The sequence below is a fragment of the Cohnella sp. genome, from assembly GCF_041640265.1.
In the GTDB taxonomy this organism is placed as follows: Bacteria; Bacillota; Bacilli; order Paenibacillales; family Paenibacillaceae; genus Cohnella.
The window spans coordinates 1-56,639 of sequence record NZ_JBEQAP010000020.1; the positions used below are offsets into that span (position 1 = coordinate 1).

Annotated in this window: 64 protein-coding genes (1 of these 64 running past the window's edge); 9 read left to right on the top strand and 55 right to left on the bottom strand. The window is 48.0% G+C overall.

Going from position 1 to position 56,639, the window contains the following annotated elements:
- Positions 1 to 168: 168 nt before the first annotated feature.
- From lysA to ald, 13 genes are all read right to left on the bottom strand, one after another.
- Positions 169 to 1,500: a diaminopimelate decarboxylase gene (gene lysA, locus ACESLK_RS15385; RefSeq protein WP_373230428.1), complete on the bottom strand. Its 1,332-nt coding sequence runs from the start codon at positions 1,498 to 1,500 to the stop codon at positions 169 to 171.
- Between the two features lie 143 nt (positions 1,501 to 1,643).
- Positions 1,644 to 3,269: a spore germination protein gene (locus tag ACESLK_RS15390; RefSeq protein WP_373230429.1), complete on the bottom strand. Its 1,626-nt coding sequence runs from the start codon at positions 3,267 to 3,269 to the stop codon at positions 1,644 to 1,646.
- 14 nt (positions 3,270 to 3,283) lie between these two features.
- Positions 3,284 to 3,718: a stage V sporulation protein AB gene (locus ACESLK_RS15395; protein ID WP_373230430.1), complete on the bottom strand. Its 435-nt coding sequence runs from the start codon at positions 3,716 to 3,718 to the stop codon at positions 3,284 to 3,286.
- Entirely contained in the window at positions 3,702 to 4,346 is a 645-nt protein-coding gene (locus ACESLK_RS15400; protein ID WP_373230432.1) for a stage V sporulation protein AA, read from the bottom strand. Before ACESLK_RS15400 ends, ACESLK_RS15395 begins: the two co-directional genes overlap by 17 nt.
- A gap of 150 nt (positions 4,347 to 4,496) precedes the next feature.
- Positions 4,497 to 5,255, bottom strand: coding sequence for an RNA polymerase sporulation sigma factor SigF (gene sigF, locus ACESLK_RS15405; protein WP_373230433.1), 759 nt, complete (start codon positions 5,253 to 5,255; stop codon positions 4,497 to 4,499).
- A 25-nt stretch (positions 5,256 to 5,280) separates the two neighbouring features.
- Positions 5,281 to 5,727, bottom strand: a complete 447-nt coding sequence (spoIIAB, locus tag ACESLK_RS15410) for an anti-sigma F factor (protein WP_373230435.1) — start codon at positions 5,725 to 5,727, stop codon at positions 5,281 to 5,283.
- The gene (spoIIAA, locus tag ACESLK_RS15415; protein WP_373230437.1) at positions 5,724 to 6,077 is read right to left on the bottom strand and encodes an anti-sigma F factor antagonist; all 354 of its coding nucleotides are present in this window, start codon (positions 6,075 to 6,077) and stop codon (positions 5,724 to 5,726) included. The genes spoIIAB and spoIIAA overlap by 4 nt, the downstream gene beginning before the upstream one ends.
- A 238-nt stretch (positions 6,078 to 6,315) precedes the next feature.
- The gene (locus ACESLK_RS15420) at positions 6,316 to 7,446 is read right to left on the bottom strand and encodes a D-alanyl-D-alanine carboxypeptidase family protein (RefSeq protein ID WP_373230543.1); all 1,131 of its coding nucleotides are present in this window, start codon (positions 7,444 to 7,446) and stop codon (positions 6,316 to 6,318) included.
- A gap of 238 nt (positions 7,447 to 7,684) precedes the next feature.
- Positions 7,685 to 8,512, bottom strand: coding sequence for a purine-nucleoside phosphorylase (locus tag ACESLK_RS15425; protein WP_373230439.1), 828 nt, complete (start codon positions 8,510 to 8,512; stop codon positions 7,685 to 7,687).
- 35 nt (positions 8,513 to 8,547) lie between these two features.
- A complete protein-coding gene (locus tag ACESLK_RS15430) occupies positions 8,548 to 9,741 on the bottom strand; it encodes a phosphopentomutase (protein WP_373230441.1) in 1,194 nt (397 codons plus the stop codon).
- 47 nt (positions 9,742 to 9,788) lie between these two features.
- Entirely contained in the window at positions 9,789 to 10,682 is an 894-nt protein-coding gene (locus ACESLK_RS15435) for a site-specific tyrosine recombinase (protein WP_373230442.1), read from the bottom strand.
- Between the two features lies 1 nt (position 10,683).
- Complete coding sequence (locus ACESLK_RS15440) at positions 10,684 to 10,917, bottom strand: DUF4227 family protein (protein WP_373230443.1); 234 nt, start codon at positions 10,915 to 10,917, stop codon at positions 10,684 to 10,686.
- A gap of 62 nt (positions 10,918 to 10,979) precedes the next feature.
- Positions 10,980 to 12,095, bottom strand: a complete 1,116-nt coding sequence (gene ald / locus ACESLK_RS15445) for an alanine dehydrogenase (RefSeq protein WP_373230444.1) — start codon at positions 12,093 to 12,095, stop codon at positions 10,980 to 10,982.
- 159 nt (positions 12,096 to 12,254) lie between these two features.
- Between ald and ACESLK_RS15450 the strand changes: the two genes are divergently transcribed.
- Complete coding sequence (locus tag ACESLK_RS15450; protein ID WP_373230445.1) at positions 12,255 to 13,391, top strand: S8 family peptidase; 1,137 nt, start codon at positions 12,255 to 12,257, stop codon at positions 13,389 to 13,391.
- 60 nt (positions 13,392 to 13,451) lie between these two features.
- On the opposite strand, the gene ACESLK_RS15455 is transcribed toward ACESLK_RS15450, so the two are convergent.
- Complete coding sequence (locus tag ACESLK_RS15455; protein ID WP_373230446.1) at positions 13,452 to 13,916, bottom strand: glutathione peroxidase; 465 nt, start codon at positions 13,914 to 13,916, stop codon at positions 13,452 to 13,454.
- A 2-nt stretch (positions 13,917 to 13,918) separates the two neighbouring features.
- Positions 13,919 to 14,374, bottom strand: coding sequence for a MarR family winged helix-turn-helix transcriptional regulator (locus tag ACESLK_RS15460; protein ID WP_373230447.1), 456 nt, complete (start codon positions 14,372 to 14,374; stop codon positions 13,919 to 13,921).
- Between the two features lie 188 nt (positions 14,375 to 14,562).
- Here ACESLK_RS15460 and ACESLK_RS15465 point away from each other — a divergent pair, with 188 nt between their 5' ends.
- Entirely contained in the window at positions 14,563 to 15,042 is a 480-nt protein-coding gene (locus ACESLK_RS15465; RefSeq protein ID WP_373230448.1) for a glutathione peroxidase, read from the top strand.
- A 50-nt stretch (positions 15,043 to 15,092) separates the two neighbouring features.
- Here the strand turns inward: ACESLK_RS15465 and fur are convergent, their stop codons facing one another.
- The 4 genes from fur to ACESLK_RS15485 form a co-directional block, all read right to left on the bottom strand.
- Positions 15,093 to 15,557, bottom strand: coding sequence for a ferric iron uptake transcriptional regulator (gene fur / locus ACESLK_RS15470; protein WP_373230449.1), 465 nt, complete (start codon positions 15,555 to 15,557; stop codon positions 15,093 to 15,095).
- Between the two features lie 73 nt (positions 15,558 to 15,630).
- Complete coding sequence (gene spoIIM, locus ACESLK_RS15475; RefSeq protein WP_373230450.1) at positions 15,631 to 16,290, bottom strand: stage II sporulation protein M; 660 nt, start codon at positions 16,288 to 16,290, stop codon at positions 15,631 to 15,633.
- A 68-nt stretch (positions 16,291 to 16,358) separates the two neighbouring features.
- Positions 16,359 to 17,549 carry an endonuclease Q family protein gene (locus ACESLK_RS15480; protein ID WP_373230544.1) on the bottom strand — a complete coding sequence of 397 codons (1,191 nt, stop codon included), beginning with the start codon at positions 17,547 to 17,549 and terminating at the stop codon, positions 16,359 to 16,361.
- A 2-nt stretch (positions 17,550 to 17,551) separates the two neighbouring features.
- Positions 17,552 to 18,121, bottom strand: coding sequence for an NUDIX domain-containing protein (locus ACESLK_RS15485; protein ID WP_373230451.1), 570 nt, complete (start codon positions 18,119 to 18,121; stop codon positions 17,552 to 17,554).
- A 446-nt stretch (positions 18,122 to 18,567) separates the two neighbouring features.
- Between ACESLK_RS15485 and mciZ the strand changes: the two genes are divergently transcribed.
- On the top strand, positions 18,568 to 18,726 hold the full coding sequence (gene mciZ / locus ACESLK_RS15490) for a Z-ring formation inhibitor MciZ (protein WP_373230452.1): 159 nt from the start codon (positions 18,568 to 18,570) through the stop codon (positions 18,724 to 18,726).
- 54 nt (positions 18,727 to 18,780) lie between these two features.
- Here the strand turns inward: mciZ and ACESLK_RS15495 are convergent, their stop codons facing one another.
- Positions 18,781 to 19,914: a M20/M25/M40 family metallo-hydrolase gene (locus tag ACESLK_RS15495; RefSeq protein ID WP_373230453.1), complete on the bottom strand. Its 1,134-nt coding sequence runs from the start codon at positions 19,912 to 19,914 to the stop codon at positions 18,781 to 18,783.
- Positions 19,915 to 19,992: 78 nt separating this feature from the next.
- On the opposite strand from ACESLK_RS15495, the gene prli42 reads away from it, so the two are divergent.
- Complete coding sequence (gene prli42, locus ACESLK_RS15500; RefSeq protein ID WP_373230454.1) at positions 19,993 to 20,088, top strand: stressosome-associated protein Prli42; 96 nt, start codon at positions 19,993 to 19,995, stop codon at positions 20,086 to 20,088.
- Here the strand turns inward: prli42 and lipB are convergent.
- The 5 genes from lipB to lpdA all read right to left on the bottom strand — a co-directional run bounded on the left by lipB (position 20,060) and on the right by lpdA (position 25,929).
- Positions 20,060 to 20,752 carry a lipoyl(octanoyl) transferase LipB gene (gene lipB, locus ACESLK_RS15505; RefSeq protein ID WP_373230455.1) on the bottom strand — a complete coding sequence of 231 codons (693 nt, stop codon included), beginning with the start codon at positions 20,750 to 20,752 and terminating at the stop codon, positions 20,060 to 20,062. The genes prli42 and lipB overlap by 29 nt on opposite strands.
- A gap of 109 nt (positions 20,753 to 20,861) precedes the next feature.
- Entirely contained in the window at positions 20,862 to 22,253 is a 1,392-nt protein-coding gene (locus ACESLK_RS15510; RefSeq protein WP_373230456.1) for a dihydrolipoamide acetyltransferase family protein, read from the bottom strand.
- A 38-nt stretch (positions 22,254 to 22,291) separates the two neighbouring features.
- On the bottom strand, positions 22,292 to 23,278 hold the full coding sequence (locus tag ACESLK_RS15515) for an alpha-ketoacid dehydrogenase subunit beta (RefSeq protein ID WP_373230457.1): 987 nt from the start codon (positions 23,276 to 23,278) through the stop codon (positions 22,292 to 22,294).
- Positions 23,278 to 24,306 (bottom strand): thiamine pyrophosphate-dependent dehydrogenase E1 component subunit alpha, encoded by a 1,029-nt coding sequence (locus ACESLK_RS15520; protein ID WP_373230458.1) that lies wholly within the window; start codon positions 24,304 to 24,306, stop codon positions 23,278 to 23,280. Before ACESLK_RS15520 ends, ACESLK_RS15515 begins: the two co-directional genes overlap by 1 nt.
- A 192-nt stretch (positions 24,307 to 24,498) precedes the next feature.
- Positions 24,499 to 25,929: a dihydrolipoyl dehydrogenase gene (gene lpdA / locus ACESLK_RS15525; protein ID WP_373230459.1), complete on the bottom strand. Its 1,431-nt coding sequence runs from the start codon at positions 25,927 to 25,929 to the stop codon at positions 24,499 to 24,501.
- A 145-nt stretch (positions 25,930 to 26,074) separates the two neighbouring features.
- Here lpdA and ACESLK_RS15530 point away from each other — a divergent pair, with 145 nt between their 5' ends.
- Positions 26,075 to 26,407, top strand: coding sequence for a DUF2627 domain-containing protein (locus tag ACESLK_RS15530; protein WP_373230460.1), 333 nt, complete (start codon positions 26,075 to 26,077; stop codon positions 26,405 to 26,407).
- 146 nt (positions 26,408 to 26,553) lie between these two features.
- Here ACESLK_RS15530 and ACESLK_RS15535 read toward each other — a convergent pair whose 3' ends face one another.
- Both ACESLK_RS15535 and ACESLK_RS15540 read right to left on the bottom strand, forming a co-directional pair.
- Positions 26,554 to 27,708 carry a peptidylprolyl isomerase gene (locus ACESLK_RS15535; RefSeq protein WP_373230462.1) on the bottom strand — a complete coding sequence of 385 codons (1,155 nt, stop codon included), beginning with the start codon at positions 27,706 to 27,708 and terminating at the stop codon, positions 26,554 to 26,556.
- 67 nt (positions 27,709 to 27,775) lie between these two features.
- Positions 27,776 to 28,657 carry an AraC family transcriptional regulator gene (locus ACESLK_RS15540; RefSeq protein WP_373230463.1) on the bottom strand — a complete coding sequence of 294 codons (882 nt, stop codon included), beginning with the start codon at positions 28,655 to 28,657 and terminating at the stop codon, positions 27,776 to 27,778.
- 128 nt (positions 28,658 to 28,785) lie between these two features.
- Between ACESLK_RS15540 and yicI the strand changes: the two genes are divergently transcribed.
- Entirely contained in the window at positions 28,786 to 31,113 is a 2,328-nt protein-coding gene (gene yicI / locus ACESLK_RS15545) for an alpha-xylosidase (RefSeq protein ID WP_373230465.1), read from the top strand.
- Positions 31,114 to 31,193: 80 nt separating this feature from the next.
- On the opposite strand, the gene ACESLK_RS15550 is transcribed toward yicI, so the two are convergent.
- From ACESLK_RS15550 to ACESLK_RS15680, 27 genes are all read right to left on the bottom strand, one after another.
- Complete coding sequence (locus ACESLK_RS15550) at positions 31,194 to 31,829, bottom strand: SGNH/GDSL hydrolase family protein (protein WP_373230466.1); 636 nt, start codon at positions 31,827 to 31,829, stop codon at positions 31,194 to 31,196.
- Between the two features lie 124 nt (positions 31,830 to 31,953).
- Positions 31,954 to 32,763, bottom strand: coding sequence for a sporulation transcription factor Spo0A (spo0A, locus tag ACESLK_RS15555; RefSeq protein ID WP_373230468.1), 810 nt, complete (start codon positions 32,761 to 32,763; stop codon positions 31,954 to 31,956).
- 280 nt (positions 32,764 to 33,043) lie between these two features.
- Complete coding sequence (gene spoIVB / locus ACESLK_RS15560) at positions 33,044 to 34,342, bottom strand: SpoIVB peptidase (protein ID WP_373230546.1); 1,299 nt, start codon at positions 34,340 to 34,342, stop codon at positions 33,044 to 33,046.
- 156 nt (positions 34,343 to 34,498) lie between these two features.
- Complete coding sequence (recN, locus tag ACESLK_RS15565; RefSeq protein ID WP_373230470.1) at positions 34,499 to 36,184, bottom strand: DNA repair protein RecN; 1,686 nt, start codon at positions 36,182 to 36,184, stop codon at positions 34,499 to 34,501.
- Positions 36,185 to 36,232: 48 nt separating this feature from the next.
- A complete protein-coding gene (ahrC, locus tag ACESLK_RS15570) occupies positions 36,233 to 36,679 on the bottom strand; it encodes a transcriptional regulator AhrC/ArgR (RefSeq protein WP_373230471.1) in 447 nt (148 codons plus the stop codon).
- Positions 36,679 to 37,143 (bottom strand): hypothetical protein, encoded by a 465-nt coding sequence (locus tag ACESLK_RS15575; protein ID WP_373230472.1) that lies wholly within the window; start codon positions 37,141 to 37,143, stop codon positions 36,679 to 36,681. Before ACESLK_RS15575 ends, ahrC begins: the two co-directional genes overlap by 1 nt.
- 208 nt (positions 37,144 to 37,351) lie before the next feature.
- Positions 37,352 to 38,203 (bottom strand): TlyA family RNA methyltransferase, encoded by an 852-nt coding sequence (locus tag ACESLK_RS15580; protein ID WP_373230473.1) that lies wholly within the window; start codon positions 38,201 to 38,203, stop codon positions 37,352 to 37,354.
- Complete coding sequence (gene dxs / locus ACESLK_RS15585) at positions 38,203 to 40,098, bottom strand: 1-deoxy-D-xylulose-5-phosphate synthase (RefSeq protein ID WP_373230474.1); 1,896 nt, start codon at positions 40,096 to 40,098, stop codon at positions 38,203 to 38,205. Before dxs ends, ACESLK_RS15580 begins: the two co-directional genes overlap by 1 nt.
- A gap of 166 nt (positions 40,099 to 40,264) precedes the next feature.
- Complete coding sequence (locus tag ACESLK_RS15590) at positions 40,265 to 41,176, bottom strand: polyprenyl synthetase family protein (RefSeq protein WP_373230475.1); 912 nt, start codon at positions 41,174 to 41,176, stop codon at positions 40,265 to 40,267.
- A 3-nt stretch (positions 41,177 to 41,179) separates the two neighbouring features.
- On the bottom strand, positions 41,180 to 41,476 hold the full coding sequence (gene xseB / locus ACESLK_RS15595) for an exodeoxyribonuclease VII small subunit (RefSeq protein ID WP_373230476.1): 297 nt from the start codon (positions 41,474 to 41,476) through the stop codon (positions 41,180 to 41,182).
- Entirely contained in the window at positions 41,454 to 42,830 is a 1,377-nt protein-coding gene (gene xseA / locus ACESLK_RS15600; protein WP_373230477.1) for an exodeoxyribonuclease VII large subunit, read from the bottom strand. The genes xseB and xseA overlap by 23 nt, the downstream gene beginning before the upstream one ends.
- 14 nt (positions 42,831 to 42,844) lie before the next feature.
- Complete coding sequence (folD, locus tag ACESLK_RS15605) at positions 42,845 to 43,696, bottom strand: bifunctional methylenetetrahydrofolate dehydrogenase/methenyltetrahydrofolate cyclohydrolase FolD (protein ID WP_373230478.1); 852 nt, start codon at positions 43,694 to 43,696, stop codon at positions 42,845 to 42,847.
- Positions 43,693 to 44,154, bottom strand: coding sequence for a transcription antitermination factor NusB (nusB, locus tag ACESLK_RS15610; RefSeq protein WP_373230479.1), 462 nt, complete (start codon positions 44,152 to 44,154; stop codon positions 43,693 to 43,695). The genes folD and nusB overlap by 4 nt, the downstream gene beginning before the upstream one ends.
- Positions 44,155 to 44,335: 181 nt before the next feature.
- The gene (locus ACESLK_RS15615; protein ID WP_373230480.1) at positions 44,336 to 44,566 is read right to left on the bottom strand and encodes a DUF2273 domain-containing protein; all 231 of its coding nucleotides are present in this window, start codon (positions 44,564 to 44,566) and stop codon (positions 44,336 to 44,338) included.
- A 14-nt stretch (positions 44,567 to 44,580) separates the two neighbouring features.
- Positions 44,581 to 45,144 carry an alkaline shock response membrane anchor protein AmaP gene (amaP, locus tag ACESLK_RS15620; protein WP_373230481.1) on the bottom strand — a complete coding sequence of 188 codons (564 nt, stop codon included), beginning with the start codon at positions 45,142 to 45,144 and terminating at the stop codon, positions 44,581 to 44,583.
- A 156-nt stretch (positions 45,145 to 45,300) separates the two neighbouring features.
- Positions 45,301 to 45,708 (bottom strand): Asp23/Gls24 family envelope stress response protein, encoded by a 408-nt coding sequence (locus ACESLK_RS15625; protein ID WP_373230482.1) that lies wholly within the window; start codon positions 45,706 to 45,708, stop codon positions 45,301 to 45,303.
- 136 nt (positions 45,709 to 45,844) lie between these two features.
- Positions 45,845 to 47,203: an acetyl-CoA carboxylase biotin carboxylase subunit gene (gene accC, locus ACESLK_RS15630; protein ID WP_373230483.1), complete on the bottom strand. Its 1,359-nt coding sequence runs from the start codon at positions 47,201 to 47,203 to the stop codon at positions 45,845 to 45,847.
- 19 nt (positions 47,204 to 47,222) lie between these two features.
- Positions 47,223 to 47,711, bottom strand: coding sequence for an acetyl-CoA carboxylase biotin carboxyl carrier protein (gene accB / locus ACESLK_RS15635; RefSeq protein WP_373230484.1), 489 nt, complete (start codon positions 47,709 to 47,711; stop codon positions 47,223 to 47,225).
- 238 nt (positions 47,712 to 47,949) lie between these two features.
- Entirely contained in the window at positions 47,950 to 48,630 is a 681-nt protein-coding gene (locus ACESLK_RS15640; RefSeq protein ID WP_373230485.1) for a SpoIIIAH-like family protein, read from the bottom strand.
- 40 nt (positions 48,631 to 48,670) lie between these two features.
- Positions 48,671 to 49,318 carry a stage III sporulation protein AG gene (gene spoIIIAG, locus ACESLK_RS15645; RefSeq protein WP_373230486.1) on the bottom strand — a complete coding sequence of 216 codons (648 nt, stop codon included), beginning with the start codon at positions 49,316 to 49,318 and terminating at the stop codon, positions 48,671 to 48,673.
- A 15-nt stretch (positions 49,319 to 49,333) separates the two neighbouring features.
- Positions 49,334 to 50,056 carry a stage III sporulation protein AF gene (gene spoIIIAF, locus ACESLK_RS15650; RefSeq protein ID WP_373230548.1) on the bottom strand — a complete coding sequence of 241 codons (723 nt, stop codon included), beginning with the start codon at positions 50,054 to 50,056 and terminating at the stop codon, positions 49,334 to 49,336.
- 26 nt (positions 50,057 to 50,082) lie between these two features.
- Positions 50,083 to 51,333, bottom strand: coding sequence for a stage III sporulation protein AE (gene spoIIIAE / locus ACESLK_RS15655; RefSeq protein ID WP_373230487.1), 1,251 nt, complete (start codon positions 51,331 to 51,333; stop codon positions 50,083 to 50,085).
- A 22-nt stretch (positions 51,334 to 51,355) separates the two neighbouring features.
- Positions 51,356 to 51,745 carry a stage III sporulation protein AD gene (gene spoIIIAD / locus ACESLK_RS15660; RefSeq protein WP_373230550.1) on the bottom strand — a complete coding sequence of 130 codons (390 nt, stop codon included), beginning with the start codon at positions 51,743 to 51,745 and terminating at the stop codon, positions 51,356 to 51,358.
- A gap of 9 nt (positions 51,746 to 51,754) precedes the next feature.
- Entirely contained in the window at positions 51,755 to 51,958 is a 204-nt protein-coding gene (spoIIIAC, locus tag ACESLK_RS15665; protein ID WP_232184200.1) for a stage III sporulation protein AC, read from the bottom strand.
- A 93-nt stretch (positions 51,959 to 52,051) separates the two neighbouring features.
- On the bottom strand, positions 52,052 to 52,579 hold the full coding sequence (spoIIIAB, locus tag ACESLK_RS15670; RefSeq protein WP_373230551.1) for a stage III sporulation protein SpoIIIAB: 528 nt from the start codon (positions 52,577 to 52,579) through the stop codon (positions 52,052 to 52,054).
- Positions 52,572 to 53,717 (bottom strand): stage III sporulation protein AA, encoded by a 1,146-nt coding sequence (spoIIIAA, locus tag ACESLK_RS15675; RefSeq protein ID WP_373230489.1) that lies wholly within the window; start codon positions 53,715 to 53,717, stop codon positions 52,572 to 52,574. The genes spoIIIAB and spoIIIAA overlap by 8 nt, the downstream gene beginning before the upstream one ends.
- 99 nt (positions 53,718 to 53,816) lie before the next feature.
- A complete protein-coding gene (locus tag ACESLK_RS15680) occupies positions 53,817 to 54,080 on the bottom strand; it encodes a YqhV family protein (protein WP_373230490.1) in 264 nt (87 codons plus the stop codon).
- 186 nt (positions 54,081 to 54,266) lie between these two features.
- Here ACESLK_RS15680 and comA point away from each other — a divergent pair, with 186 nt between their 5' ends.
- From comA to ACESLK_RS15695, 3 genes are all read left to right on the top strand, one after another.
- Positions 54,267 to 55,076 (top strand): phosphosulfolactate synthase, encoded by an 810-nt coding sequence (gene comA, locus ACESLK_RS15685; protein ID WP_483862619.1) that lies wholly within the window; start codon positions 54,267 to 54,269, stop codon positions 55,074 to 55,076.
- Positions 55,077 to 55,163: 87 nt separating this feature from the next.
- Positions 55,164 to 55,622 (top strand): DUF441 domain-containing protein, encoded by a 459-nt coding sequence (locus ACESLK_RS15690; protein WP_373230492.1) that lies wholly within the window; start codon positions 55,164 to 55,166, stop codon positions 55,620 to 55,622.
- Positions 55,623 to 55,720: 98 nt separating this feature from the next.
- Positions 55,721 to 56,173, top strand: a complete 453-nt coding sequence (locus ACESLK_RS15695) for a hypothetical protein (RefSeq protein WP_373230493.1) — start codon at positions 55,721 to 55,723, stop codon at positions 56,171 to 56,173.
- A 149-nt stretch (positions 56,174 to 56,322) separates the two neighbouring features.
- On the opposite strand, the gene ACESLK_RS15700 is transcribed toward ACESLK_RS15695, so the two are convergent.
- Positions 56,323 to 56,639: the end of a class I SAM-dependent methyltransferase gene (locus ACESLK_RS15700; protein WP_373230494.1), read on the bottom strand. The gene runs 403 nt beyond the window's last position; 317 of the gene's 720 nt are visible here — the last part of the coding sequence; the start codon falls outside the window, past its right edge; the stop codon is at positions 56,323 to 56,325.

Sequence of the window (56,639 nt, forward strand, 5' to 3'; positions counted from 1 at the left end):
GATTCCACCTCACGGAGGACACCCTTGTCTTAAGCTAATGACTACTACTGCCTTCGCCATTCGGGACTTGCACCCTATAGATAACGCCCATGCTGGGCGACACTAAAAAGGGGCAGTACCATAACTTCTTATGGCACTGCCCCACGACATATTTAGATCATAACGATATTATTTCGAGACGGCTTGCTTCTGCAATCGCTGCGGGATGATATCGTTACCTACGATGTTATGATAGGTTTCCCGAGCGACAACAAGATCTGCTCTTCCGTCTTTCACGAATACCACGGCTGGACGGCGTATCCGATTATAGTTGCTCGCCATTGCATAGTTATAGGCACCCGTACAGAAAACGGCCAACAGATCACCAGACTGGACTTCCGGGAGCTTCAGATCCCAAATCAGCATGTCTCCGCTCTCGCAGCATTTGCCTGCAACGGAAACCAATTCATTAAGCGTATCGTTGGCACGGTTCGCCAGAACCGCTTCGTATTTGGATTCGTACAACGCAGGACGCGGATTATCAGTCATTCCGCCGTCAACCGCAATATATTTACGCACGCCAGGGATGTCTTTGCTCGTCCCTACGGTATAAAGCGTCGTGCCTGCATCGCCGATAATACTGCGGCCCGGCTCGATCCATACTTCCGGGAGCGGGAAATTTGCCTCGGAGCAAGTCGAAATAATGGCATCAGCGATCGCTTGTACGTACACAGCTAGAGGAAGCGGCGTATCTCCTTCCACGTAACGGATTCCGAAGCCCCCGCCCAAGTTAAGGACAGTAAAGGTGTAGTCCAGCTTATCCCGGATTTCAACCGCAAATGCAGCAACTTTCTCAACAGCCATTCGGAAGCCTTCCACCTCGAAAATTTGCGAACCGATATGGGAATGCACGCCGAGCACCTTCAAGCTTGGTAAGCTAAGTGCCGTTTCAATCGCGCGGAATGCCGATCCATTACCAAGGTCGAAGCCAAACTTGGAATCCTGTTGACCCGTAGAGATATAATCATGCGTATGAGCTTCAACACCCGGGGTGATCCGAAGCAATACGTTAACGCGTTTGCCTTTCTCGGCAGCTAATGCGTTCAGAAGATGCAGCTCGTTGAAATTGTCCGCGACAAAACAACCGATGCCCGCTTCGAGTGCCATTATGATTTCTTCGGGTGTTTTGTTGTTGCCGTGGAAATGAATGCGCTCAGCAGGGAAGCCTGCTTGAAGCGCCGTATACAGCTCACCGTCGGATACAACATCAAGGCTCATGCCTTCTTCTTCCGCTACGCGGCACATCGCCATTACGCAGAATGCTTTGGATGCGTATGCCACCTGATGGCGAAGTCCCGTGGCACGGAATGCTTCCATGAATTCCCGGGCGCGCTGGCGCACAAGCGCTTCATCCACAATATATAACGGCGTTCCAAACTCCTTAGCCAGGTCTGTAACGTCGCAACCTCCGATTTCAAGATGACCTTTGCTGTTAATTTTGCTCGTTCCATGCAAGTACATATCGAATTCCCCTTTTGCGGATTTTCCGGTATGAAGTCACTATTCTGACTCTTGTCCGGTATTTGCACTATTTAACCTGAGTATAACGGAAAATAGACACCGGGGAAATGGAGGATTTGCCACAACATTTGCATTTGTATACCTTAGGCTGGCTGCTTGCGGCTTTTCTTGGTTTTGAAGATGGAAGTACGTTCCTTGTTTTCCGGCATAGATTGACGGACGAGAATCGCAAGAAAAGCCTTCCCGTTAAACGGTAGAAATGGCCACAAATATGGAGCGTTAAACGATCTTTCGAAAGCTAAATAAAGAAACACGAACGTCGTTCCGATTACGAAGCCAATCTCATGGAAGAAGAAAACGGAAATAAGCAAGCCTAGCCTAATGATCCGGTTGGCAAGACCTAACTCATAGCTCGGTGTAGCGAACATTCCGATTGCCGACACAGCCATATATAGAATAACCTCGTTAATGAACAAACCCGTTTTCACTGCAATGTCTCCGATCAGAATAGCTGAAAGCAAAGTCATTGCTGTAACAAGCGGAGCAGGTGTATGCACGGCCGCCAGCCGAAGAAGATCAACACCGATTTCCGCGATAATAAATTGCAGAATAAGCGGAATCTGTCCCACATTATCCGCCCCGACAAACCATAGCCAATCTGGTTTTAACGCCTGTCTTTCATTAAACAAAAACCATAGCGGCATCAGGAATAACGAAGCTATTATTCCTATGAACCTTACCCAGCGCATGTAGGTTCCCATGAAAGGATTTTGCCGGTTTTCTTCAGCATGCTGTACAAGATCGAAATAGGTGGTAGGCAGAAGAATCGCGCTTGGAGAAGTATCCACGATAACTGTAACGCTTCCATCGAGCAATTGCGAAGCTACGACATCGGGTCGTTCGGTATACCGGACAAGCGGGAACGGACTCCATGACACATCAATCATCATCTCTTCCAATTGCTTATCGGCCAGCGGAATTCCGTCAATATCGATTGCCTTGATTTTATCCCGTATAGACTCTACGAGCTTTGTGTTGGCAATATCATCAATGTATCCTATGCATACGTCCGTCTGCGTGCGTCGCCCAACCTTCAGCATTTCAAAACGCAGCTTCGGATCACGCAATCTTCTTCGGATGAGCGCTACATTAGCGATGAGTGTCTCCGTGAAGCCGTCCTGGCTGCCTCGTACGACCTTCTCGAGCGAAGGCTGTTCGGGATTTCTTGACGGGTATTGCTTGGCATCAATAATGAGCACTGCGGATTCACCTTCAAGGTAGAAGGCCGTGTTTCCGACGAGTACTTCATCGATCATACCGGCAAAGGATGATGTCTTCTTGATTTGTACTGCCGGCACATAGGATTCTAGAAACATCTGCAGCGTATCATGATCGACGAGGCAGTCCGGCTCTAAATAAGTCAAGCGTTTCAATATCTCGGTTAAAGAAGCATCCTTGGCGAATACGCTAAGAAACAAGAGTGCGACATGTTTTTTGCCGATAATCATTTCACGAATTTGAACCTCGAAGCTTTTACCTAAGCCGATTGTATCCTCCAGCGCTTTTTTCAACTGCTCCATGTTATCCGGTATCGGGATCTCCGGTTCGCGCGCTTGTTGGGAGCCGGAGCCGCTGCTTTTACTTTCTTCCCGCTTGTCCTTGTGCTCATTTTTCTCCTCCAGTCCGCCTCGGTGGATACCGCGATGACCTGGAGTACCTAGATGACCTGCATGCTCTAAATCCATACTTCCATGTTCCGTCGTTTCCATTATTCACACACTCCTTAAGGATGTAACCATAGCCAATCGACCAATGAGCCCGTCACCTTGCCGAGTGCCATGGCCATAAGCAAAGAGAAAAGATAGGGCATCAGCTTGAGTCTCTTGGACAGGATAGGAATTACATTCAGCACTTCAGTTAAGGCAGCAGCAAACATCCCCACGAACAATCCTTGGAAAATAGCCGGAAGCAACAGAAGATGAACCGGGAGCCGAAAGGACCAGTTAAACAAATCGGAGCAGCTCCAGTACAATGCACCCGATAGAATACCGGATTCGAATACGGATGAGCGCCGATAGGCACGTGTTAGCTGGACAAGCCGGGGAATGAGGTCCAGCACGATTAACAAAGCGACAAAAGCGCTGCCGACCACAAATCCACCGGCTAAACCCGTTATCCCGATTAACAAGTTCTGCAGTCCTTCAACCACTTTCTTCACCCGATAGCTCCTCGTGCTTCTTGCGATACTCTTCTGTGATGACGTAATGATTTACATTTTCCTGATACATAAACATTTCCACTTCAAGGGGATTTGGCTCGTCGGTCAGACGTTTGCGCAATATTCGGTTGAAGAACAGAAGCATACCCAGCCCGATTCCGATAGAATAAGGAATCTGGAACAGCCAAGGATGCGAGCCTGTTTGCCCAGTAATGAGCTCTGTTATTCTGCGTTGCACCTCGGGCATATTTACATCCGCATGAAAGTTCATCATCGCCATCCCCGAGCCGAAGAAGAGCAGCAGCCAAGCCATGACCAACACAAACCTGCGAGGCTTATGGATTCCAAAGGGTGAGATTTCCACTAATACATGCGGTTCTCCGAAGGTCTCGATAACCAAACCCGGCTCACACTCGCGAATGGCTTTGACTGCCTGCAGCATATCGATTAACAGCAGGTTGCCATCGTTACTCGTGACTTGGTGGAGAGGAAGCTTCTTTAAGCGTGAGGCAAGCTCGTCATCCGCAACCAAACGTGCAACATTCCCTAGAGTAATCTTGGATAAGGGAGCAACGACGGCTCTGCGCCGCATCCGGACATAGACGACATTAGAATCCTGATGTTCCATCTGCTCCCTCCTTTGCCTGATTGCACTTAGTATGGAGCAGAGTCGCCTGAAGTAATCGGAAATAGAAAAAAAGCCGGAGGACAAAAAAATGGCTGAGCAGAAAACTGCTCAACCATCTTTTGCTTTTCAATTCAGGCTTGCCTGTTATGGTTACAGTGCGATCTGGTCTTTAATGTTTTGGAGAATCTTCTTCTCGAGTCGACTGACTTGGACTTGAGAGATACCGAGTCTGCCAGCGACTTCGGATTGAGTCTGATCGCGGAAGTAACGTAGATAGACAATAAGCCGCTCACGGTCGCTCAAACCTTGAATCGCTTCCGTTAAGGCGAGCTTGTCGAACCATTTCTCCTGTGATTCATCTGCGATTTGGTCCATAAGGGTAATCGGATCGCCATCGTTCTCGAACACCGTCTCATGAATCGATGCCGGTGGTTTATTCGCTTCTTGGGCAAACACGATTTCCTCCGGCGTAACGCCGATTTCTTGGGCAACCTCGCTGATTGTCGGCGCACGGCCTAGGCGTTTGGATAGCTCATCCTTGACCTTGCGAACGCGGTTAGCCATTTCTTTCAGTGATCGGCTGACCTTAAGCGTTCCGTCGTCTCGCAGAAATCTTTGAATTTCACCGATGATCATTGGAACCGCGTAGGTAGAAAATTTCACATCATAAGAAAGATCGAATTTATCGACCGATTTCAATAAACCGATACAGCCGATCTGGAACAGGTCATCGCTGTCGTAGCCGCGGTTCGAGAACCGTTGAACGACTGACCATACTAATCGAATATTGCTATTTACGAGCGTATCGCGCGCGGTCGTATCTCCGGATTGACTTAGCGCAATAAGGCGCTTCACTTCACTGTCATCCAAGTAAGCCGGCGGAGACGATCGTTTCCATTCTGAATCCATGCCTCCAACCCCTGCCGCACGGTTTTTAATTAAACAACACTTTTTTGGATTCAATCCGCTTTTTCATCCGCAACAACGTTCCGCTATTCTGGGAACTAACGACCTCAAACTCATCCATGAAATTCTCCATAATGGTAAAGCCCATACCTGAACGCTCAAGCTCTGGACGGGAAGTAAATAAAGGCTGGCGCGCCAGCTCCAAATCTTCTATTCCCTTCCCTTGATCGCTAATAGAGATCAACACTGTATCCCCGTCAAGCTCCACTTCTAAGGTTACTGTTCCTTCCGTATTGCCGTTGTAGCCATGAATAATGGCATTGGTAACCGCCTCGGAAACAACTGTCTTGATCTCATCTAACTGATCCATGGTGGGATCCATCTGAGTAACGAAAGCCGCAACGCTAATTCTAGCGAAAGCTTCGTTCTCCGAACGGCTGGCAAATGAAAGCTTCATATGGTTTTGTCCACTCATGATACGACCTCCAGACTGGCTACTGCCGATCGCTCGGTCTCGTAAAAGGTTATAATCTTAAACAACCCGGACAACTCGAATAAGCGTTTGACGCTCGTTTGCGTGTCACACACAACCAATTTACCGCCGCGGCTTTTAATAAGCTTATAACGTCCTAGAATGACGCCGAGGCCCGAGCTATCCATGAAAACCAAATCCTTTAAGCTCAGTACGACATGATCGCATCTCCCTCGCAGAATAGCATCCTCCATCTTGAAACGAACGATGTCCGCGGTATGATGATCCAATTCTCCTCTCAAACGTACGATTAACACATTACGATGCTGCTCCAGCTCGACCTGTAAGCTCATGCCACATTTCCCCTTCCCCGATAGTGCGAGCGCCGCTCGTCACGCCCGCTAGAACGATAGCCCATGCTCTACCGCCAGCGGATATCTCCTGTCTTCACAGATGTTGTATCGTCACCAATTCTACGGATGGCTCTCTCATTCCTGCCCCCCGACAAAACTAGAAGCAACCTCGCCCTTCTCGACACAATATGGCAAAGAGGCGGCGACGAAATACTCGTCAAACCGCCCTTCTAGCCCCTTACTCAGAGAGGAACAGCTGTCCCGTCGTTCTTCTTAGAAGCGTCCACCAGCCGGCCCTCGCGACCGACACCGGAGATTCCACCGGAAACTCTGTCAGCACCTCAGATCCGCGATATACGACCAGCTTGCCGATCGGCTGGCCGATTTCAATCGGAGCTTTGATCGATGGGTCCAGCATAAGCTCATGACGTATGCCTTTACCTGCGTCTCCCTTCTTCAGCAGCACGCTGTAAGAATACTTCGCCTCCAGCGGAACCTTATTGACCTTACCCTTCTCCACGGATAAAGTACCAATGGGGTCGCCCTTCTTATAAATGGGAACATTCGTATATTGAGCGAAAGCATAGTCGAACATATGAGAGACTTCTGCATTGCGGGTTTTCGTATTCGGTTCCCCCATAACAACCGCAATCAGACGCATGTTTTCCCTGCGTGCAGTTGCGGATAAGCAGAACTTCGCTTCGCTCGTAAAGCCGGTTTTTAATCCATCTGCCCCATGGTAGAAGCGTACAAGCTTGTTCGTATTCACGAGCCAGAACGGCTTGGAACTATCCTTGCGCAAGTAATCCTGGTAGAGCCCCGTATACTTCGTAATCCCTTCATATTTCAACAGCTCTCGTGACATAAGGGCGATATCTTTGGCAGAGGATACATGCCCTTCGGCGGGAAGTCCATTACAGTTAACGAATTTCGTGTTTGTCATTCCAAGCTGCCGCGCTTTCTCATTCATCATTACGACGAATTGCTCCTCGCTGCCCCCAAGCTTCTCCGCCAGCGCAACAGATGCGTCATTGCCGGAGGCTAGAGCTACACCCTTGAGCATTTCCTCCACCGTCATTTCCTCGCCCGACTCCAAGAAAATCTGCGAGCCGCCCATTGAGGCTGCAAATTCGCTAGTCTGTACTTTGTCAGTCAGCTTAAGACGGCCTTCATCGATCGCCTCCATAATTAAGAGCATCGTCATAATTTTCGTTATGCTCGCCGGCGGCAGCGCGGCGTTACTATTCTTCTCATAGATAACTGTTCCACTATCCGCATCCATAAGGATTGCGGAACGAGCGCTTGGGGCCATATCTGTCATTTGCTTCCCGGGTGCCGACTCCTTAGCCAAAGCAACCGTAGGTACCATTAAAGCTAGTACCATTGTCCAAGAAACCAATAAAACAAACCCTCGATAGTTTAATCTGCGTCCATCATTACTTGCCAAAAGTGGCTCCCCCTCCTGCGACCGTAAGACGGCCAAGGTTTCTTCTACTCATTAGTTTGTCCTTTAGGATGGAAAATATTCCATGCCGCCGCCAAAAATAAAACGCCGCCAGCCCCAACAAAAAGGGCGAGCGGCGTGTTCTTCACTCTTCAAAAACGTTCTATATCTTTGGTATTATCGTCAAGACGAGGGAGATAAATTGTTCCTTCACGCGCTCCGTCGTTTCCATGACTTCAACGTGTGATAATGGCTGATCTAATATACCGGCAGCCATGTTGCTTATACATGAAATTCCAAGAACCTCGATACCCGAATGCCGCGCAACGATAACCTCGGATACCGTTGACATACCCACTGCGTCCACGCCAAGCGTACGCAGCATGCGGATTTCTGCAGGAGTCTCATAATTGGGACCAAGCAATCCAACATAAACTCCTTCTTGCACGGAGAAGCCAAGCTCATCAGCAGTTTCTTTAGCGATCCCCCGCAGTCTGCGGTTATATGCTTCCGACATATCCGGGAACCGCACGCCTAGCTCACTATCGTTCGGACCAACTAGCGGATTACGACCCGTCAAATTGATATGATCAGATATCAGCATGAGATTACCTGGCTTGTAATCCATATTGACGCCGCCAGCTGCATTCGTGACAAGCAGCGTACTCACGCCTAGTGCTGCCATAACACGCACAGGCAATGCAGTCCGCTCAGGCTCATAACCCTCATACAAATGGAATCTGCCTTTCATAAGCATCACATTTCGACCCTGCAGCTTGCCCACAATAAGCTCGCCTGCGTGACCTTCTACTGTGGACACCGGAAAGTGAGGAATATCCTCATAAGGAATCGTTACCGCATCCTCCAGTTCATCACCCAGCACGCCAAGTCCCGAACCTAGAATAAGGCCGATCTCCGGACTTAAATCCGTTGTGGAACGTATAAATGCAGCTGCCTCATCAATAATTGCTTTCGTAACGGTTAATCCCATTTAAACCCTCTCCTCTGCGTCATCTTTGATAAAAGTCACTTTAGCAACTTCAGAAAACTTTTTCCATGTGTTGTGAATTCGATATCGAAGTTGTCAGCAATTGTCGCCGCGAGATCGGCGAAGCTTGCGCGGTCAGCCAAATGCCCTGCACTTGCATCTGCTGCGATACCGGTAAATCCGGGGCTCCATGAGAGCAGCGGTACGAATTCTCGAGTGTGGTCCGTACCCGCATGAATCGGATCGTTGCCGTGATCGGCGGTGATGATGAGCAAGTCGTCCTTATTCATTACAGCCATAAGCTCAGGCAAAGCACGATCGAACTCTTCGAGAGCGCGGCCATACCCTTCCGGATCCCGACGGTGACCGTATAAGGAGTCGAAGTCGACCAGATTCGTAAATACAAGACCGTGGAAATCCGACTGCATTTCTTGTAAGGTTACGGCTATCCCATCCGCATTACTCTTCGTCGATATGGAGCGGGTAATTCCTTCCCCACAGAAAATATCGTTGATTTTACCAACGGCAACAACGTCATGACCGCTCGACTTCAATGCGCTAAGAACGGTTGGAAACGGCGGCTTCACAGCATAATCATGACGATTAGGCGTACGTTTAAAAGCACCCGGCTCACCGATATAAGGTCTAGCAATGACCCGACCGACTGAAAACTCATCCTTCATCGTTAATCGACGAGCAATTTTGCAAGCATCATAGAGCTCTTCAAGAGGGATGATCTCTTCATGCGCGGCGAGCTGAAACACGCTATCCGCCGAAGTATAGACGATCCAAGCACCGCTCTTCATCTGCTCATCGCCCAGCTCGTCCAATATTTCCGTGCCGGACGCCGGCTTGTTCCCGAGAACCGCTCTTCCCGTTTCTTCTTCAAATGCTTTCAAGAGCTCAGCGGGAAACCCGTCCGGGAATGTTCTGAACGGAGTGTCGATTCGCAGACCCATGAGCTCCCAATGGCCAGTCATCGTATCTTTGCCAACGGAGACTTCAGCCATCTTTCCGTAATAACCGTTGGGGGACGGCTCCTGCTTCCAATCGGCAATAGGCGCGACATTACCAAGCCCCAGACGCCTCAAGTTAGGCAGTGCAAGTCCAGGAACCCTCTGTGCAATGTGCCCCAACGTATGGGAGCCTGCATCCCCGTAAGATGCAGCATCCGGAAGCTCACCAATTCCTACGCTATCCAATACGATAACTGTTATGCGTTTAAATGCCATGCTGAGCACCTCTTTTCAAGTAACCCTGAATAATAACTTTACCTTGCCTACGTTCGCGCTCGCGGATGACTGCGTTCATACTCTTCCTTGATCTTTAACTTCATAGTAGATTGATACATTTGTGTCGTTGATGGAGCCGCATGACCAAGCATTTCTTGAACCGCCCGGATATCTGCCCCGTTATCTAACAGGTGCGTTGCGAACGAGTGACGCAGGGTGTGGGGAGAAATAGCCAGGTTGAGCATCGAAGCGTATTTTTTGAGCATTTTCCAGAAGCCTTGACGTGTTATGCGAGTGCCGAGATGGTTCACAAACAGGGCGGTCTCTGTCTGAGCAGGTCTTAACATAGGTCTTGCAGCTTCCAGGTATTTCGCAACCCAAGATGCTCCTTGGGCGCCGACAGGAACCATACGCTCCCGACCGCCTGAACCCAAGCATAGCAAAAAACCCATGTCCAGTCTAACGTGCTCCCGATCAAGCGAGATCAATTCCGAAACACGCAAGCCCGTCGCATATAACAGCTCTAACATAGCGCGATCCCGAAGCCCGATGCTCTGGCTCGTATCCGGCAATTCCAGCAGCTCATTCAGGTCTGCAGTTGAGAGCGTTTGAGGTGCCTTCTTCTCCGCCTTGGGTGATTCCAGCTGGATAGCGGGATTGTAGTCCAACGCTCTCTGTATCGTTAGAAATTTGCAAAAAGAACGAATCGATACAATTCTCCGAGTGACCGTAGCCGTAGAGCGGCCTTCCGCTCGTAAATCATTTAAATAAGAGGTCAAATGATGTGCCCGAAGCACGTTAGCCTCAGTAACTTTACCCGTCTCTAAATATTTCACAAAATCGGTCAAATCACTGTTATAACTCTGTTCCGTACTTAAGGAAACCCTTCGTTCACGTACTAAATAAGAGAGATAAGATTGAAGCCAGTCTTTGATATGCATGTCATTCTCCTAACCAATAGAAGAGCCTTAACCGATCCCCCGGCGAGCCGTTGGGATTGTTTCCTTCTCCTGTTTGGAATACCTTCGATGACCTTCCTTCCGGCACCTTATAAGGATCGACCGGCTGCAGCCAGCTATGGAACCAACCGAAAAATCCGTGTACAAGCACCGTTAACGCAATAAAGAGGAGCGTGAACTGAAGACGCTCCCACCATTTGTTCATTGGCTGCCTCATTAAATCTTCCCCCTCTTGTCCAGCTTGTTACTAAACCGTATGAGGGAAAAACCCAAATCATGTCACCATAAGCTTTCCAATCGCGTATATGGCATACCGATAGCCTCAGCAACCTGAGGATGGGTTAGTTGTCCGAGATAAGCATTTACGCCAAGAGCCAGTGCTGAGTTCTCTTTAACAGTATCATGAAATCCTTTGGACGCAAGCTGCAAAATATATTCAATGGTTACGTTTGTCAGCGCAAGCGTAGACGTACGGGGAACAGCTCCGGGCATATTTGCAACGGCATAGTGAATTACGCCGTGCTTCTCATAAATCGGGTTCTCATGGGTGGTCACTCTATCGATCGTTTCAATGGAGCCGCCCTGATCGACCGCGACATCTACAATAACCGCACCCTTTTTCATCGTTTTAACCATCTCTTCGGTTACTAGGCGCGGTGCTCTAGCACCCGGAACAAGAACGGCTCCGATGAGCAGATCCGCCTTACGTACCGCATTTGCTATATTATAGGGGTTGCTCATTAGCGTCCGAAGTCGACCTTGAAATACATCATCCAAGTATCTCATCCGTTCTCCGCTTCTCTCAAGCACAACCACTTCTGCTCCTAAACCAAGCGCCATTTTGGCCGCATTCGTCCCTACGATACCTCCGCCGATTATAATGACTTCAGCAGGCGGTACACCCGGAACTCCCCCAAGCAAGACTCCGCGTCCCCCATGAAAGGCTTCCAAGTATTTTGCTCCTTCTTGAACAGCCATTCTGCCTGCAACCTCGCTCATGGGCGTAAGAAGCGGCAGACCGCCCCCGGGTAACTGGATTGTCTCATAGGCAATAGCCGTCACTTGTTTGTCCAAGAGTGCTTTGGCAAGATCCGGTGCCGCAGCAAGATGAAGGTAAGTAAATAAAACCTGTTGATTACGAAAGTAAGAAAATTCCTCAGGCAGAGGTTCCTTGACCTTAACAATCAGATCGGCTGCGCCCCATACCTCTGATGTAGCCTCGACTAGCGTCGCGCCAGCACCGCTATATTCCTCGTTTGTAAAGCCGCTGCCTTCGCCTGCGCCATGCTGAACTACAACCACATGACCTTGCTTAACAAGCATTTCACATCCAGCGGGCGTAAGGGCAACTCGATATTCCTGATTCTTAATCTCCTTGGGCAATCCGATAATCATAATGATTTCCTCCCGCTGCTCTGCAGCTTAACTAAATTCTTTCCCTTACAGTATCCAAGGACAAAATATTTATGTAATGGATTCCCCTCATGCACTTTATACTCTATTTCTCCATATTTTACAACGACATATGGAAAAACCTGACTAGGAGGATAACCAATGAATGCATTGGCGAAGCAGCTGTGTCAAAGTGCCAGGAGCAAGCCATCGTTACAAACGGAAAGGCGTATCATTGTACTCCGGCAAGACAAGGATTATCGTCACTGCTTGAAAGAGCTTCAAGCCGCAGGGATTAAACCGGTGAAAACCGATTCTTCGCTAAGATTGATCTGTTGTCATACCGATCGACGCCTAAGCTGGCAGCGGCTCATTGACCATCCTCGCGTCGCTTATGTTGAACGAGATCATAAAGTGAAAGCTCATGGGCTCCTGCGCATGAAAGCTAAAAGCACGGCGGGTATTGCACGTATACCTTGGAATATCAATAGGGTTAAGGCTCCCCCCGTCTGGAAGGCTTCTAACTCTGGAGCAGGTGTTAAGGTAGCGATAATAGACACAGGCATAGCCCGTCATCCTGATTTACGGATCGCCGGGGGTGTAAACACATTGGGAGGCCGCTCATTCGCGGATGATAACGGCCACGGCACTCATGTTGCGGGCATTGCAGCGGCAAAAGGAAACAAGAAAATCTACGGAACAGCTCCGAGAGTCAGACTGTATGCAGTAAAGGTATTGGATGCATCAGGCTCCGGTTTCATTACAGATATCGTGGAAGGAATCGAATGGTGCTTGTCGAGAGGAATCAAGATTATGAATATGAGCTTCGGACTAGTCGGTGAGAGTAAAGCGTTGAGGGACGCTGTTCGCAGGGCAAGGCGCAGAGGTGCCGTGATGGTTGCGTCTGCGGGAAATAACGGAAGGCTTTTTACGCAAATCGAAGCTCCTGCCCGGTATCCGGAGACGTTGGCCGTCGCAGCCGTCTCCCGCGGAAATCGGGTTGCAGCCTTCTCCAGCCGAGGCAAAGGCATAGATCTGTCCGCTCCGGGCATCAACATCTACTCAACTTGGTTAAAGGGAACTTATCGCAGGGAATCCGGAACTTCGATGTCCTCGCCGCATGTTACAGGAGCCGCAGCGCTGCTTCGAGCCATAAAGCCGGGATTAAGCGCGACAGAAGTAAGCCGGAAGCTTACTAAGTCAGCCCTGCGTATCCCCGGTGGTATTCGAGCGGTAGGCCAAGGCTTACTGCAGGTCTCAACGGCTGCTCGAACGTTAAGCAATAAACGCCGAAAATGATTTAATGATTGTTTCCTAAGGCACAAGAAAGAGGGAGTCACTAAAACCTCCCTCTTTCTATTAACCAATCAGCTTGTCTATATCCGGTCCTATATCGAGCGGCTTAACAGATGAATCATACTGCTGGACCACATGCCCTTGTCGGTCAATAAGGAATTTGGTGAAATTCCACTTGATCTCCCCGCCTGTTTGCTCTGTCAGATGCAGGAACAGCGGATCGGCGTTATCGCCCTTCACGTCTACTTTCTCGAAAATCGGAAATGTCACTCCGAAATTCAAGCTGCAGAAGGCTTCAACCTCAACTGAGCTTCCAGGCTCCTGTCCGCCGAACTGATTGCAGGGATACCCTAGAACGATAACTCCTTTATCCGAGTAAGACTCATATAAACTTTGAAGATCTTTGTATTGCGGTGTAAATCCGCACTCACTCGCTGTGTTGACAATCAATAACACCTTATCCTTATACATGCTCATATCCACTGTTTCTCCATTTGCCTTACGGGAAGTAAATGTATAGATAGACACTGTTATAGTTCCTCCTCTAATGTGATTTGCTGTACCTTCTGAAGCATGCTTGTGATTTGAGTACGGAGTGTCTCAGCTTCCTCTGGAGTAACTCCTGCTTGGCAGAAGAGCTTTTCCGGAATATCCAGTGCTTTAGCTTTGAGCAGAACTCCTCGTTCGGTTAAGGCAATGATTACGCTGCGTTCATCATTCTTGTCTCTCATCCGCGTGAGAAGCCCCATTGCTTCAAGCTTCTTCAAGAGCGGCGTCAAGGTTCCGGAATCTAAGTATAGCTTAACTCCTAGCTGCTTAACCGTAACGTGATCCCGTTCCCAAAGTGCAAGCAAGGTTACATACTGCGTATACGTAAGCCCCAGCTCCTTCAGTAAAGGATGATAAAGCTTCGTAATTTCTCTGGCGTAAGCATATACTGCAAAGCACAGCTGATTATCTAATTTCAGTACGGAGCCGTTATTCATTTGTGCCTCCTTTGCGCTATCGCCTTTTCTTTGCGGGTCGAAATTTGATTGTATACAATTTAATCGCCCTTACTATACCATCCGATTTCTCGGTTGTCAAAACTTGACTCCATTAGTTACATTGTATAAAATTAAATTTACTAAAATGTATTTTCAGTTCTGACTTTAAACTAGGAGGAATGACCACCTTGTCCATATATAACATTCAGGTAAAAACCATTAGCGGCGAAACGAAGGATCTTTCCGATTATAGAGGAAAAGTAATGCTCATTGTGAATACGGCCAGTAAATGTGGATTTGCCCCTCAATACAAAGGCTTACAGCGACTGCATGAAACCTATGGCCAGCAAGGTCTGGCGGTTCTTGGTTTCCCAAGCAATCAATTCGCTAACCAGGAGCCGGAGGATGAAGCCGCCATTGCGAAGCATTGCGAATTGAATCACGGAGTGACCTTCCCGCTTCATGCCAAGATCGAGGTTAAAGGTCGAGGTATTCATCCTTTGTATAAACACTTAACAAAGGGAGCACCCGGTTTACTAGGACTTAGAAGTATTAAATGGAATTTCACGAAGTTTCTTGTCGATAATAACGGACGTGTGGTCAAGCGTTTCTCTCCAACCGATACTCCCGAAAAAATAGAGAGTCAGATCCAAAAGCTGCTAAAATAATAATAGAGGCTATTCCAGTCAAAAATCAGACTGGCAGCCTCTATTATCTATCATTTGTCTTCGGAATCTGTCGGCTGATCAGGTTGACATTTCGCGCATATGCCTTGAAAGTCCAAGCGGTGATCAAGAACGGTGAAGCTATATTCCTTCTCCAGCCGTTCTTCCAGCGGTCCAAGCCAATCTTCCATAATCTCGGACACGGTTCCGCATTTCACACAAATTAGATGATGATGATGGTGCTTGTTGCTGTCCGTACGCAGATCGTATCGGGCCACACCGTCACCGAAGTTTATTTTCTCAACGACATGCATTTCACTAAGCAGCTCTAGCGTCCGGTACACAGTTGCTAGACCAATTTCCGGGGCCTTATCCTTTACAAGCATGAACACGTCTTCCGCGCTAAGATGATCTTCTTCATTCTCTAGGAGTACACGTACCGTCGCTTCCCTTTGCGGGGTTAGCTTGTAGCCCTGAGATTGTAATTGCTGTTTGATTTTTTCAATTCGGGCTTCCATAGTCTCCCCCTCCGGTCGCAGCTACACTTCCTTCCATTATAGGAGAAGCCTATTCGATAAGTCAAACCCTCCATTACAAATTGGGAGAAAGGGTAGAAATAGGTACAGCCATAACCGTTGGGGCAATTCGTTCTAGTAAAAGCGGTGATAGATAAGCTTCATATAAAGAAGCCAGACATAGCATCACTAGCATAAGACCCGACACAGCTGTATGAGCTAGAAAAGGCGGTAGAATCTGCCCTTTTCGCTTGAATAATCGTTCTCTCACAACAAAATAAGCAAATCGGGCCGCCGAGACGCTCGCGATCATAAGTGCAGGTATAACCAGCGCGTTCTGGGGAGCTGTAGCCGCAAGGAAGAAAAACACGCCCTTCCATGCAAGCTGCTGAGCAAGCAATGCAACAGCAAAACCAATGAGCACTCCTTTTAGGAAATCGAGCATAAGTACGACCGGCAAACCGATTACAGATAATCCCAGAAGCCAAATTAGAAATAACCATTTGCCGTAAAACAAGAAGCTTTCCCAGAATGTCGCGGCGTGTACAAGCTGATCGGAATCCTTAATGTTTGTCAGATATAGACCGATCTCATCCGCCAGCTCTTGCTGCTGCTCCAACGTCAAAGCATTTACAAGCAATGCGCCGAATATGGCTCCTACTACAATTAAAACACCCACAAATACATACAAATTCAAATTGTCGCGAGCTAATAAATTCCATAAGCGAAAGTTCACAGGCACTACCTCCTTGTCCACCAACCACGGATGTTCTCGTGCCTATGTTTATGATGGACAAGTCGATTTTATGAGTGGCCGATGGTCCCGTAACGCCCGCCGCTTCCTGCCTCGAATACCGCTCTTCCCTCTCTAACTCTGATAATCATGTCAGCGATTTTATCTCCCGCAACCGCGGCAAGCCTCTCTCTAGAAATACGGTGCAGGATTTCCATCTCAGTACCTGCCTCGGTGAAAAGGCGTTCGCGCATAGCACGACCCACACCAGGGAAAAAGGTAAGCGGAACTTGTGGACGATATGGAGGTCGACCCACGGGTTGAGCAGACTTCTCCCGATCAGCCAGCTGTTGGATTCGTCCAGATACACCGCGAATAAGCTTATGGCTGCTGCAGAAGGGACATTCTCCGGTCAGCTCATTCTCCGCAGATAGAGCTTTCTTGCAATTGCTGCAAAAAGTCGTATGATATTTCCCCAACTCTGGATGAAGTCCATAGTTGGTAATAATCCTGCGTCCGGATCGTCCTGACAACGCCTTTGCCCACTCGGCGAACGAAGGCTTCTCAAGCAATATTTCATTACATTCACGGCCAATCATCCCCGTTGAATGTGCATCTGAGTTCGTAAGAAACGTATACCGATCCAGCTCCGATAAGTAACCTGCCATTTCTGAATCCGCGCTTAATCCAAGCTCGACCGCTGCGATACCATCCGGGTCCATTCGTGCCTCCAGCCTATCCGCAGAACAGCCCAGCAATCCACGATGCGGAGTAAACACATGCGCCGGAACCATTAGACCGCCTCGTGCAAGCAGCTCCCCTTGCAACTCTTTAGCTGTTACGCGAATTCGCTGCGAGCTTAACGTAATATTTTTCACTCGCGGCTTCATCCATGCCGTCCATTCCTGCATAGCTTTTAGATCAGGTAAATAGCCGAGCAAATGGAAAGGGCCGCCCCCCTCCTCCCGAACTTCCATCTCCACGCCCAGCAGAATGGCGGTATCCCGATACTTGATCCCTCCACCCTCAATTTCCTCCATCTCACCCGAATGAAGGCAGTTCATAATGTCTAGCTGAACAGGGGGAGAATGGCAATCAATCACGCCTATGAGCTCAATTCCCTTCCGCTCCGAGGCCTCTCGAGCAATATTGCGGAAGGTTAGATCCTTGCTGCCGCTGATCTTAACAGCCTGACCGTCTTGACTGCGGCCAATGTGCACATGGAGGTCTGCATAATAAGGGATTAAAGACAATTCATCCATCCTTAAAACGATCCCGTAAGCGTGTGCATTCGCCATGCATAGACCGCAAGCAGGGTTTTGGCGTCGCAGATCCGTCCTTCGCGGATGTATTCCATTGCCTGCTGCAGCGATATCGCTTCGCAAGTCAGAAATTCCTCCTCATCCAGATGCACCTCGCCCTTCTCGAGATCATCCGTGAAATAGAGATGAACCACTTCCTCCGCAAATCCAGGCGAAGTAGAGAAAGACTGCAAATGAACCATACTTCTCGCGCGATATCCGGTCTCTTCTTCAAGCTCTCTAAGCGCAGCCGCTTCCGGCTCTTCACCCGCATCCAGCTTACCTGCCGGAATCTCCACCTGCACCTTCTCCAGCGGCTTACGGAATTGCTCCACGACTAGCATTTTATCTCCATGCAGGGCTAACACCGCAACCGCACCCGGGTGGCGTACGATTTCTCGAGTCGCGGTCTCCCCATTCGGTAATTTTACTGTGTCAACCTGCAGCGAGATCATCCGTCCCTGAAAGATCGGCTTGGTCTCTAATGTTTGCTCGTAGAAAGGGTGTTGCCGATGCTTATTATTTTCATTCATATAGCTGCCTCCAGTCATGAATTCGCAAAACCTTTCATATGTAAAGGTATAGGCTTGTCTGTGCTCCGGGATGCTGATTGTTGGATCTCCGATGTCTTTTCGTTAGCAAGACTCTCATCAGAGATGATCGTTGTAACGCACAGACATGAGTCGCCCAAAATCAGCATCCCTCCGCATACTGTTTGAGATTAGAGGGAGTTGGATCTCCGATGTCTTTTCGTTAGTAAGACTCTCATCAGAGATGAGCGCTGGTAACGCACAGACATGAGTCGCCCAAAATCAGCATCCCTCCGCATACTGTTTGAGATTAGAGGGAGTTGGATCTCCAATGTCTTTTCGTTAGCAAGACTCTCATCAGAGATGATCGTTGTAACGCACAGACATGAGTCGCCCAAAATCAGCCATCCCTCTGCTTAAGTTTTATTTCTATTGAGGAGGTTTGTCAGATGTTGAAAAAATACGCAACACCGATGAAACTGCAGCTAGTCGGCAAGGCTTGGGAAATTCGTTATTCCCTGCGGCAGGAGATGAAGCGCTGGGGTGGACAATCCTTGCTCATCGAACGGCTTCCGCCCGCTTCCGCCACTTCCACAGCCTCTAAATAAGAGGTTGAAAAGAGCAGGTCCTAAGTTGTCACTTCAGCTTAGGACCTGCTTCTTTTATTTCTTCTTAAGGGTTTCCTGTACGATAGAGAGTACCAGTTCAGCGGTTTTGACTAAATCATCCGCTTTGAGCTGCTCTTTCGTCGTATGAATATGCTCGTAACCTACGGCAAGATTAACGGTAGGTACGCCATTGCCGTTAAACATGTTAGCATCGCTGCCGCCGCCGGATGAGAAGGTGTGCGGCTTCAAGCCAATAGCCTCAATCGCTGCTTTGGCGACTTGTACAACCTCGTCTTCATCTCCGTATGAATAAGCTGGATAGATGGTAGTGGTAACGAATTCGTACTCCGCACCATACTCCTTTGCAGCGCTCTCTACAGCCTCACGCATCGTCTCAATCTGACGATCCATCTTCTCTTGAACCTGACTGCGGGCCTCCGCATAGATCTTGATCGAGTCAGTAACGATGTTCACCTCGCCGCCGCCTTCGAAACGCCCGATGTTCGCCGTTGTTTCAGAGTCGATCCGTCCAAGCTTCATACGGGAAACTGCCTTTGCTGCAACTTGAATGGCACTAATCCCATCCTCAGGATTAACCCCTGCATGGGCTGCTTTCCCACGAATGGTAATGTATTGTCTAGAGTTCGTCGGGGCGGCAACCGCAATGTCACCGATTGCTCCGTTGGAATCCAGCGCATAACCGAATTTCGCACGAAGACGCGAACCGTCCATTGCACGGGAACCGATTAACCCTGATTCCTCGCCAGTGGTAATGACGAATTGGATGGAGCCATGCGGCTTTCCTTGCTCCTTCAGAACTCGAAGCGCTTCGAACATCGCTGAAATTCCTGCTTTATCATCCGCGCCAAGAATCGTAGTCCCATCACTGCGAATATATCCGTCAGCGTCGAGACGCGGCTTGATCCCCTTGCCCGGCGATACAGTGTCCATGTGAGAAGTGAACAAAATAGCAGGCACTGATTCTTCCCCCGGTGAAGCCGGCAGCCACGCAAACAAATTTCCAGCGCCATGACCGATCTTCTCCGCTACGTCATCCTCCGTTACTTCAAGTCCAAAGGCTTCGAATTTCTGCTTCAGAACCTTGCTAATTTCTGTCTCGAATTTCGTCTCGCTGTCGATTTGTATCAATTCCATAAATTCAGCTACTAACCGTTCTTTTTGCACCATGTTCTTTCCTCCTGACGAAGCTTTCGTTACAATAGAGTATAGTATAGTAGATAAGACTATCCTGAAAGGGTGTTATTCATGAACAAAAAAATATTTAAGGCCGTTGTTTATTTAACATTACTCGCAATGCTGGTTACTACCTTACTTATGAGCTTGGGTGCACTAATGGAATAGAAGCGGTGAAGTCGAACACTTCAGAGAAATAGGGAATAATCCGGTTCCCGATATCTTCAACCTGCAGCTCCATTCCGGTTAGCGTCTCCAGAGAGGTTACCCCATACTCCGCGATCCCGCACGGAATAATGCCTTGGAACCCATCCTGCTCTACGTTCTTCTTCACATTAAGCGCAAATCCATGACTGGTAACGAAGCCTCGCCTTGTGCGGGCTTTATTAAATTTCACGCCGATTGCGGCAATCTTCGAGTCCCCGACCCATACTCCCGTATACTCCGGTTTTCTTCCGCCTATAATTCCGAAATCTGCTAACAGCTTAATGATCGCTTCCTCCAGCTTCCTTAAATAACCATGCAGATCGAGCCCTACAGCATCCAGATAAAGCAAGGGGTAGCCTACCAATTGCCCCGGACCATGATAAGTGATATCACCGCCGCGGTCGATTTCATATACAGTAATTCCACGACGAGTTAATTCTTCCTTCTCATACAACAAATGCTCGGGATGGCGGTCGGAACCTATGGTGTATGTAGGTGGATGCTCAAGCAAAAGCAGCGTGTCCCGCCGTTCCTCACGATCGATCTCACGGACCAGCTTCTTCTGTAAGTCCCAAGCCTGGCCGTAATCCATTTTGGACAACCACTCGGTTTCCAGTGATTGCATACCTTCCACCTCCTCCTGCGCTTCTCGTACTATTGTATCGCACTGAAAACATCCTCTGCAAACAAATGGCCCGACTCATCGCAATGCGGCAATGAACCGGGCACACCTGTTAATATATCTTCGTATCCATATTGTAGCCTTCAAGGTTTTCCTTCACGCGTTGGAGGAAACGACCGCAGATCACTCCATCTAGAATCCGATGATCCAGAGACAGGCACAGGTTTACCATCGATCGAACCGCAATCATGTCATTAATGACGACAGGTTTCTTCACGATTGATTCAAAGGTGACAATCGCCGCCTGAGGATAGTTGATAATCGGCTGCGAGAGAATCGAACCGAACGATCCTGTATTATTCACCGTAAAGGTTCCACCCTGCAAATCGTCCAGCGTAAGCTTGTTGTTCCGTGTCCGCTTCACTAGCTCATCGATTTCTCGGGCAATGCCTGGAACATTCTTCTGATCAGCGTTTCGAATTACCGGAGTAATAACGGAATCTTCTGTTCCAACCGCAAGTGAGATATTAATGTCTCGTTTGACAATTATTTTGTCTACTGCCCAGACGGAGTTCATAATCGGATAATCCTTGATGGCATTTACGACCGCCTTGATCAGGAACGGCATATAGGTTAGATTAATACCTTCACGACGCTGGAAATCATCCTTCAGCTTACCGCGAAGCATGACAAGGCTAGTCACATCAACTTCAATCATTGTCCAAGCATGAGGGATTTCCGTTACGCTCTGACGCATGCGGCTGGCGATCGTGTTGCGGATCGGAGTAATATCGATGAAATATTCACCGCGTCCAGGCATTTCCCGGCCTTGAGATTCCACGGACGGAATGCGCGGAGATTGGGACAAGTGAATCCCTGTCGACCGTACCGGAACTTTCGGATCCATCGCTACGAACCCGCCTACTGAAGAACCGCTGCTTGTACCGGAGGAAATCCTATTTCCCGCGGCTTGAGTCGCACCCGCTGCAGCAACACCTGATTCTGCAGCATCCAGAACGTCCTTTCGAGTAATACGGCCGCCTTCACCCGTACCCGAAACTCGGCTTAGCTCTATACCATGCTCTGCAGCAAGCCTCTGTACTGCTGGAGAATAGCGATGACGCATAGGATTGTTCGTATCTATTCCTGCTCCAGTTGAAGCGGCGGCCGCTGGTCTAAATGAGGCAGACGATTGTTGGCCTTCACCGGAAGCATGTACCGTTTGTTCTGTTACAGCGTAGCCTTCTTCTCCGGAGGCTTCCGTTTCAATAAGACAGATCGCCGTGCCCACCTCAACGGTTTCACCTTCACCGACTAGATGCTTTTTCAACGTTCCCATTATGGTAGAAGGCAGCTCTGCATTGACTTTGTCAGTCTGAATCTCACAGATCGGCTCGTACATCTCTACCTTCTCGCCCGGTTGCTTCAGCCATCGGTCAATCGTAGCGGAGACAAGCGATTCCGCCAGCTGCGGCATCGTAATTTCAATTAACTGTTTCGCCATTTGTTAGTAGCTCCTCCCCGGCCATTCCATACACCGGATTAGTAACGTGCGAGCTCCAGCATTGCTGTCTTGAGCTTCTCTTTGTTAAGCAGAAAGTGCTTCTCTCCAATAGGGTTAATCGGCATGGCCGGAACGTCAGGTCCGCACAGGCGACGAATAGGAGCATCAAGCTCATATAACAGCTCTTCAGCGATAATAGCGGATACTTCCGCGCCAATCCCGCCTGTTTTGTTATCTTCATGAACGATAAGGACTTTCCCCGTCTTGGCCACGGCTTCGAGAATTCCTTCCCGGTCAAGCGGCTGCAACGTGCGCAGATCAAGGATATGAGCTTCAATTCCGTGTTCCGCAGAAAGCTCTTCTGCTGCTTGCATAGCGAAGTGAAGCGGCATGCTGTAACCGATAACCGTTATGTCACTGCCTTCTCTCATGACGTTCGCTTTACCGATCGGGATAACATAATCCTCATCCGGAACCTCGTCGAGAATAAGGCGATAGCATTTCTTGTTCTCGAAGAAGAGAACCGGATCCGGATCGCGAATGGCAGCCTTCAACAGCCCTTTGGCATCATAAGCAGTAGCTGGAGCTACAATCTTAAGTCCCGGCGTTCCGAAGAATACGGACTCCGGGCATTGGGAATGGTACAAACCGCCAAATACCCCGCCGCCGATCGGCGCTCGGATGACAATCGGGCAATCCCAGTCATTGTTCGAGCGGTAACGAATCTTCGCTGCTTCACTGATGATTTGGTTGGTTGCCGGGAACATGAAATCGGAATATTGCATCTCCGCAATCGGCTTCATTCCCGCCATCGCCGCCCCGATCGCAACTCCTGCAATAGCGGATTCTGCCAGCGGAGTATCAATACCGCGCTGCTCTCCGAATTGCTGTTGCAAACCCTTTGTCGTTCCGAACACGCCGCCTTTAAGACCGACGTCCTCTCCTAGGAAGAAAACGTCCTCATCTCTCTCCATCTCTTCCTTCATTGCCAAACGAATCGCTTCGATATATTCAATAACCGGCATTAGTTGCCCTCCCCGCTTGTTTCCAGATAAACATGACGGAAGGAATCTTCCACCGCTTGATAAGGTGCTTTCTCAGCATATTGGTTCGCTTCATCAATTATCGCACGAATCTCGACCTGCAAGGATGCTTCCTGTTCCTCAGACCACAGGTTCGTATTTTCCAAATATCGGCGATAATCCATTAAGGAATCTTTAAGCTTATGCGGCTCAACCTCTTCTTTGGTTCGATAGTCCATATCGTTATCCGTCGCGGAATGCCCCGTGACCCGATAAGTCATAATCTCAATCAATGTCGGACCCTCGCCGGCAACTGCCCGGTCTCGCGCTTCCTTTACTACCCTGTAAACTTCGAGCGGATCGCTTCCATCGACGCGAATGCCGGGAAATCCGTATCCAAGCGCACGATCGCAGATGCGACCTCTCGTTTGCTTAGCAAGCGGAACGGAGATGGCATATTGATTATTCTCGCATACAAAAATAACCGGAAGTTGATGTACCCCAGCGAAATTACAGCCCTCATGGAAATCTCCCTGATTGCTGGAGCCATCTCCGAAGGTGACAATAGAAACCGAGGATTCCCCTCTCATCTTAGAGGCTAAAGCAAAGCCTGTTGCATGTGGAACTTGGGTCGTCACCGGACTGGAGCCCGTTACAATCCGCAATCGTTTGCTGCCGAAATGACCGGGCATTTGCCGCCCTGCGCTATTCGGGTCTTCAGCCTTCGCATATAACGAAAGCATCAAGTCTTTCACGGTCATTCCAATGGATAATACAAGGCCATAGTCCCGGTAGTAAGGCAGGAACCAGTCCTTCTTCACATCCATGGCAAAGCCCATTGCAACCTGCGAGAGCTCCTGTGTAATTCCGGAAATATGAAAATTAACTTTGCCTGCCAGTTTAAGCAGCTGTCCGCGCTCATCGAAGCGCCGGGCAAGCATCATCGTCTTGTACATGGCGACTGCCCGTTCATCGGACAAGCCAACTTCGGTATGTCTATGGGTTTGCTGGACGGAACCTGCTTGATTCATGGGCGCGTCCTCCTGCTTTGGTATAGTTTTATAACCTGGTCTTAATACTTGAACTTAAAACCTATTATACTCCGCTCGAAAGCAAAAAGAAACGCCCAACTCCTGCGCGAGGAGTATTTTTCCAAAACAGGCATTTCACTTCCACACCGCGGAGAGGATTCTCTCCCGGACTGAGCATTCCTTCGACAATTGTCAGCCGTGACTGGCTCCGCCGTCTAAAGCAAGCATGACCTCTTGCATCGCCTCGGACAATGTCGGATGAGGATGGATAGTCCGGCCGACCTCCCAAGGAACAGCATCAAGCAGCTTCGCTAATGAAGCTTCAGCTATCAATTCCGTTGCATGTGCGCCAACGAGATGAACACCAAGCAAATCTCCGCTAGCAGAATCCGCTACGACCTTAGCAAAACCTTCGACTTCACCGTATACAAGCGCTTTGCCCAGAATACGAAACGGCAGCTTGGCCGTTCTAATTGGGAAGCCCTGCGCTTTAGCATCTGCTTCGGTCCAGCCAATGGATGCAGCCTCAGGTCGAGAATAGATGCACCGAGGAATATCCCGATCCGCCGTTCGAGAAATCTTGCGGCCTAATAAATGGTCTATCGCAACCGACGCCTCATGCATCGCTGCATGAGCAAGCTGAATACCCCCTATGCAATCTCCGATTGCATAGATATGAGATTCACCGGATTGTAACGTAATCGGATTAACCAAGACGAACCCCTTATCCGACTTCACATCCGTATTTTCTAAGCCTAGATTTTCTACATTACCTTGTCTGCCTACAGAGACGAGCATTCTCTCTGCGTTCAAACTCAGAGTTTCTCCTTTAGTTATAACCTCTGCTTGCACGCCAGTATCTGAAACTTTGCAACCAGCTGTCTGCAAGGAAGCACTCGTAATAATCTTAACGCCTCTTTTTCTTAACGCCTTTGCAAGCTCCGCTCCCATATCCTTGTCCTCAGTTGGAAGCAATCGATCGGCTGTTTCTATTATCGTAACTTCCGTACCAAAGTCGCTTAACATCGAAGCCCATTCCACACCAATAACGCCGCCGCCAATAATCAGAATAGATGAAGGACGAGAAGGCCAATCCAGAGCTTCGTCGCTCGTTGCTATATTTACACCATCATATGCAAGTCCATCTAAACGTCTAGGCCTGGAGCCTGTCGCAATGATTACATTTTTCGGTACTACCGTTTCCGATTCACCATCGGCAAGCTCTACGGCTATCGCCCCGCTCCGAGGCGAGAATATCGAAGGACCGATAATCCGTGCGTTTCCATTCAAGACTTCAATCCGATGCTGCTTCATAAGCGCCTGCAAGCCGCGGAATAATTGGTCAACGATACTGTTCTTGCGTTGGAGCACCGTATTCCAATTGACAGAGATCTTTCCCTCGGGAATTGTAACCCCATAGGCTGCAGCCTCTCCAATTGTTGCATAAACCTCTGCGCTCCTCAGCAGCGACTTGCTCGGAATACACCCGCGATGCAGGCATGTCCCACCCAGCTTATCCCTTTCGATGATCACAACGCTGCGTCCAGCTTGCGCTGCTCGGACTGCTGCCGTATAGCCACCCGGCCCGCCGCCAATAATGGCGATATCGACTTCGATAGGCATAATTTCCCCTCCGTATGTAAACTCACTTTCCTATTGTACCTTTTTTTGACCTTCGGGACAAAACAAGCAGGTCTCAGAACGTTCATAGACAATACTTGAGGAAATCGTTATAGTTATTAGGTATGGAAGGAGGCTTTCACAACCTATGAAAATGATTATACAGCGACTGATAGCCATCCTGCTTCTAGTGATTCCTGGTATTGGAGCCGCTTATGGTTTCTTGCTTATGAAAGACGCCTTATACGACTACTTTGCTCAAGTGGGTGGGATAGAATCAACAGCTCCGGATTTCTCTTGGGGAATGTTTATTATAGGTGCCGTAATTTTTCTGATTGGGATCGCCTTTATTGGAGGATGGACTTTTTACCGGGATCGTAAACGCAATTATTTATCCTCTCGTTTTCGTCCCAAGAGTCCACCGCGTCCATCGCGTAAGGATGCGAACGCCAACGGTTCAAATGAAAGTAAAGCAGAATAGACGGACAGTAAACAGCGGGGCTATCCCTAAGCTACGAAAAATAGCTTAGTGGGTAGCCCCCTTTATCTTCCGAGCCACGATAAAAAGACAGCTTGTCCGGGTATCCAACAATCATCGGATCCGGAAAGCTGTCTTAGGTTGTGAAATTACTCTGCTTGCGGTGAAGCGGATGGTGAGGCTGAAGATGTTGGCTCCGGCTCTTCGGTCAACAGGTTCTTGTAATTTCTTTCTTTCTTCGCTTTGTTCATCCAAGCTTCGCCTTCCGTCTGGATCTTCTCATCGAAGAAGGTTTGTTTAACCTCATCTTTGATTTCATCGTAGGCCGGAATGACGGCTTCTTTCACATCCGTTACCTTAATGATATGGAAACCGCTCTCTGCTTGTACAACCTCGCTCATTTGTCCCTTAGCTAGCGCGAATGCCGCTTCTTCAAAGCCTGCATTCATCTCTCCGCGTCCGAATAGCGGAAGCTCTCCTCCATTGTCCTTAGAGCCAGGATCCTGCGATTTGGCTTTGGCGAGAGTTGCGAAATCTTTTCCTGCTTTAAGCTCGGCGAGCACAGCTTCCGCTTCCTCCTGGGTCGCTAGAAGAATATGCGAGGCTTGAACCTGCTTAGGAGACGTTGCGAAGTTTTCTTTATTTGTCTCATAATAAGCTTTCAAATCATCCTCTGTTACCGGGGTTTGTTTCTCGAATATTTGGCGAAGCTTCATTTGAGTTTTAATTTGCTCGCTCAATGCATCCAACGTCATTCCACTCTGTTGTAAAGCAGCTGAAAACTCTTCTTCCGTACCGAAGTTTTTCTTGATCTTGTCCATCTCGGCTTGAAGATCAGCTTCTTCAATAAAAACTCCTGCCTTTGACGCTTCCAGATCGATAAGCTTAATCGTCATCAAGCTGTCTAGTATAGAAGCCTGCTGACCTTCAGGCATTTGCTTCGTCATCTCCGTGTACAGATCAGCCGTCTTGAAGGTGGCACCATCCATCTTGCCAACGGTTTCGTTAAGACCTCCGCCTGAAGGGTTCCTTATGAGTACGAAAAATAATGCCGCAATAGCAATGATCGCGATTACCCAAGGAACGATAAGCGATGATCCACTCTGAGCTGGTGCCGCTGGTTTCTCTGCATTCTTATTTGCAGATTCATTCCCTAACAGCTCTCGTTGCTCTTGCAACTCAGGCTGCTCCCGATACTCTAATTCATTCTCAATTTGTTCGTTTTCGATAAGTTCTTCCTCTTGCTCTTCGTTCTCTAGTTGTTCAATGTCTAACTGATTATCCTGTTCATTGCGTTCGCTCATTGTGGTATTTCCTCCTCGAATATTAACAACTGCCCTACTCACTATATCAGAATTTCGGGAAATTACCTTAAAGGCACCTTAATTTTTTACGAAAATCAGAAGGTGTGCAGTCATAAATCGACTTAAATTTCTTGCTAAAGTAGCTGAAATTAGTTAAACCTACCTCCATTGCGGCCTCTGCCACCGTTATATTAACATTCTGCAGAAGATAAGCCGCTTGTTGGATCCGGTAATGATTTACGTATTCCATTGGTGTTTTTCTCATAAACGACTTGAATATTCGGCTGAAATGGCCAGTACTCATTCTAGCAGCTTCAGCTAATTGCCCTACTGTAATGGGTTGCCCACAATTTTCCTCGATATACGCAACAGCACCTTTAAGTCGGTCGATGGTCAGCGTATCGACAGAGCTCGACGGATCTCTAAGAGTCCATTGCTCGTTACTGATCAAATCCGCGAATAATAAGTAAAGCTCTGCCTTTATTTTCATTTCTCTGGCTGCATCATCGGCTTCGTAAAATTGATTTATCCTAGATAGACGTTGCATTACAAGTTCGCCCCAAATCGTTGCTTCTGTGTATTTCGAAGGAATAACGGCTTCCCCCCTCTGTATGGGCTGCAAAAAACGGAGCGCTGCTCCATCCTTTGCTTCTGTCAGCCAATCCAGATGAAAAACCATAGCCACATACGTACACGGTGAGTTTTCGAGCGAATAACCGCCATGCACTTCACCGCACGGAATGTATATTCCTTCTCCTGCATGAAGCTCGAATGTGGCTAACCCGATTTGGAATATGGCTTGTCCGCTAACTATCCATAAAAATTCAGCTTCCTCATGCCAATGGTTGTCCAGTATGGGTTCGAAGGCTTTCCGCTCCTGCAAATAGACAGCAAGAGGAAATTGTGGATTGCCATGCAATCTATTTTCACGTTGAACCTTTATATCCATTGCAATTCTCCTATATCACAATTTTGCTACTAAATAGCATTATAATGCAAGATAATCATCAATAATATCATTATAATGTTATTAGTTACGTTTACAACAAACTTTCAAATAGAAGGGAATAATAATCGATGAAATTTTCCGATGGCTATTGGATGACTCGAGAAGGATATCAAGCTTTAAGCCCCTATGAAATCCATGATGTCAAAGCAGAGCAGGATTCCATTACGGTCTATGCCACACACCGGCACCTTGAAACGCGAGGAAACACGCTCAACGAACCCTTAATGACGATGGAATTCTCCTCGCCGCTGCCCGATGTAATCCGAGTCAAGCTCTATCACCATAAAGGTACCTTACGTAAAGGACCTTCATCTTTCCCCTTACTGACTTCGGGTAATGCTCCCGTGGTCGTAGACAACAATGAAGCATTCGTAAGCTTAAGCAGTGGAGATACAACTGTTACCATTACGAAGAAGCACCCTGTTTCGATAACCTATACTTACAAGGATAAGAAGCTGACAAGCAGCGGTACCCGTTCCACCGCTTATATTAAAGCCGAAGACGGAAACCATCACTTCCGCGAGCAGCTGTCTCTTAGCGTAGGCGAAACCGTCTATGGCTTAGGGGAAAGATTTACCTCTTTCGTGAAGAATGGACAAGTCGTCGATATTTGGAACCAGGATGGCGGCACGGCTTCCGAGCAGTCGTATAAGAATATTCCCTTCTATTTGACCAATCGCGGATATGGCGTTTTCGTTAATCATCCCGAATTGGTCTCGTTCGAGGTAGGCTCGGAGATGGTTTCCAAAACACAATTCAGCGTACAGGGAGAATGTCTAGAGTATTTCCTCATTGGCGGACAATCTCTAAAGGATGTACTCCAGAACTATACCTCGCTAACCGGTAAGCCGGCATTGCCTCCCGCTTGGTCTTATGGCTTATGGCTAACCACATCCTTCACAACGAATTATGATGAAGCTACCGTTACGAGCTTCGTAGAAGGAATGGCAGAACGCGATCTTCCGCTGGCCGTATTCCACTTTGATTGCTTCTGGATGAAAGAGTATGAATGGTGTAACTTCGAATGGGATGAGCGCGTTTTCCCGGACCCTGTCGGCATGCTGGAGAGATTAAAGGCTAAAGGCCTCAAAATTTGCGTATGGATTAATCCATACATCGCTCAGCGATCCGCACTATTCGATGAGGGTATGGAAAAAGGTTATTTACTGAAGAAGCAAGATGGCAGCGTGTGGCAATGGGATTTATGGCAATACGGCATGGGCATCGTAGACTTCACGAATCCCGCCGCATGTCAGTGGTTCAAAGACAAGCTTAGCGCTCTTATGGATATGGGCGTCGACAGCTTCAAAACCGATTTCGGCGAGAGGATTCCGACAGATGTAGTCTATTATGACGGTTCGGATCCTCAGCAAATGCACAATTACTATACACAGCTGTACAATAAAGTCGTATTCGAGCTGTTAGAGGAGAAACGCGGCAAGGGCGAAGCTGCTTTATTCGCGCGCTCTGCTACAGCCGGCGGACAACAATTCCCGGTACACTGGGGCGGCGATTGCGAAGCGACGTACGAATCAATGGCAGAAAGCCTGCGCGGTGGGTTGTCGCTTGGCTTGTCGGGGTTTGGTTATTGGAGTCACGATATCGGGGGATTCGAGCAAAGCTCACCGCCTGATCTTTATAAACGTTGGGTGCAATTCGGTTTATTATCCAGCCATAGCCGGTTACATGGGAGCACATCATACCGTGTACCTTGGTTATACGATGAAGAAGCGGTTGACGTGCTTCGCCATTTCACGAAGCTCAAGATGCGCTTAATGCCTTATTTGTTTGGGAAATCAGTGGAATCCTCTAGTCGAGGAATCCCGCTCATGCGAGCGATGGTGCTTGAATTCGGTGATGACCCGACCTGTGATTATGTCGACCGGCAATATATGCTCGGTGATAACCTGCTCGTTGCTCCGATCTTTAATGCAGAAGGTGAAGCGACATATTACTTGCCGCAAGGGACATGGACTCATTTCCTTACAGGAGAACGGGTGCAGGGTGGATCTTGGCATAAGGAACGTTATGATTACTTTAACCTCCCTCTCTTTGTTAGGGAGAACAGCTTAATCCCTATAGGCAAAGAAGAGAACAAACCTGATTACAATTACGCCGATGGTGTCATGCTGCAGCTGTTCGCGCTCCAGGACGGTTCTGTCGCCTCTGCTTCGGTTCCGACAATGAAGGGCGAGCTGCAATTGTCGGTAAAGGCAACACGCAGCGGCAACCAAATTACAGTCGAAGCTGAAGGCAATAATACTGAAGGTTGGAGTTTGCTCCTGCGCGGAGAATACGCTATCTCTGATGTCCAAAACGGTCAAGCGAGCGCTCATGAGCAAGGTACGCTTGTGGTTCCTGCCAGCGGCTTTAAATCGGTTGTTATTACGCTTTAAACCAAAAAAAGAGCTTGCTGCAAACCACTCTCTGGTTCGCGGCAAGCTCTTTTATATTGCTTTTAGTTGAGTACCTGGATTTAAATAGCCTTGACCGCCGATAACCATTGACGAGCGATTAACTCGTGACCTGCAGCAGTCGGATGAACGCCATCCCATAGCCAGTATGAAGGATCAGCATGATTGCAAGCTTGATTGAATGCTTTCTGAATCGGAACGAAAACGGCATCGAAGTCTTCCGCTAATTTACGCACGGTTCGTTGATAAGTATTCAGCAGCTCATTCCATTTGTCCCAATTTTCCGCGGGAGCCCCGGTATTCAAGATGAACGGTTCGCATAATACCAGTCTTGTCGAAGGCAATACTTCCTTTGTTTCCTCCAAAATATGCTTGTATGATCTCTCGAAACGATCCGTTACCCCGCTAGGTTCACCGTTCATACTTCTCCATGCGTCGTTCACGCCAATTAATATGCTGAGCACTGTAGGCTTAATGTTAATCGCGTCCTCATTCCAACGAGCATATAGATCCGAAGCTCTATTGCCACTTATTCCCCTGTTAATAAATTGTGGCTGGATTCCTGCAAGATCATGAGAAAGCTTGGCGGCGATAATATAAGCATAGCTGTGTCCGAGAATATGATTAGGATCGTCATTCCTAGAACGCGCACCATCGGTTATAGAATCACCCTGAAATAAGATTACTTGTTTGTTCATTTTTCTTGTTCCCCCCATTGATTTTGCTAAGCAACGGTATTTTCATTAAAAACACCACTTGTTTACTGGTTTGAAAACCAATAAACAAGTGGTATTTGTGATCCTTGCTTAACTCGCCCTGTTTCTAGCTCACTTTATGCTCAATACGCAGCTTGTCTGCCACCATTGCGATAAACTCGCTGTTGGTGGGCTTCGACTTCGCGATATTGATCGTGTAGCCAAATAAATGGCTGATACTGTCAATATTGCCGCGTGTCCATGCCACTTCAATCGCATGGCGGATTGCGCGTTCAACGCGTGATGGCGTCGTCTTGAATTTCTCAGCAATAGCAGGATACAAAGTTTTAGTGATTGCGCCAAGAATTTCGATGTTGTTATATACCATCGTAATAGCCTCGCGCAAATACTGATATCCTTTAATATGTGCAGGTACGCCAATTTCGTGGATGATGCTGGTGATATTGGCATCGAGGTTTTTCGGTTTGCCGATTTGTACGATATTCGAGCGGCTCATATTTCCCGATGAAGATGTCATTACCGACGATGTAGCTGTCGTGCCCGCAAGCTGACGAATCCGATTAGCAAGAACATCCATGTCGAACGGTTTAAGTATGTAGTAAGAAGCGCCAAGCTGTACCGCACGCTGTGTAATGTTCTCTTGTCCAAATGCCGTTAGCATGATGATCTTAGGCATTGGTGATAAGTTCATATCCCGCAATTTCTCAAGAACACCAAGTCCATCAAGATGCGGCATAATAATATCGAGGATCATAACATCCGGAACCCTGCGGGTTTCCTCCAGCTGACGAATGACCTCTTCTCCGTTGTACGCTATTCCGATGACCGTCATATCATCCTGCTCTTGGATGTACTCTGATAATAAGTTTGTAAATTCTCGGTTGTCGTCTGCTAAGAACACTTCAATCCGCTGCAATGTCTGGTCCTCCCTTTCTCTGAACGAGATTAAATTATGATTCAGAAAGTATCAGCTATTCGCCTATCCTTATCTGTGACGAAAAACGCTTATCGTTTCTCTGTTTATCCGATTTCGACATTGCATTTAACAATTCCTTCTAACATTAAAAAAAATTCTTTATTTTTTTTGTTAAATCGAATATAATGATTGTTTTACGTCAGAACATGTCAAATCATGATTTTTTTCTGTTTTTTTCGACAAATGATTAATGTTTCCGAAATGAGCAAAATCTAAGGCGCTAAACCGCCTTAGAAATCGCTTGCTGAGGATTGAGCATGATACCCGCATCCTGCAACATCCACTCGATAAAGCATCCATATCCGGAAGCTGGATCATTCACGAATACATGCGTTACGGCTCCAATCAATTTGCCTTTCTGAATAATTGGGCTTCCGCTCATACCTTGAACAATTCCTCCAGTACGCTCAAGCAACTTAGGATCGGTAACCTTAATGACCATTCCTTTTGTTGCAGGAGAGCTCTGTTTGGATACATGAACGATCTCAATATCGAATTTTTCTACTTTCTGCTTGTCAACGACGGTTAATATTTGAGCTGGACCTTCCTCAACCTCTTCTGCAAAAGCAACCTGCATCGGCTCTGCGTGAAACGCATGATCCGGCATTTGCTTCATCTGTCCGAAAATACCAAACGGAGTATTGCGCTCTACATTGCCTAACGTTCGACCCTCTTTAAGGAAATGGGCTCTCTTCTCTCCCGGCTCTCCGCTTTGGCTCTTAGATATTGATGTAACACTGGATTGCAGAATTTCACCGCTTCCTACGACAATCGGGGTTTGAGTATCCATATCTGTAATGACATGGCCCAGAGCTCCATATACACCCTGATCAGGAGCATAGAAGGTTAATGTACCAACGCCTGCTGCAGAGTCGCGGATGTACAGTCCCAGCCGCCAAGCCTTATCTTGCTGATCATATGCAGGCTTAAGCGATGTTTTGAATCTTTCCTTGCCTCTTTGTACCAACAATTGAAGTGGTTCTCCGTTACGACCAGCAGCTTCAGCGAAAGGTGCGATCTTGGAAATATCGTTACACGATTGGCCATTAATTTCAATAATAAGATCACCTAACCGAAGCTTCGCATCTTCTCCCGGGGAAATTTTTGAATTCTCATTTGTTTGTACTTGATGGTGCCCAACAACCATAATCCCTGCCGATTTAACCTTTACACCAATGGTTTGTCCGCCCGGAATGACCCGCAAATCCGGAATAACTTGCAATCGGACGGTTTTGAAAGGGATTTTGCCAAATAGCTTAAGCTTAAGCTCCGTCACGCCACTATGCTTGGGTTGAATAGATAAAGGCTGCCTTAGATCGACTTGAACAGATGCGTTGCTGCTTCCATTAATACCTGCGACCTGAGGATTCAAGCTTCCTTGAGCATGTACCGGCATAGCGTAATGCAGGGAAATCGCTTGACCTTGAAAAAGCCTTAATTGATTAGGAAACTCAGCAAAATGTTGAAATGGCGCTGAACAAACAGCTATACACAGCATAATAACAATAACAAGACCCATTCGACGTTTTCTGGAGTGCTTCTGGTACAAGTCCTCACGCTCCCTTACAGTCTAATCGGCTTATGGTTTGTTGCCGATAACGTACCTATAAGGTAACCGTGGCGCCCTTGTTTTATGTTCCCGAAAAGCTTCCTTTCGAATTGATTTTTCGCGCCCTTACGCGTTTTTTTGTCGCTGTGCCAAAGTAAGCATTTCTTGAGCATGATGGCGAGTTTTTTCCGTAACTTCCACTCCTCCCAGCATCCTTGCTAACTCCTCAACCCTTTGAACCGAAATAAGCTCTGTTACTGAAGTTTGGGTACGATCTCCTTGAGTAATTTGTTTCCGGATTTCATATTGATGATCGGCCATGCAAGCGACCTGCGGGAGATGAGTAATGGCAAATACCTGGCAATGCATGGACAGTAAAGAAAGCTTTTCTGCAACAGCCTGAGCAGCTCTTCCGCTTACCCCGGTATCCACTTCATCGAAGACGAGAACGGGTATTTCATCAATCCGGGAAAAAATCGCCTTAAGGGCAAGCATTACCCTTGACATTTCGCCTCCGGAAGCGATTTTGGCAAGTGGTTTGGGCGGCTCACCAGGATTCGTTGAAAGAACGAATTCGGCAGTATCTGCACCCGAGATGGTCATGGAGATTGTCCCAAGCTTAACTTCAAACACCGAACGCTCCATCTGAAGGTGTGCAAGCTCTTGTTCGATTTGTTTGGCTAACACCCTAGAAGCAGCTCTCCGTATCGTGCTTAGCTTCTCTGCCTGTAAACGAAGCTCTTTATGTAAAGTTTCTTCCTGCTCTGCAAGTTCCCTTAGCAGCTCATCGCGATTTTCGAGCTGATCCGCCTCTGCTTTGATTTTTAATTGATGATTCAATATGTCTTCGGTCGTTTCCCCGTATTTCCGCTTCAAGCTATGAATAAGATCCAATCGCTGTTCGATTTGAGCTAGTCGCCCAGGATTGAACTCAATATTTTCTTTATAATCCCTTAATTGAAATGCACTATCTTCAACACCATAATAAGCGGACTGTAATTGTTCGACTAGAGGTTGCAGAACGAGTGGATCAACCTTCACAATATCCTGCAGCCGGGTTAAGGCACGTGATAAGGCAGATAATCCTTTGGTTCCATAAAGGAGATCATATGCCTCAGTAACAGCGTCCATTAACTTCTCCGCATGGGATAGTTTGCGCCGTTCATCATCCAATGATTCATCTTCTCCCGGCTTTAACTTAGCAGCTTCAATTTCTTCGACTTGAAATCGATACAGATCAAGCATCTGCATGCCCAGCCGGGATTTCTCCTCTAACTCGCGCCTCTCACGACTAATTGCCTGATATTGCTGATAATGAATACGATAAGTTAATTTCTCTTGCAAAATGTTCTCTCCAGCAAATGAATCCAGCCACTCCAAATGCTTCTCCGTTCGTAAAAGCGATTGGTGCTCATGCTGTCCGTGAATATTAACAAGGTGCTCTCCTACTTCTCTGAGCATCGTAAGCGTAACACCTTGCCCGTTAATTCTGGCTGTCGACTTCCCTTGCGCAAGAATTTCCCGTCTAATTATTAACGTTTCTTCGGAGTCTGCCTCAACTCCTATGCGTTGAAGCGTTTCCCAAACAGGATGCTGCCCGGGCAAATCGAATAAAGCTTCAATGTCTGCTCTATCACAGCCGTGGCGGATCATTTCAGCAGATCCTCTGCCTCCGGCAGTTAAAGCTAAGGCATCAATAACTATTGATTTTCCTGCTCCAGTTTCTCCCGTTAGAACATGAAAGCCTGGGTGAAAAGATACGGATACATGTTCGATAACTGCCAAATTGCGGATTGTTAATTCCCGAAGCATGGAATGCCCCCTTGATATCGATAATAGATAAAACAGCTATGGCAATGATTACATCATATCGTTAATACGTTCAAGGACATCTTCACACTGAGCTTTCGATTTAACGATAAGAAGCGTCGTATCATCTCCTGCGATCGTTCCAATGACCTCAGGCCAATCCATCCCGTCAATGAGCGATGCAAACGTATTTGCCGTACCCGGCAAGCATTTAAGGACAACCAGATTTTCCGCGGCCTCTGCTCCGACGAAATGATCCAGAAGAGCTCGCTTCAGCTTATGAGCGGGATTGAATCTTTGGTCCTGGGGCATGGAGTACTTGTATCGCCCATCTTCAAGCGGCACTTTGATCAGCTGCATTTCTTTGATATCTCTTGACACCGTTGCCTGGGTAACCTGCATGCCTTCTTTGCTGAGCTCCTCGACTAGATCCTCTTGGGTCTCGATTTCTCTAGCTCCGATCAGCTCACGTATCTTGCGTTGCCGTTGTCCCTTCATTACTGCCCAGCCTCCACTTTGAATCGCACGATTTTTAATTGCTGATCCCTTAGCGTTACGATCATGATCCCCTCGCAGTCGGGGAATAATAGAGCATACACAAGCAAGCTTTCACGCAAACCGCTTGCCGTCCAATCAAGCGGTTGCCTCGCGCGCTCCAGCTTAACTAAGTAATACTTATCCTCTTTCTTGGCTAGATAATCGAAATACAAGCGTGTTGGCATCGTTGGACCGTCATCTAATTCAACCCCGAGCGTAACGCGATGTTTACCCGACAACACCTCATATCCCTTAGTTTGAAGAAGCGCCACGTTGTCATCCTGTATAACACCGCCGGCTCGCGCAAGCTTACGAAGCCTTGATCCCGGCGGCTCATGAAGCCAACGCCCAAAGCGCTTAAAAACCCACCAAACCATAAGGCTGGCAGCAGCCAGCATGATTACCCAATCTCCAAACCTCTCCATGAGTCAGCCTCCCCGATACATCAGTCGAATGAGGAAAGGAAGCTGCAAACCCATGTTGTTCTTATTTCTCTATTTCCTTTCGAGATCACTGTTTCATATTCCTTTTTAATATAAAAAACCCGAAGCTTCCAAGTACGTTCCGGTTCAAGTTTATCCGGCCGTTCTTCGGCAGCTCCGGGTCAACCGGGCAATTGCTATCCATCGCTTCTTACGGATTGCGCCGGAAAGCTGCTTTTGCTTCTTCGACGGTCTGTTTAATCAGCTTGGGTAAATGTTCGGTCATGAAATCAGGTGAAGCTTCTACTGAGTTTGATAAACGCCAGTATGCGAGAAATTCGATATTTCCTTCTCCGCCTGTTATAGGGGAGTAAGTAAGTCCTTTAAGCTCATAGCCCAGCTCGAATGCAGCGGTCAATACCTCGCGCAATACGCTCGCATGAACCGCTGGATCTCGAATAACGCCCGATTTACCAACTTGCTCTCTCCCTGCTTCGAACTGGGGTTTAATTAGAGCCACTGTGATTCCGTTTGCTTCCAGCAAACCTGCTAGAACCGGTAAAATTAGCTTTAAGGAGATAAAGGATACATCAATGGTTGCAATCCCAGGGTTAGGACCATCAAGCTGATCGATCGTCATATGCCGGAAGTTCGTTCGCTCTAACACCTGAACACGCTTGTCCTGTCGTAAGGACCAATCTAATTGATTGTATCCGACATCAACAGCATATACTCGCTTAGCGCCGTTCTGCAGGGCACAATCCGTAAACCCTCCAGTGGATGCACCTATATCCAGCATAGTGATATCCCGTAAATCTAATTCAAAATGCTTTATCGCCTTCTCGAGCTTTAACCCGCCGCGGCTCACATAAGGATGAGGGGCTCCTTTAACGGTTAGTGCCGCGTCACGGGGTACCTTCGTGCCTGCTTTATCGACTCGCTCTGTTCCGATAAATACCAAGCCTGCCATAATGGCAGCCTTCGCTTTTTCTCTGCTTTCGTAATAGCCGAGCTCCAATAGAAGAACGTCTAAACGTTCTTTAGAAGAAGTAGTTTTGTCCATTAAGTTGCCCGCTGCCTTTTGCGGACGCGCAATGAAGCAAGCTTCTGAGCAACTGCTTCTGCTGTCAAGCCGCTTTCTTCCCGTTGTTCCTTGATTGTGGCATGCTCAATGTACACATCAGGAACGCCGGCAATATGGATGGAAGCAGGTTGGATACCCTGCAAGCAGTAATACTCTAAGATGGCACTTCCCAAGCCGCCTTGCACTGCTCCTTCTTCTATAACCATTAACGGGATTCGTTCAATGGCAAGGGCGGTTAACATCTTCTCATCGAGAGGCTTGATGAATCTGGCATTAATAATTCGAACATTAATGCCTTCACGCTTTAGTAATTCCGCCGCTTCCTCTGCCACTTGAACCATAGGCCCAATCGCCAGAATTACCGCATAGTCGCCTTCTCTTACCGTTTCCCATGTACCAATCTGAATCGAAGTCATCACTTCATCTATTGCTGCACCTGTAGCTGCTACACGTGGATAACGAACGGCTATTGGACCGTCGTTGTAATCCACAGCTGTCTTGAGCATATTTCTTAGCTCGTTTTCGTCTTTAGGCATCATAAGCACCATATTCGGGATATGCCTCAGGAAGGCAATATCATATACGCCCTGATGGGTCTCTCCGTCTCCACCGACGAAGCCGGCACGGTCAATGGCGAAGATGACGTTCAAATTTTGTCGGCAAATATCATGAACAACCTGATCATAAGCCCTCTGCAAGAAGGTTGAATACACCGCAAAGACAGGCTTCATTCCTTCCATAGCCAAAGCAGCTGACATTGTGGCCGCATGCTGTTCGGCAATTCCGACGTCGAACATGCGATCGGGGAATTTCTCCATAAACTTCATGAGTCCTGAACCGCCGGGCATAGCCGGCGTTACCGCTACGATTCGCTTGTCTTGCTCTGCAAGCTCGATTATAGTGTTGCCAAACACTTCAGTGTACATTGGCGGTCCGACTGGTTTAACCACTTGCCCTGATTCAATCTTATAGGAGCCTGTTATTCCGTGCCACTTGTGGGAATCTTCCTCCGCGGGTGAATAGCCTTTACCTTTGACAGTAAGCACGTGAACCAGAACGGGACCATTCACGCTTTCCGCTTGCTTGAAAGTATCCATTAGCTTCGTAATATCATGGCCATCTACGGGCCCGAAATATTTCAAACCAAATTCCTCGAATAACATCCCGTCAGGCGTTACCAAGTATTTCAAGCTATCCTTCACTCGTTCAGCCGTACGTGCCAGCTTACCACCAATCGCCGGTACTTTACGCAAGAGCCAATCCAGCTCGTCTTTTGCTTTACGATATATTTTCTCAGATCTAACTTTTCCTAAGTAGTTGTGAATGGCTCCGACATTCGGAGCGATCGACATTTCATTATCATTAAGAATCACCATTAAATTACGTTTCTCATGACCGATATGATTAAGTGCTTCCAATGCCATACCGCCTGTGAGTGCGCCGTCCCCGATAATCGCAATGACTTTATTCGTGTCACCCTTCATATCGCGTGCTAATGCCATTCCCATTGCTGCCGACAAAGAGGTGCTGCTATGGCCCGCTTCCCAAACATCATGCTCGCTTTCGCCCCGTTTAACAAATCCGCATAATCCGTTCTTCTGTCGAAGAGTATCGAAACGGTCTTTACGCCCTGTTAGGATTTTATGCACATAAGCTTGATGTCCGACATCATAAATAAATTTATCTTGCGGGCTATTATACAAATAATGCAGCGCCAGTGTTAGCTCAACAACACCTAGGTTTGGTGCAAGATGACCACCAGTAGCAGATAATTTTTGAATTAAAAAATGCCGAATTTCTTCCGCCAATAGAGGAAGTTCTGGTATCGTCAATTTTTTTAAGTCGGTAGGACTGTCGATATGCTCGAGCAACAAGTTTGTTCCCCGCTTTCCTCATCTTGATATTACCACTATTATACCATAACCCAAAACAATGCCCAACAATGGTCAAATCCTGTCGACAAAATGGGATTCATACGACCTGAAAGTGAAAAAGAGCCCATACGTCTAAGTACGCAGCTCCTGCATCATTCAGCAGTCATTAATGATCTCTTGTCAGTAGATAATCCGCGATTTGAATTAATCTGTTGGGATTCGCTAAGCCGGCTTGCAGCAGCGACTCATTGGCCGCCTTTGTCAGATTGACAACTCGCTTACGGCTCTCATCCAGACCGATTAAATAAGGGTATGTAACTTTCTCCTGCCGTTCGTCGCTTCTTACTGGCTTGCCAAGCTTCGTTTCATCGCCAGTCAAATCAAGAATGTCATCTTGGATTTGGAAAGCAAGCCCGACATTTCGCCCGAAGAGCTCGAATGCGTTTAATTGCCTGACATCTGCACCTGCCGCATGCCCCCCTGCTCTCAAGGCAAAGGCAATCAAATCACTTGTCTTATGCAAATGGATATTCTCCAGCTGTTCTAATGAGGTTTGCCCTTGTTCGCCTAACATGTCATCGACCTGACCGCCAACCATGCCAGGCACACCTGCTAACCTCGAAAGCTCCTCTATGACTGCCAATGTCCTCTCTGCAGATACTCCTCTTCTCGCAGCTTGGCTAGCCACATGAAAAGAATGAGTCAGCAGCCCATCTCCAGCTAAGATTGCCATTGCTTCACCGAAAACCTTGTGGTTTGTTAACCTTCCGCGACGATAGTCGTCATTATCCATGGCCGGCAGATCATCATGTATAAGCGAATATGTATGGATCATCTCCACCGCACAAGCAAATGGTAAGGCTCGATTTGTTGCATCCCCGGCATTCGTCACAGCTGCCGAAGCTGCAAGAACGAATATGGGACGCATCCGTTTCCCGCCTGCCAGGAGTGAATAGTTCATAGCCTCCAGCAGTTTGCCGGGTATCGGCCAGTCCGCAGAGAACACGGTTCGCAGCGCGTTCTCTACGATTAACCGCTGCTCTTCTAAGTACATATGTAGCTCCGCTGATGTTGTCACGATTTATTCCCCTTTGTCTTCAAACGCTTCTTCCCTACTTGAAGTGAAAGGTTTGCGCTGTAAACCGGAGTCACCTTCCACCAGCATTTCAATTCTCCGCTCAACCTGCTCCAGCTTCTGTCCGCACAGCTTAGAGAGCGACATCCCTTCCTGAAACAACTCAATCGCAGTCTCTAGAGGAACATCCCCGCTCTCGAGCTTGGCGACAATTGATTCGAGCATTTCCATTGCCTGCTCGAAAGAAATCGCCGGAGCTTTGCTATCCTTCGCTGTTTGATCAGTCGACCCGCTCTTTGCCATTTGCTTGCTCCTCCCCATGTATACCCCAGACTTGACAATCTAATTTACCGTCAGCTAGTCGGATGTGAACCAGATCTCCCGGTTGTACCTCGTTAATCGCTCGGATAAGCGATTTTTCCTTTTCGTCGTACACTAGACTATAACCTCTGGCCATAACCTTCAAGGGACTTAATGCATCAAGATGTCGAACGAGCGAGCTGAATTGACTTTGACGTTGACGGACGATACCGTTCATTGCCATCTCCATACCCCGGTCTGCATTTGTAATACGTTTACGAGCAAACTCCGCCTGTTGCCTAGGATTCATGGAATTTAACCTTCCACTCAGTCGAGTCAGCCTCTCCTTCATTCTTGCTTGCTTGTTATTCACTCGATAAATTAGAGTATCCCGAAGCCTGTCTAATCGTTCTGCTTGGACTAGAAGGCTGCGTCTAGGTTGTGTGAAGTAGGGTGATCTGGCAGCATGCTGCAAACGTTCCCTAGATTTCCCTAACAAGACGCTTAGAGACTTGGCCATTCTTTGCTCAAGGTACACGAGTCCTTGCTTCAGCTCTCCGGAATGCTGAACGGCTAGTTCAGCTGCAGCCGTTGGGGTTGGCGCCCGCAAATCAGCGGCGAAATCGGAAATGGTAAAATCCGTCTCATGCCCGACAGCCGAAATAACAGGGATAGCCGAAGACCTTATCGCTCGGGCAACAATTTCCTCATTAAATGCCCATAGTTCCTCCAACGAGCCTCCGCCGCGCCCGACAATTAAGACGTCGGCTTCAGCCAAGGCATTCATCGCTTGAATTGCTTTAACAATGGAAGGCGCTGCACTCTTTCCTTGTACTGAAACCGGGTACAACAAGACGTTAACGGCTGGATTCCTGCGCTGCAATGTAATTAAAATATCCCGAACAGCAGCGCCTGTGGGCGATGTAATGATTCCTACCGTACGCGGATAACGAGGAAGCGGCTGTTTGGAATATTCGGAGAATAGACCTTCAAGCTCCAGCTTCTTCTTCAATTGCTCGAATGCAAGATAAAGGCTTCCTATCCCATCCGGCTGCATAGCCGTTGCATAGAACTGGTATTGTCCATCTCGTTCATATACAGAGATGCCTCCACGAGCCAACACCTTCATCCCGTCCTTAGGAGAAAAAGGGAGCCGTTGGTTATAGGAGGCGAACATGATGCTTTTGAGTCTTGATCCTTCGTCCTTAAGCGTGAAATACATATGACCGCTGGAGTGGAAGGTGAAATTAGAGATTTCGCCCCGAAGCCAAATATCTTGGAGACCAGAGTCGCCTTCAAGCTTCATCTTGATTAGACGATTAATATCGCGGATGCTAATAACACGCGCCGGTTCCATAAGATGGCTCCTTTCTATTGAGAGAAGCGTCTAGCGGACTTCAATGTGTTAGCCATTAGCATCGTAATGGTCATGGGTCCGACTCCGCCCGGTACAGGTGTTACCCAGCCTGCAGTCTCAAGTACATCGTCGTAATCTACATCCCCGCACAGCTTGCCGTCCGGCAACCGGTTCATTCCGACATCGATGACTACGGCACCTGGTTTAATCCACTCTTTCTTAACGAGCTTAGCCACACCAACCGCAACGATTAGAATGTCCGCTTGACGTGCCATTTCAGGCAAATTCGGAGTCCGAGAATGGCAGATCGTGACCGTTGCGTTCTCTCTCAGTAAAAGCATCGAGACTGGCTTGCCAACAATATTGCTTCTTCCAATCACGACAGCATGTTTCCCTGAGGGATGATTACCAGTTCTCTTCAGTAATTCAATCACGCCAGAAGGTGTGCAAGGAAGCAGCGCGTCATCGCCAATCATGAGATTACCGACACTCACGGGATGGAATCCGTCTACATCCTTTTCTACTGATATGGCATCAATGATAGCTTTTTCCTCGATATGCTTTGGAAGAGGAAGCTGAACAAGTATGCCATGAATGTTCGCCTGTTTATTATATTGTTCAATGACTCGAAGAAGCTCATCCTGAGTCGTCTCAGCAGGAATCTTAATAACCTCAGAGTAATAGCCAAGCTGCTCACAGGCTTTGGCTTTGTTTCTAACATATACCTGAGATGCTGGATCTTCTCCCACTAGAATGACAACGAGACCGGGAGTAACTCCCTTTTGTCTGAGTAGTTCAACCTCATATCGCAATTCCTCACGGATCGAATCCGATATGCTCTTACCGTTGATCAATTGTGCATTCATGGTTTGTCACCCTCCTGCGGCCCGTTTCCTTCCTTCTCGCGCAGCATCCTTCCAAGAACACCGTTCACGAACTTTCCGTTCTCCTCTAAGCCGAAATGCTTCGCAAGCTCAATCGCTTCATTAATAACAACCTTAGGAGGAACATCCGTGCAATACATAAGCTCATAAGCAGCCAACCGCAGGATCTGACGATCTACTCGGGAAAGTCGATCGACCTGCCAGCCCGTTAAATATGCGACTAGCTTCTGATCGATCTCTTCTTGCTTGTCGAGAACGCCTTTAACTAATTTACGTGTAAAAGCATCAATATCCGCCAATTCCGCTACTTCGGCACCGATTTCGTTTTCTTGACGAGCTTCATCCATTACAATATCGATAGCTTCGTCACCGGTCACGCCGTTCATTTCGATCTGGTACAAGCTTTGTACCACAATTTCCCTAGCAAGTCTGCGTTTCATGAGTCCTCCTGATTGTTCCGCATCAACGATTACAGCATCGCCGTCCGACCGACGGGGATAACGATTGTTACGTATAGTATAGTGTTATATAAAACAAAAAAAACCTATGAGCATCTTTTCCTTCGGAAACTGCGGAGTATGAGCTCCACCGCCTCTGCCCGGGCAAGAACATTCACAGGGATTATCGTGACCAAGGCCAACGGTCCGTTACCCAATCCGTTAATTTATCCCACGGAAAAAGCGGTCCCCGTCTATCATCCTTATGCTTTCCTATCCAATAACCGATGCCAATGAGCAAAGCACAGAACAGCATGTCCCAGAAACCGCTGAATAAATAAATGATCCCGAACAAAAGACCCGCTGCAACCCCGGCCGCTCTTCCTCCGAAGGCTTCCCACCAAATTTTCCACATAGGTGGTTTTCCCCCTATTCTACGCGGCTCTTATAGGTAGTTGGCGCTTGCGTAACGTTCGCGATGAAGACGGAAACCTCCGCAACCGGAATACCTGTCGCCTCTTCAATTTGCCCGGATACGGTACGTTGCATCTCTTCCGACAAGGTCGGGATTGAGCCTTCACCGTCAACGAAAGCACGAATCATGATTTCCAATCCGGCTTCTGTCACTCTTACACGCGCACGCAAGTCCTTTACCCCGCGGGTACGGGAAGCCGCTTTAAGCGCCAAGTTCTCTACTGTCTCAACTGAGATGCGAATATCCCCATGCTCAGTCCGCTGGTTAATGGATGGTAACGAGCCGCCTTCACGACGAACAGATACGATGAAAAACCTTATGCTTATTAACAGGATGATGATTGCGCCAATAATAACGGAAGCTTGTATAGCGCGGGCAGCACCCGTGAATTCGGATACAACCTCATTCAGCCATTTCTCCGAGAACCCGCCGCTTGCAGCCACAATCGCAATTATCGCTGCCACTCCAATCGCTATACTGTACAAAAATAAGAGCAGCCTGTCCAGCATTCTAATCAACGTAAAAGCCCTCCCTGTTCCCCAATAGGTAAATGTCCTCCATGATTGCGAAAAGGCCTCTGCGAGATATCCCTGAAGGAATTTCTCGTCAGAGGTCCGTCATCCGCAAACCGGAGTTTACTTGTTACCGCGGTTATCAGGGCGCGGTAACGTCAATTATCGGACACGTACATTGGTTTCATCTTCTTCGGGCTTATCACCCGTTTTGAAATGAACGTCGTGTATATGTACGTTAACTTCTACTACATTTAATCCGGTCATCATCTCGATCGAGCGTTTGACGTTACGTTGAATTTCAGTTGAAATTTCCGGTATTCGGCGGCCGTATTGAACAATAATAGATACGTCAACAGCGGCTTCGCGTTGCCCGACTTCCACCTTTACACCTTTGGACAAATTCTTGCGTCCCAACATTTCCGCGATTCCAGAAGAGAGTCCTCCGCTCATGCCAGCCACGCCTTCTACTTCCACTGTCGCCAGTCCAGCGATAACTTCAATGACTTCCGGAGCGATTTCAATGGTGCCCATTTCCGTCCGTTCGTAATCCGGGGCTAATGTTTCCATGCGCAGTTCCACCTCCACATACTCGGTACAATATTATGTAAGTCCGAGTATTCGCCTTCACTACTTATAAATATAGCATTCCGGGATAATTATGACAAACACTTGGACCTAATGAAGTCAAGCTTGCTTTTACGCTTTACTCTTCTCCACCGTTGATATCATGTTCCTCGAGAAACTTAATATCAAACGTGCCATTAACAAATATGGGATGGTTCATTAGCTTCTGATGGAACGGGATCGTCGTCTTCACGCCTTCGATCATAAACTCACTCAAAGCACGGCGAGTTCTAGCTATCGCTTCATCACGCGTAGGAGCCCAAACGATAAGCTTGGCAATCATTGAATCATAATGCGGTGAAATCAAATACTGGGGATAAGCTCCGCTGTCAATCCGAACCCCGGGGCCTCCTGGAGGCAGGTAAAAACCGATTCGTCCAGGGGAAGGCATGAAATTACGTTCGGAATCTTCTGCATTGATGCGACACTCAATCGCCCAGCCCTCGAACTTCACTTCCTCCTGCTTAAAGGAAAGAGGAGCGCCCTCAGCTACAGCAATCATTTCTTTTATCAAATCTATTCCTGTAATCATTTCCGTTACGGGATGCTCCACCTGAATACGGGTGTTCATCTCCATAAAGTAAAACTGACCATCAGGGCTTAGCAAATATTCAATCGTTCCGGCACCGGAATAATTCACAGCAAGAGCAGCTCTGACCGAAGCTTGCCCCATTCGCTCTCGCAGTGCTGGTGTCATCACCGAGCATGGCGCTTCCTCTACCAGCTTCTGACGGCGACGCTGTACGGAGCAATCACGTTCGCCCAGATGAGCAACATTCCCGTGTTTATCCGCAATAATCTGAATCTCTACATGCTTCATCCCGGTCAAATACTTCTCTAAATAAACACCGGAGTTACCGAATGCCTTCTCCGCTTCTTGCTGCGCGGTCGTTATCTCACGAATCAGCATTTCTTCATTCTCCGCGAGCCGTATTCCGCGTCCGCCGCCGCCTGCCGTTGCTTTGATAATAACGGGATAACCGATTTCACGAGCGACTCGAATCGCTTCCTCGAGATCCTCCACCAAGCCGTCCGAGCCAGGAATAACCGGTACGTCGGCGTCCTTCATCGTTTGCTTGGCAACCGATTTGTCACCCATTCGGCTAATCGCCTGAGCGGAAGGTCCAATGAAGGTAATATTGCAAGTTTCGCAAATATCCGCGAAATCAGCATTTTCAGATAGGAATCCGTATCCTGGGTGGATCGCGTCGCAATCTGTTAACGTGGCGACGCTCATAATATTCGTTAAATTCAAATAGCTGTCCTTGGACGCAGTCGGTCCAATGCAATATGCTTCATCCGCCAAGCGGACGTGCAAGGATTCCCGGTCGGCTTCGGAATATACCGCAACAGCGGTAATCCCAAGCTCCCGGCACGCGCGGATAATACGTACCGCGATCTCGCCGCGATTGGCTACCAATATCTTTTGAAATTTCAAGATGAAATCCTCCTCGGGATTATTCCGGCTTAACTAGGAATAGCGGTTGGCCGAATTCGACAAGTTGTCCGTTCTCCACGAGAATTTCTACGATCTCGCCCTTTACTTCTGCTTCCAAAGGATTCATCAGCTTCATCGCTTCAAGGATGCATACAACCGTTTTGTCGGATACTTTATCACCGATGTTAACGAAAGAGGAAGCGTCAGGAGATGGGGAACGGTAAAAGGTACCTACCATCGGGGACACAATGCGGTGCAGGTGAGAATTGTCAGGTGCTGCGGCTTTCGTTTCCAGATGGGAAGCCTGAGCTGCAGCTGGTGCAAGATGAGCAGACGGAGCAGCAGGCAAGTATGTATGAGAAAGGGGGGCAGTTTGCACGTTAACGATTTCCGTGCGACCCGGTTTACGAATGGCTAATCGCATACCTTCGTTCTCAATTTCCAATTCATGTACAGATGTTTGGTCTACTAGTTTAATTAGCTCTTTGATTTCGCTTAGCTTAAACATTTAGGTCACTCCTTGATTCGGGATTCTCCGTCTACAGAAAACTTGTTTGATCCCACAACGGAACTATTATACCATAAAGACTTGAAATGGAAAGAGCTGCGCTTCACATACACCAAGCAGCATCAGACATCTCCTCTAACAACAAGGGGATATCCGCCAAGTAGATTCGTACTCTACTTAGCGGATATCCTCTTTATCTAGTGCAGCTCGCTCATTAATTTAACTTGATTCAGTAGTCTCAATTAACGTATTGTACGGTAACTCTATCAGGCGTAATGTTCAATTCTTTAGTCGCCAGATCAATAATGCCGACGGCTTGTTTCTTCTCTAGCTTATCGCTTAGTACGATTACTTTGAAATTCGTATCCTCCTCAGAGACAACCGCATTATCGAAATCTTGAAGCAGCTTCTCCTGCAAGCTGGTGATCCTCAAATCTGTATCTTCAAGACGGTACAGCTCTTCGGCTGCTTTGCTTACCTCCTCTTGGCTAACCTTTGTATTTGCGATAATGGCATTCAGCTCTTCTGCCTTTTTGCTAATGGCTTCCATTCTTTCCCTTTGTGTTTGATCCAACATTTTGCTGCCTTCAAGATTAGCCATTTCTTTCAGGACGTCTTCATCCTCTGGAGAAACGCCCGCGGTTTCCTTATTCTCCGCTGTTACCTCTGGAGCCGTTTCGCCTAGTGCTCCATCCGTTTCGGAACCCGTTATGCCTTCCGTAATTTGTTCCACTTCCGTTACAACAACACCCTCTGGATTCGGCGTTGATACTTTGCCTGCATCAACTAGCTCGGATTGCTCTTTGCTGCTAGCATTGTCGGTTGGCGCAACGTCCTCAGTAAATAGATAGTAGGCCGACAGAATAACCATCAAGCTCAGCATCGATACCAACCATATGGTTTGGCGTTTGTTATTCATTGTTAAATTCCTCCCAGGATTATCAAAATTTTGCTAACATTCAAGATTTGCGCGGCATGACTGCTATCCGGTGCATCGGGACATCAAGCCCGCGAGAAACCGCCTCGGAGATAAGCTTGTGAACAGTAGCATTCTCTGCCCCTTTCGCTATGATCAGTACTCCGCGAATTCGCGGATTCAGCTTCTTAACGACTATAGGGGACTGGCTGCCAGACACCTCGTACAATACAACCTGGCCATCGCTGCTAATATCCGTGATATGCCTGGTTGCACCATTACGATCGGATTCCTGCGTAATTTGCGACATCTTCTTCTCGTTAAGCTGCACCACGGTTTCCTCGGTCGAATCTACTGTTACCATAACGTCTGCCGTCCCTACGCCAACCATTGATTCCAGCAAATCCTTCAGTTGACTTTCAAATTCAGATTCTATTACTGCAAAAGGATTACTTCTGCTTTCACCGCCGCCTAGAAAAGCTTCCTGCTGAGGAGCATCCTCGTCCCTAGGAGGAGAGAGATCAGGATTCTGGGAAGGATCGACTGTCTTCACATTCATCAGGGAGGCGGCGAGCAGCATGGCTGCGCCGATCAACCCGATCAACACAAGCCACCGGAATGCTTTGATTCTGCGCGGTCCTCCCGAACCTCCGCCGATAAACGATTCCATCTGCTGCAGCCATTTGGCCATATCGCACCTCCTTGATCAGTTTGAATCTGCCGTTACTGATGCAGGCTGTTTGACGTCTACGATGCGGGCAGATAGTCCGAACCGGCTTGCGATAAGCGCAGAAATCCTTATCCGGGTATCTCTATCCACAGCCTCTTCAACAGCCGTTTCCTGTTCTGCATCCGCAGCGTCAACAGGAACTGACTTTTGTTCACGGGGCCAGCTCTCCACCTCTATGCGGATATCTACCGCAGCGATGGGATTCACGTCCGAAATTCCAGCAACAGTAATGTTAGACTCTGCAGCACTCTGCTTCGGCTCAAGCATAATGACTACTTTAGTCACCGCTAAGGAACCATCGGCCTCTTGCTCCACTTCGACGTCTACCTTTTGAACCGTGCGGTTCTCGGATTGCTTTATTTCTTTACGAATGGCTGATTCCAGCTTCGCCGACACCAATTCCGCGGCCTGAACATTCTGCTTGTTACGCAGCCTTGCACCTTCTTCTTCAATCATCGCCAGCTCATTCGCCGCACCCTGTGGCATTTGCCGGGCAGAATTTAGGCTTTCGGCAAGCTTGCTGCTGAAGTCGCCTTTCATCCAATGTATAATCGGTGTTGCCACTGTCATCAGAATGAATAGTCCAGCTACTAGCCTGACATACCTCTGCATGGTCCGGTTAGGAAGAATTAAATCGATGAGCGAGGCAAGCAATACGACCGCGATAATCTGGCGAAGCCAATGAGATAGCCCCTCCATTAAACCCACTTAGCTCTCCTCCCTATTCAGCGGATCATGAGCGCGGCATTGCCAGCCGTCAGAATAATCGTAACCGCCAGGAAGAACATCAATCCTACCGAGGCCAGTGCCGCGAACACATACAGAAGTGTTTTCCCAATGGTTTGCAAGCATTGGACAATAGGGGTGTCTCCTAATGGCTGCATGACTGCGCCGGCCACGTTGTATATCAGAGCCAGAACAAGAATCTTAAGAGCGGGAAAGGCGCACAGAAACAATAAAATAATGACCCCCGTTAAACCAACCGCATTTTTGACCAGCAGACTGGCCGACATAACCGTGTCTGCAGCGTCCGAGAACATCTTTCCAACAACAGGCACGAAATTTCCAGTCACGAATTTAGCTGTTCTCAGCGCTACACCGTCTGTGACAGCACCGGTAGCGCCCTGTACAGATAACACTCCTAGAAAGACGGTAAGTAAAATACCGAGAACGCCTATTCCGACATTTCGCAGCAGGTTCGCCAATTGCGTGACTTTATATCGGTCAGTTATCGCGCTGACCAAGTGCAGAACCGCCGAGAAGAATAATAAAGGGAAAACGACAAGATGTATGAATGTTCCTACGGTATGAATCATGAACACAATCAGAGGATGCAATATCGCCACCGAAGAAATTCCTCCGGTACCGGCAAGCAAGGTCAGCAGCAGCGGCACCATCGCCAGCATGAACTGCACCATTTTCTCAATCGCATCACCAGCATAGGTTGTTGCAGTACGAAAGCTGTTCACCGCCAATATAATAAGGACCATGTAGGCAATTCCGTAAGCAACCTTACTGACGGCATTACGCTCGAAGGCATTCTGCATCGTTTCTAGAAGCATCGTGAACACCGTAAGCAGAACGATTGTCACGAGCAGCTTGCCGCTATAGAGCACCTCATGCAGGAAAAACCGGGCCAACCCCGTAAAAACCTGACCAGCGCTCATGCCCTTTCCTTCAGGAAACATGAGCTGCCGGAGCTCTGGGACCTTACCTTCAGGGAAATAACCGCCATATTCTCCCTTCAGGTCATTCCAATACTTCTGGATTTCCCCAAGCTCAACTTCCTCGCTCTGCCGCTTAGCCAGATCTCCCGGTATTTCACCCTCTGCATTCATTCCGTTGTAGGGCGGTGTCTGTTCGGGAACAGCTGATTGCGCCGCCGCCGGCGAAGAGCTCAACAGAAGCAAGAACATGAGCATAAACAGCAGTATGATTAGCCGTCTTTGCAATCCCGTCTGCCGAAGCATGTTCATCCCTCCCGTCCCATGAACCCCGTCAGGCCGGCAGCAAATTTAATACCGTTTCGACAATGACGCTAATGATGGGCACTGCCATTACTAGAATAAGCATTTTGCCGGCGAATTCGATTTTGGATGCGATGCTTTCAAGCCCAGCGTCCCTTACGATTTGTGCGCCGAATTCTGCAACGTAGGCGATCCCGATGATTTTCAGCATCGTCTTGAGATACACCGCCGGAATACCGGAGCGATCCGCAAGCTCCTCTAGGACAGTGATCACATCGTCGATTTTACCTACGAACGCTAGGAATATCGTTACCCCCACAAACGCGGCTAACAAGTAGGCGAACATCGGTTTTTGTTCCCGGATGACAAGTATGAGTACGGTCGCTAGGAATCCGATGCCGACGATCTGGAGAATTTCCACCTGCTTCACCTACTGGAACAGGAATATTGTCTTGATTTCCTGGAATAGATCATTAAGCATTCGAACCACCATGAACAAGACGACCACAAACCCGATTAACGTTACCCAATGTGCCATATCTTCTTTGCCCATCTGTTTCAACACCGTATGAATCATCGCCACGATGATGCCGATGCCGGCGATTTGGAATATGGTGCTGACGTCGATGTTCATCGTTATGGCCCCCTCAATCTTTCCCCCAAAAGTGACATTAACCTCTGTGCTTATTCTGATTACTTATGGGGGAGCCCCGCGGAATTTCAGCGATTACACCATGAGAATAACGACCAAAGCAGCCCCAAGCATACCTAAGCTACGGCTTAGCTTCTCATAACGCTGCTGGTCATCTCTTGCTGATGATTCCTCTGCCTGAAGCTGGATCATCGCAAGTCGGATATGCTTGAGCTGATCTACTCGTCCGCTTCCCCCAAGCGTTGATCCCAGCCTTAGCAACGCTTCTTTTTCCGTGTTCTTCATGGCTGTCGCCGGCCAATGTTCCGTTACCGCCCTTTCCCAGCACTCCCGAACTGTTTCACCAGATGACGCGGAGCCGCTCTGTAAGGATCGTGATATTGTAGAAAATAAAATGGATAACGGTTGCGTAACCAAATCTGATATTCTCAATAAAGCTTCTGGCAAAGGAGTTTGGCCATAGCTGATTTCGGTCTCTAACCGTTGCAGCGCATGAAGCAGTTGGCGAATTTGTCTAGGTCTGGCAGCAAAACGGGCCGCCTGTACAAAACCAATCATCGTACCCGCGAACAAAATAAACATTATTCCTGCGAATTTAAGCATGGTCCGCACCGCCGCCGCTTGAGATCTGCTCATTTGGAGAACGAATCGCAGGCATTGGCCTGGCTTTAACTGTAACAAGTGCAGGTAACGGCGCTACAGAGTTGGATGATTGTATAGCCTGTCCCCAAGGCGCATCCCTTGGTGCCGCCCCAATGGCAGGACGATAACGGCGAGACGCTTCTACAGCAGCATCCTCGGCTAACACAACTCGATGCTCCACTTTACCAGCGGCTCTGTTAAGGAGCACATATGCACCGAAGACTCCTTCTGACGCGAGCTTAGCCAACACCGGTCTAGCGAATACATCCGATAAGTCTGCTGCATGAGCAGTTGCCAGAACTCGGACACCTGCATGGATGGCTTCATTTAATGCTGCAGCATCCTCCGGTCGGCCAATCTCATCGACAACTATGATTTCCGGCGACAATGATCGCACCATCATCATGATTCCTTCGGCTTTCGGGCAAGCATCGAGTACATCGCAACGCGGACCCAGATCAAAGGTCGGAACCCCTTTCTCACTGGCTGCAATCTCTGAGCGTTCATCAATGATGCCAACCTTGCGTCCCCCCCACCCTTGTGCAGCTGAATGATGCCATTCCCCTGAGCTAAGACAACGGGCCAGATCCCTTATTAGAGTTGTTTTGCCTTGCTGCGGCGGTGAGATGATTAACGTATGACGAATGGTCTTGGATTTAAAGTCAAGCAGCCCTGGAAGCACCTGAGCACCAAACCCGATACGGGCTCTTGCCATTCGTACGTTGAAGCCGGCGATATCCCGCAGGTGAGACACAATTCCATTGTCGAGCACAGTCCGTCCTGCAAGCCCAATGCGGTGACCGCCGGCGACGGTAACATAACCCCTGCGCAGCTCTTCCTCAACCGCATAGATCGAATGATTCGTTACTCTTTCTAGCAGCGCCCGGCAGTCTTCTCTACCTGGTACATAAGCCTCCCGATAATCATCCGTTAATGTCCCATCCGACCGGACAAATGAAAAACGACTCCCATAACTAATCTCGAGCGGCCGATTCTCACGAATCCGGATCTCTTCCAACGTATCCATAGTATGGTCTGGCACTTGCTCCAGCACATGACGCAGGGAAGTCGGGAACAGTTCCATCAAAGCATGTGGCATCTGAGCCCCCCTTTCCGCCAGAAGTTGATCTTTGCTGTTTCATTTGTATGCTTGGACGGCAAAATTATGACTGCTTGACCTACGTTCTTCGCTATTAAGCTACTTTCTCAATATCCCTATTAATAGGCAGCCGACACCTGCGAGAATCCAGATGAATTTGTCCGTAGACAGCTTGTCCGATATACCTACCAGCCCGATCGCTGTCGTAGATATAAGTACTAGCGGACCAACTAGAGCCAGCATGGAATTAACAGCCAGAGCTTTCTGCACATCATTCAGACGAAGCATGACGATCGCTGCCGTCACTTCAATGCTCCCAGACAAAATCCGCAGCAAAGCCATACTAAAAACCGATTTGTCCATTGATTCTCCTCCTACTATGATCACTCGATGATTATATCTATGCAGGCTTGGCGAACAACTTGTCTTATAAATCGGAGTTCTATGCTTACACTTATTATTTGAAATCACCTAAAAGTGGGCAGATGCATATATTGACTTGTGAAATTCCACCTTGTAGACAAACGAGGAGAGTAGAAAATGGAAAAAATGAACTCAGTTTGGCCACAAGAACTATGTGACCCTAGCGGACGAAGGCAAGCTAAGCCCCGCACAAAAGGTTGCACGATGGTCATTGACAAAGGTCTTGGGCTGCATGCGTTCACAGACTTATTGTCCACCTCTGGCGAATACATCGACATCGTTAAATTTGGATTCGGCACAGCCCCCTTGTACCCTTTAGCTATCATTCGTTCAAAAATCAAGCTGGCCAAAGAGCATGGTATTACAGTCATTCCTGGAGGGACTCTGTTGGAAGCAGCGGTGAAGCAAGATTTAGTTCATGGCTTTTTCCGCCAAGTGATGTCCCTTGGCTTCACCGGTGTCGAGGTTTCAGACGGAACGATTGAACTAAGCCGCTCCTTACGAAGCGACTTGATCCGAAATGCAGCGAGTCTCGGTCTTCGTGTGTTCACGGAATACGGAAAAAAGCTGTTCGGGTCACGAATCAATGTTTTTGATTTCGCGAGCACCGCCGAGACAGATTGGGCTTGCGGCGCAGAGTTCGTTACTGTTGAGGCCAGAGAATCGGGGAAAGGCGTTGGCTTGTTCGATGAGCATGGAAGCTTCAGGGATGGAGAATTAAGCCATATCCAAAGCGCGGTTCCAAATCTAGACTGTGTACTGTGGGAGGCACCGCTTAAGGATCAACAGGTTTCATTAATTCAAGCATTCGGACCCCATGTTCACCTTGGCAATATCCCTACTCAAGATGTCATTACTTTGGAAACGATGAGACGAGGTCTGCGTTCCGATACCTTTGACTTACAAAGGGTTTCTGTAACGGAATACATGATCTGAAAATGCTTTGCTCGCAAGCCCCGCGTTCTAAACGCGGGGCTTGTTCCATATTGTGTAAAACAACCCTATTGGGAGGGTATCAGAGTTATGAACGGAGAGCTGGTGCTAGTTGCCCTTATCATTATCGGGCTTATTGGCAGGTCACCTATTATTACGACTGCCGCATGTATCCTATTAATAGTTAAGCTATTAACACTCCAGCGTTATTTGCCTTCCATTGAACGAAGAGGAATGGAGCTGGGACTCCTCTTCCTTACATTAGCGGTATTAGTACCCTTCGCTTCTGGGAGAGTTCAGACCAAGGACGTTGTCTCAGCGCTTACCAGTTGGGTAGGCTGGGTTGCATTAGCCGGCGGTGCTGTTGCAGCTTATCTCAACAGTCGCGGACTTGAAATGCTTAAATTAGACCCCCAACTCATTGTGGGTATCGTGATAGGTTCCATCGTCGGGATATTATTCTTGCGCGGAATCCCGGTCGGCCCCTTGATGGCAGCTGGCTTGACGGCCTTATTCCTGAAGATCATTCAGCTTCTTGCGGGGAAATGATGTCTAATGTCTTCCTCTCGAGATAATCCATAGCGTACAAGCGGAACGGTGAGCATTCGAATAAACTAAGGGATCATTGAAAAAGAGGTGACCCTATAATGACATTGAAATCACAAAGAGTTTCAAGTAAAGAAGCGAGAAGATGGATGGGACAGCCGGTTTGCATCGTGTTGAAGGACGGGAATTATTACGTAGGGTATATAACAGAGGTTGAAAATGGAGAAATCACCTTATCCGGTCAAAAGGGTCTTGGGAAGATGAACAGAAGCTCTATCCGACATGCCGCAAAAGCTCGCGTATCTGGCCTCTTTCCCGAGATGACCTCCCCTGTACTTGGCGGTGGATGGGGTGCAGACCCCTTTGCATTCAATCAGGGGATCGGAGGACAAGGGCGGGCAGGCGGCGGAATACCATCGGGTAGTAAGGCCGCTTTGGGGGAAACTGGTTTTGTGGGCTTTATGAGCAAGCTGGGTAAGGTATGGCCAAGCATTAAAATGGGGATCGGAATGCTGCAAACCATTATGCCGCTTCTAGGAGGACTTAAAATTTAAATGTATTCTAGAGTCTTGGGGTTCGGGTTTCATTCCCGTACCTTAGGGCTTTTGTAACGGACAAGCCTCTATGAAATATAGAAAAGACCGATCAGAACGAATATGAGAGGGTATATATGTTGTTTTGTGCGGCTGTTCCCAGTGACAAATCAACTGCTTTTATAGGCTATAAAATCGCATGCGCGAAAAAATGATTCCTGGGCTAGCATTAATTGGGCATATTTCATAATTCCCTGTGCGACTTCTGGGTTCATCAGTGCGTTTACATCCAATTCTTGAATTTCTTTCTGGTCGGTGGAGTGTTCATGACTCCAGAATTCATCTAGTACAGGAGGCCCGCACTGGAAACCTGTTTCGCGAAGAATAGTCAGCCATTCATCCATTGACAAAATTTTGTCAACTTTGAAGTATCTCGTTATTTCCTTATAAATCGACTCTGGCATCTCTGCAAAAAGAACCATTTCCC

Coding starts and splice junctions, on each gene's coding strand:
- spoIIAB (WP_373230435.1), bottom strand. CDS start 5,727: ATGAGTGGACAAAACCATATGAAGCTTTCATTTGCCAGCCGTTCGGAG.
- nusB (WP_373230479.1), bottom strand. CDS start 44,154: ATGAAACGCAGACTTGCTAGGGAAATTGTGGTACAAAGCTTGTACCAG.
- ACESLK_RS15515 (WP_373230457.1), bottom strand. CDS start 23,278: ATGCCGGTTATTGAATATATCGAAGCGATTCGTTTGGCAATGAAGGAA.
- fur (WP_373230449.1), bottom strand. CDS start 15,557: ATGGAAGCCCGAATTGAAAAAATCAAACAGCAATTACAATCTCAGGGC.
- xseB (WP_373230476.1), bottom strand. CDS start 41,476: ATGGCAAAGAGCGGGTCGACTGATCAAACAGCGAAGGATAGCAAAGCT.
- spoIIIAF (WP_373230548.1), bottom strand. CDS start 50,056: ATGGAGGGGCTATCTCATTGGCTTCGCCAGATTATCGCGGTCGTATTG.
- ACESLK_RS15495 (WP_373230453.1), bottom strand. CDS start 19,914: ATGGTGCAAAAAGAACGGTTAGTAGCTGAATTTATGGAATTGATACAA.
- yicI (WP_373230465.1), top strand. CDS start 28,786: ATGAAATTTTCCGATGGCTATTGGATGACTCGAGAAGGATATCAAGCT.
- ACESLK_RS15625 (WP_373230482.1), bottom strand. CDS start 45,708: ATGGAAACATTAGCCCCGGATTACGAACGGACGGAAATGGGCACCATT.
- lpdA (WP_373230459.1), bottom strand. CDS start 25,929: ATGCCTATCGAAGTCGATATCGCCATTATTGGCGGCGGGCCGGGTGGC.
- lysA (WP_373230428.1), bottom strand. CDS start 1,500: ATGTACTTGCATGGAACGAGCAAAATTAACAGCAAAGGTCATCTTGAA.
- accB (WP_373230484.1), bottom strand. CDS start 47,711: ATGTTTAAGCTAAGCGAAATCAAAGAGCTAATTAAACTAGTAGACCAA.
- ACESLK_RS15690 (WP_373230492.1), top strand. CDS start 55,164: ATGAACGGAGAGCTGGTGCTAGTTGCCCTTATCATTATCGGGCTTATT.
- xseA (WP_373230477.1), bottom strand. CDS start 42,830: ATGGAACCGGCGCGTGTTATTAGCATCCGCGATATTAATCGTCTAATC.
- prli42 (WP_373230454.1), top strand. CDS start 19,993: ATGAACAAAAAAATATTTAAGGCCGTTGTTTATTTAACATTACTCGCA.
- ACESLK_RS15535 (WP_373230462.1), bottom strand. CDS start 27,708: ATGAGCGAACGCAATGAACAGGATAATCAGTTAGACATTGAACAACTA.
- folD (WP_373230478.1), bottom strand. CDS start 43,696: ATGAATGCACAATTGATCAACGGTAAGAGCATATCGGATTCGATCCGT.
- spoIIAA (WP_373230437.1), bottom strand. CDS start 6,077: ATGAGCTTACAGGTCGAGCTGGAGCAGCATCGTAATGTGTTAATCGTA.
- mciZ (WP_373230452.1), top strand. CDS start 18,568: ATGTTGAAAAAATACGCAACACCGATGAAACTGCAGCTAGTCGGCAAG.
- ACESLK_RS15640 (WP_373230485.1), bottom strand. CDS start 48,630: ATGAATAACAAACGCCAAACCATATGGTTGGTATCGATGCTGAGCTTG.
- ACESLK_RS15390 (WP_373230429.1), bottom strand. CDS start 3,269: ATGGAAACGACGGAACATGGAAGTATGGATTTAGAGCATGCAGGTCAT.
- ahrC (WP_373230471.1), bottom strand. CDS start 36,679: ATGAAGGGACAACGGCAACGCAAGATACGTGAGCTGATCGGAGCTAGA.
- ACESLK_RS15420 (WP_373230543.1), bottom strand. CDS start 7,446: ATGGTACCTACGGTTGCTTTGGCTAAGGAGTCGGCACCCGGGAAGCAA.
- ald (WP_373230444.1), bottom strand. CDS start 12,095: ATGATTATCGGATTGCCCAAGGAGATTAAGAATCAGGAATATCGAGTT.
- ACESLK_RS15430 (WP_373230441.1), bottom strand. CDS start 9,741: ATGGCATTTAAACGCATAACAGTTATCGTATTGGATAGCGTAGGAATT.
- ACESLK_RS15695 (WP_373230493.1), top strand. CDS start 55,721: ATGACATTGAAATCACAAAGAGTTTCAAGTAAAGAAGCGAGAAGATGG.
- spoIIIAA (WP_373230489.1), bottom strand. CDS start 53,717: ATGCCACATGCTTTGATGGAACTGTTCCCGACTTCCCTGCGTCATGTG.
- spoIIIAE (WP_373230487.1), bottom strand. CDS start 51,333: ATGAACATGCTTCGGCAGACGGGATTGCAAAGACGGCTAATCATACTG.
- recN (WP_373230470.1), bottom strand. CDS start 36,184: ATGCTTCGGGAATTAACAATCCGCAATTTGGCAGTTATCGAACATGTA.
- spoIIIAG (WP_373230486.1), bottom strand. CDS start 49,318: ATGGCCAAATGGCTGCAGCAGATGGAATCGTTTATCGGCGGAGGTTCG.
- lipB (WP_373230455.1), bottom strand. CDS start 20,752: ATGCAATCACTGGAAACCGAGTGGTTGTCCAAAATGGATTACGGCCAG.
- ACESLK_RS15485 (WP_373230451.1), bottom strand. CDS start 18,121: ATGAATGAAAATAATAAGCATCGGCAACACCCTTTCTACGAGCAAACA.
- ACESLK_RS15680 (WP_373230490.1), bottom strand. CDS start 54,080: ATGGACAAATCGGTTTTTAGTATGGCTTTGCTGCGGATTTTGTCTGGG.
- ACESLK_RS15520 (WP_373230458.1), bottom strand. CDS start 24,306: ATGAATCAAGCAGGTTCCGTCCAGCAAACCCATAGACATACCGAAGTT.
- ACESLK_RS15530 (WP_373230460.1), top strand. CDS start 26,075: ATGAAAATGATTATACAGCGACTGATAGCCATCCTGCTTCTAGTGATT.
- sigF (WP_373230433.1), bottom strand. CDS start 5,255: ATGGATTCAGAATGGAAACGATCGTCTCCGCCGGCTTACTTGGATGAC.
- ACESLK_RS15575 (WP_373230472.1), bottom strand. CDS start 37,143: ATGGAGAGGTTTGGAGATTGGGTAATCATGCTGGCTGCTGCCAGCCTT.
- spoIIIAB (WP_373230551.1), bottom strand. CDS start 52,579: ATGCTTAAATTCGCAGGAATAATGTTTATTTTGTTCGCGGGTACGATG.
- ACESLK_RS15550 (WP_373230466.1), bottom strand. CDS start 31,829: ATGAACAAACAAGTAATCTTATTTCAGGGTGATTCTATAACCGATGGT.
- ACESLK_RS15460 (WP_373230447.1), bottom strand. CDS start 14,374: ATGAATAACGGCTCCGTACTGAAATTAGATAATCAGCTGTGCTTTGCA.
- spoIIIAC (WP_232184200.1), bottom strand. CDS start 51,958: ATGAACATCGACGTCAGCACCATATTCCAAATCGCCGGCATCGGCATC.
- spoIVB (WP_373230546.1), bottom strand. CDS start 34,342: ATGGGTCTTGTTATTGTTATTATGCTGTGTATAGCTGTTTGTTCAGCG.
- ACESLK_RS15450 (WP_373230445.1), top strand. CDS start 12,255: ATGAATGCATTGGCGAAGCAGCTGTGTCAAAGTGCCAGGAGCAAGCCA.
- ACESLK_RS15435 (WP_373230442.1), bottom strand. CDS start 10,682: ATGCATATCAAAGACTGGCTTCAATCTTATCTCTCTTATTTAGTACGT.
- ACESLK_RS15480 (WP_373230544.1), bottom strand. CDS start 17,549: ATGGATGAATTGTCTTTAATCCCTTATTATGCAGACCTCCATGTGCAC.
- ACESLK_RS15540 (WP_373230463.1), bottom strand. CDS start 28,657: ATGGATATAAAGGTTCAACGTGAAAATAGATTGCATGGCAATCCACAA.
- ACESLK_RS15440 (WP_373230443.1), bottom strand. CDS start 10,917: ATGAGGCAGCCAATGAACAAATGGTGGGAGCGTCTTCAGTTCACGCTC.
- ACESLK_RS15580 (WP_373230473.1), bottom strand. CDS start 38,203: ATGGACAAAACTACTTCTTCTAAAGAACGTTTAGACGTTCTTCTATTG.
- ACESLK_RS15510 (WP_373230456.1), bottom strand. CDS start 22,253: ATGGCGAAACAGTTAATTGAAATTACGATGCCGCAGCTGGCGGAATCG.
- ACESLK_RS15400 (WP_373230432.1), bottom strand. CDS start 4,346: ATGGAACATCAGGATTCTAATGTCGTCTATGTCCGGATGCGGCGCAGA.
- comA (WP_483862619.1), top strand. CDS start 54,267: ATGAACTCAGTTTGGCCACAAGAACTATGTGACCCTAGCGGACGAAGG.
- ACESLK_RS15615 (WP_373230480.1), bottom strand. CDS start 44,566: ATGTGGAAAATTTGGTGGGAAGCCTTCGGAGGAAGAGCGGCCGGGGTT.
- ACESLK_RS15425 (WP_373230439.1), bottom strand. CDS start 8,512: ATGGGATTAACCGTTACGAAAGCAATTATTGATGAGGCAGCTGCATTT.